This is a genomic window from Massilia sp. HP4, from assembly GCF_005222695.1.
Taxonomy (GTDB): domain Bacteria; phylum Pseudomonadota; class Gammaproteobacteria; order Burkholderiales; family Burkholderiaceae_D; genus Telluria.
On sequence record NZ_STGG01000002.1, the window covers coordinates 1 to 40,980 of the forward strand.

The following is a 40,980-nucleotide window of genomic DNA, read 5'->3' on the forward strand; positions in this document are numbered from 1 at the left end:
AGTCTTGAAAACTGCCGACGGTGTGAGCCGTTCGTGAGTTCGAATCTCACCGCTTCCGCCAGTTTTCACGATCAAGCCGTTGATTTTCGACGGCTTTTTTGTTTCTGCGAACCGGAATTTTCGGTGCTGGTTTTTACAATTTTCAGCCATCATTTTACAAGTTGCGGAGACGATCTCCGCAACTCCCGCCCCTATCTCGTCGGCTTGACGAGCTCCCCGACCCTCCGGTAGACCTTCTGCGTGATCTGCTTATCCGTGTGTCCAAGCAGCTTGCTCGCGTCGTCCAGGCTGGCAATTTCGCTCGCTGCCTTGGGCCTGATATCGCGAAACTGGAATGCCCTGATGCGCCGCGCCAGGTCCTCGCTGCGGGCTTTATCGGCCAGGGCGGCGGCCGCCGTGCGCGCTGCTTCGAATCGATCCCGAAGCATCTTCGCCGTCAACGCCTGGCCTTCCTCGGTGCACACGAGCGCGCCGCTCATCGCCTTCACCGGCCGCGCCATCAGTCGATCCACGCATGCCCCTAACTGAGTAGGCTGGCCATCGACATGCAGGCGGATCCGCAGCGCGTGCCGCGTCTTGTTCTGGAGCACGTGCAGTTCATCGTTCTTGATGTCGACCGCGCGCATCTTCAGGACGTCTGCCGGCCGCTGGCCCGAGAGGTAGGCGAGGTCCATCGCGTCGCGCAGCGCCTGGCTGCCGGCGAGGTGCACCGCGTCCCAGACGTCGGCCTCTGCGTAGTAGTCGCGCGGCGCTTCCTTGTTCTTCCGCACCCCGCGGCACGGGTTGTCCTTCTGGGTGAATCCCCACTCGCGCGCCATGTTGAAGACGTGGGAGAGGAGGGCGATCTCACGGTTCGCCCGGACTGGAGCCGACCGCGCATCGCGGTAGCGTGCGATATGCTGTGGCAGGATCGCATCGATCGGAGCCGGGTCGAACACGGCGCGCAGCTTCGACAGGCAGAGCATGTTCTCGCGCTGCGTCGACGGCTTCTTCTTCGGTAGGATGTCTCGCACGTACTGGTCGAACACATACTTCATCAGCGATGCATCCGACGGCGTCTCGGCGCACTCGAGCTCGGCCCATTTTCGTTTTGCGGCCACCAGGTCGGTCCCCAGCGGGATCTCGATCCGCCGGCCGTCCGGACCTCGCCCGTTATAGTAATAGCCGATCCAGACCTTGCCGGACTTCAGTGTCTTTTTTCGCGCAAGCATGCGCGGTGGCAATTTCTTGCCACTCGTTTTCGGTCTCATTGCCTACCTGTTATTGAACCTTCGAGAAGTCAGGCTGCCAGCCGCCCGCGTCCGCTGGCGCCGCCAATAGCGCCGGGTTGATGCCAGCCAGCTTCAGTCGAGCATACAGCCGCCCGATGATCGGGACGCCGGCGCGGTTCTGGATGAAAAGCCATCCGTTGCGCGTCAGCCACTCGATCTGATCGCCCGCGCGCTTACATCCGGAGATATCACTCACCTCGTCGGCCGTCAGCGTCTCGGACGGGATGGCCAGTTCAAATATTGCGCTCATGCGCTGCCTCCATTCTTAATATTGCGCGCTAATCCTTGGTAGCACTTGCTGTGAAACGCGCGCTTCTCCAGGCGCCCGCCGCCCGGCACCGGCGCGCGAACATACTGCTGGCCAGCCTGAACGGTCAGGCCGCAGAAGGCGCAGCGGTGGTCGCGCCGCGCGGTGTGCGTGATGCTGTCGAGGGTCACTGGACACCTCCGGCCACCGCGCGCCGCGCCCGATCCGTCGCCACCGCATCGCGCTGGCCCTGGCGGAACTGCTCGGCGGTGTAGGCTGGAACCTCCTGGCCGTCGATCATGCCGAGGCCCAGCGAGTCCGGCAGCGGTGGCAGAGCTTCGTCGTCCACCTCAGCTCTCTTCGAGCTCTCTGCATTCTCTCTTTCGTGCACATGCTTAAGAGAGGGCTCAGCAGGGCGAGAAGCAAGGGCGGCGCGCGCCACGGCAACGCCGGCGGCGAAGGCTTCGGCCTGGTCGCACACGGCGCCAGTGCTATACAGGCCATCGCCGATATACACCGCCGACTCGCCGCGCTGCGACATCCAGCGCTCAAACTCGTGACGCACGTCCACCTCGGGCGCGGTGCTGGGCGATGGCGGGGTGGCGCGCACTTCTTTGCCGCATACGCCGCCGCCACAGGCGCACGAACCGCCGCGCCGGTAGCAGTTGCGGTCATGCGTGTAACCGCCGCCCATTCCTTTTGAAGTATCAGCCATTTGATTCGCTCCCTTCCTGGCCGCCGTCGAGCTGGGCGGCGCGCTTGGCATCGGGGTAGCAGCCATGGGTCTTGTAGAACTTGGCCTCGTATTCCGACCTGAACCACTTGCTCGATGCAATGCCCCAGGCTTCATCGGTCTTGATTTGGCCGCAATCCTGGCAGACCACATGCGTATAGAGAGCCGTCGTGTTTCGGTGCGAGCACGACGCTTCCGGCGCACCGGCGGCGCTCATCGAGCTATCCGGAATTTTCGGAGAGCTGCCGGGGTCGGTAGGGGCGGCGGCGATCATGGCGCAATAGATCAATCCAATGCTGTTCACAGGGTCGTAGCGCATCTTCTGGCCGATGTAGGTCATCTGGTCAGTCGGTTCATCCGGCACCAGCTTCCAGTCGGCCAGCGCGCCAGGTGCTGCGGCTTGCTGGGCGCGCTTAAGGTCGCCCATCAAATCCCACGCCTCATGCTTCGACAGGAAGTCGTGCAGAGGCTTGTAGAAGGGCGCTTGCTGGGCGAACAGCAGCTCGCGCGCGGCCTCGTCCTTTCGCCCCAGCGCCTCCCAGTACGCGGCCTCGGCGCGGTCATAGGCATCGTGCTTGCGGTCGCCGATGTGCAGCAGGGCGCGCAACTCGTCATCCTTCCAATACGTGCCGCCCTCATCCTCGGGCGCGCCGGATTTGCTCCAGCCGATGCAGTCCGAGAACGGGTCTTCGGAGCTTTGGCCGAGGATCACGGCGAGCGCTTCTTCGCGGCCCTGTGCGCGGTAGTCGAGCGGGGTAAGCGCCGGTGCGCCTTGGGACTGAGCGGCGAGGGCCTTCTTTGCAATTGCAGCAGCGCAACCGCTGTCCATGTCAGCTATTTCGGCCAGTGCCGCCCGATATCCCTGTGCGCCGCTCTCTGCATGCTGGGCGGCTGGTGGGTGCTTGTAGAGCTTGGTTCCGACAGGCAGCAGCACGTCGATTTCGTCGTTGTAGCCATCTCGCGAGTATTTATCGGTGACGCACGCCACCGGCTCGGCTTGCGGCGCCTCGCCCTCTGGCTGGGCGTGGCGAGCAAGGGTGATCAGGGCCAGCACGGCGGCAGGGTTGGCGGCTGCGATGAATGCTGCGTCGGGGGTCCTGTTATCGCCGTAGACATCGGCCAATGGGATAACGAACCCGTATGACTGGTCATCTTCGTCACTTACAGGCCCGATCGTGTAACTGCTGTCTTTTTTCCATGGACCCGGCGTTGCTGCGCGCGCCAGCGCTTCCAGGCGGTTCAGGTCAGGCAGTTCAGTTGGATTGCTCATTTCGATTCCCCTTTCGGTGCCCACAGCACAGCGCGCTCCTTGTCGATGACCTGATCAATCAGGTCCTTCGGCATCGGCTCGCCTTCGTAATGAGCTGCGTCCATGGCTTCAAGCACAGCCTCCGGCATGCGCTCGTGACCGTGCTGGCACAGCCAGCGATACCGCGCCGCGTCCAGTGCATCAGCGGCTGGCGCCTGCTGTACTACTGCTGGCGCAGCGGGGGCCGCAACGAAAGGCGGCTTCGCGTTGCGCATCGCGGCGTTCCACAGGCGCTTCGCGTGCCATGCCGGGTCATGGAAGTTGACGTCGCCGTTGTAGTTCGCTTGGACGTATTCGAGGAATCCGGGCGGCGGCGCGATGTCGTAGGTCCACGCCGAAGCGCCTTTGAGCGCGCTTTCGATCACCATAAGTGCACCCGGCACGTCCTGCGGCTGCGACCCATCAAGCAGTCGGCGCACGACGCGCAGCGAATCTTCCGGCACCGCTACCTGACCGGCTTGTGCCGCGACAGGGGCGGCGGCAAGCGTCTCTTTCACCTGACGGACCTTGCGCATTGCAGTGACGGCTCCGCGCGTAGGGATGGGAAGATCGTGGGCCCATGAGTAGACCTCGTCCAGGCTATCAATCAGCGCGACAACGTCGAGGCATACTAGGCCGACCAGGTCAGCGTGAGGCGCTGGCGCCGCGCCGGCTTCGACGATCTCCATCACCTGCACGCGCTCGTGCTTCTCGCCGGCGTGAGGGAAGGTGCTGCCGACCGGCCCCACAGTGCCGTGGTTCGCGCTGGTGAGCAGGATCGCCCAGGTGCGCGGCACGGCGGCGCGCGCCGGCAGGGCGTACAGCTTATCGCCGACCTGCGGCATGTTCTTGCGATCGAGCCAGCGCACGGACGGCTTGACGCCATCGACTCCATCAACGTAGCCCTGGAACTCGCCGACTGCGCGCGGCGCGGCGCCGGCGGCGCGGGTGATTGCTTGATCCATCATTTCTCTCCTCGATGTATGCGGCGCGCGGGCGGCGGCGCCAGTTTCTTTTTCAGTTTGTCGCGCTGGGCCTCGATCAGGCTGATCATCGCGTGTGCTTGGGCGATCTCGGCGCGCGCTGCGCCCAGCTCGTCGTACAGGTGGCGCGCCAGCCGCTCGGGGCACTGGTAGGTGACGCGCAGGGCTTCGAAGCTCACTTTCCGCGCGCTCCGAAAAGCTCGACCGCTTCGCGCTGCGCCAGGGCCTCATCGGCGCGCTGGACCTCGGCCACGATGATCAGGAACGCCAGCACGAAGGCCAGGGCCTGGCCGATCCGGCGCATCACAGCGGCCACCCGTTCACGATCGCCGCGGTGCAGGTGCCGACCAGGGCCAGGACCTTGGCGCATTGCCACTTGATGGCGCGGAGTTGGTGTTCGCTCATGGCCGGGCCGCCGTTTCTCGCGCCACTTCGCGCATGCCGCTGATCGCCTTTTCGGTGGCCGCCTTGATGCGGTCCAGGTGCAGCCGAGCTTCGAGGATCTTGGCCAGAGAGGTGCGCGCCAGGTCGTCCACTGGCACGGTGAACAGCGTGAGCAGCTCGAACTGTTCCGGCGCCTCGCGCACTATCTGCAGGCGCTCTTGCGTCTTGATCATGTCCCACAGGGGGAAATCCCGGTCGCGCGACCGGAATAGGTAGACGACGCTCGAGGCCGGCAGCGGCGTGCCGTCTTCGTCCCAATCCAGGCGGCGCGCGGCGGGCGGCATGTCGTCGACGCGGCGCTGCAGCGCGTCGGTATCCGGTGCTGGAAGGCTGGTGCTGGTCATTTTGTGGAGCTCCTCGGGCTGGCGTTGGCGAAAGACTTCTCGACGGCGGTCTCGCGCTGGTAGCGGCTCGACTGCGCATTGACGCGCGACTGGCGAACCGCCTCACGGTCGGCCGGCGTCATGGCGAGCCAGTCGGCGCTGGGCGCGCGGCGGCGTTTATTCGTGGCCATGTTCAATTCCTCCTGGTGCTGGGCGCGGGCCCGGTTAGAGTTCGACCATCACGGTGACGCCCAGGGCGCCATCGTCATAGGCAGCGTTTTGCAGATCCTCGGCATCGCCGATGGCGGTGTAGGAATAGGGCGGCGCGTCAGGCGCGGTGCGGACGGTGATGCGGAAGCACATGGCGGTTCCTCACTTCGTGGTTTTCGCCCGGGCGCCGGGCCGGCGGCGCGAAGTCGCGCGGGTTGGGTAGAGCGCGGCTGCTTCGTCGCGCTGCTCGGTCAGCATCTGGATCGCGGCCCGCGTGATCGCGGCCATGATCGCGGCATCGCGGTCTGGGTGTGCGCCGTAGTGCTCGGTGACGCCGCGGCGGCCGGTGCCGTAGCCGACTGTGACCGTGCATTCCTCGTAGTCGTGGCGAACGCTCAGCGCGTGCTTGATGGCCAGGGCGCCGGCATCTCGCTGGTTGCGGCGGAATGCTGGCAGCGGCGCTGGCGCGAAGCCGCACCAGCGCCCCTCCCGGTACGGCTCGCGCTGCTCGTACAGTGGGGAATCGCGCCACACAACGCTCGGTTTGCGGACGACGATCTTCCTGTCTAGGAGTAGCAGCTCGATCTCTTCGTCGATCGCCTGGGACAGGTATTCGGTGTCGTACTGCTGGGTCATGCCGGCACCTCGCCGCTGTCGGCTGGGGATGCCTGCTTCGCAGCTGCGGCCATTTGCTCGATTCGCTCGAGCACGTCGTGAGGCTGCATGCCCACAACGAACGACAGCTTGATGATCAGCGCGATGAAGCGCTCGTCGCCTGCTTCGCGCGATGCCATGACCGTGGCGGCCATCTGCCCGAGCTGCTCCGTGGTGTATTTGCCCATACTTTTCTCCAGTTCATCCGGCGCCCTGCTGGGCTCGGTTGCGATGGAGCTATCTTAAGTCAACTTAAGATACAAGGCAAGTGAGCTTAAGAAAATATTTTAAGTTTACTTAACACGACGGCCGACAAAAAGCCCCGTCGTGCGGGGCAGTATTAAAGGACTGATGTGTTGAGCTTGAGGTGGAAGTGCTTGACTGAAAAAGCAAGGGCCCCAACGAATGGGGCCCAGTAGACGCTACACTGGATTGCAATCTCCTATGTGCAACGGCCTCTTTCGAGGACTTTAGCCCGATGCTTGAAGCAGAGCGGGAACATTATTAGTGTAACTTGTTAACCGTTTTTGGTCAAATGGCCCAACCCGATGCCGTGTGCCATCGCGCGCAAAATACATTCCAAATCAGCCGCAGAGACAACTCTATCATCATAGATGCGCACGCCTTTAGCATCCTTGCCGCGATGCATCAATGTCAGGCGCCTGAAGGATAGTGTGTAGACCATGTCCGCCTTAACCCAATGGTATGGGGAGTCGTACGGTGCTGGTAGCACGGGATCGGTCTCAAGGCGGTAATGAAACGGACATTCTGGACGGGGAGGCGTGGTGCTCAAGGGTACGACTGTGCATAGATTGCCACGCGTGCGAAATCGAGGAGATACAACGATGGCGGGGCGGCGCTTGGTCATCTCAGGCTCCTCCAGGAAGCTGAAATCGCAAATAACAATTGCGCCTTGTTGCGGGTGATGCTTGATAGCCATTTAGCTAGAACTGTCCCATTTTCGGTTGAGTAGCGGGCCGTCAGGCAGGGCTTGAAATTGCTTCAGCCTGGCGAGGGCGCTGTCACAATACGGTCTTGCCATTCACGGTTAGCTGCTGGATCTCGCCGGTCGACACTGACCCGATGCAGCTGGCCGACATCGGCACCGGCGCGCCGAACCCATTCTTGAAGTGGAACGAGCCGCGCTGCCAAGCGAAATAGAACTCGTCGCCCTTGCCGAAATTCTTGACGTAGGGAGGCGTCTCCGCTTCGCCGTATTCGGCCAGGCCGGCGATGCGCTGCTGGCAGGCGAGCAGGGCGGCCGACACCTTCCGCGCATGCAGCTGGGCTTCGCTCGGCACCACGACCGAATACACCAGGTAGCCGGCCAGCCCGATCACGACCCCAAAGACCGCCAGAATGAGCCACTGCTTCGCGCCCTGGATGCGCTGCGCATTCGCCGCAGCGCGGTTCGCGCGCGCCTCCTTTTCCCGCAGTTCACGCAGGAACGGCGGATTCAGGTGCGTCTGGCACAGTGGGCAGTTGATCAGGTCAGGGACCGTGATGTTGGCCTTGCAGCCTGGGCACTCAACAGCGGCCATGTGTCGGTTCTCGCGGCAGTAGGTTAGAAGGGCAGTTCCGAATCATCGTAGGCGGGCCGGTCGAGGTCGATCACCTCCAGGTCGAGCGCATCCACACTGAGCGACGCCAGTAGCGGGCCCGCGTCGAAGGTCGAGTATGAAGGAACGGTGCCCGGCTGTGTGCTGACAAGGACAATCGGAAGCCCGGGGTAGTGCGGCTGCAGGCGCAGCATCAGCTGATCTCCAACGCCCGGCCGGACGTAGCTCGAGTGCGGCAGCGCGACGACAATCCGCGCGCCCCTGAACTCGACGATCGAGCACTCGATCTTCACAGCCGCCCACGCAGGCGGCGGCCTGGCTGGTAGACCACCTGGCCGATGATGCTGATCTGCCCGCTTCTGGCATTCACGTCTCCAAACTCGTCGTTCAGCGAGTGCAAATACCAGTCGCCATTGCGCTTGATCAGCTGCTTGACGCAGCAGTCGCCATCGAAGTTGAGTGCGTAGAGCTCGCGATGCACTGGCGATTTCTGGCGGGTGTCGACCACGATCACGTCGTCTTCGAACATGAGCGGCTCCATGCTTCGGCCGCGCACGCGAATGGCCAGCAGCTCGTGTGGGACGAGCTTGTCCTCCTCGATGACCTCGGCTGGAACGTGCAACACCCCGCCATCCTCCAGGTCAGGCTCAGTTTCAAAGCGCGTGACGCCGGCCTGCAGCCGCAATTTCACGAGGCGCACTGGCACGGTCTCAGGCTCGTCGCCGATTCGAATGTGGGCGGCCGGCGTAATGAACGGATCTTCGTATTGATGCGCGGGTGCTGCGGCCTTCTGCGTCGGCGCTGGCGCTGGCTCTGCCTGCCCGTCACCGGTCTCCAGCCACAGGGCGTCGACGTGCAGATACTCGCCCAGAAGGCGCGCTTTCGATGCGCCAATCCCATTCGTGTCAGTAAGCCAATAGTTCACCGACGTCGCCGAGCTGTTCGCAGCGCGCGCGAGATCGGCTGGGCGAATCTCGCGCCCTTGGCGCTTCGACTCTTCCGACATAGCCCATTTGAGGCGTTCTGACAATAGTTTCATAAAGCTAGCTTAACAAATATTTTCTTAAGTTGGCTTGCGTCCTGTCTTAAGTTGACTTAAGATACGCCTCAAGCCACCTTAAGAAAGCAAGAAGATGAACGACTCACAACGGATTGATGCCATGGGCGGAACCGCCAAGGTTGCAGCGCTGTGCAAAGTCTCTATGGCAGCGGTATCGCAGTGGCGGGATTACGGCATTCCTGACGCGCGGCGCATGTACTTAGAGCTGAAATTCCCTCACGTGTTCCCGCCAGCGGAAAAGCCGAAGCGCCGCAAGGCTGACCGGGTCGATTGATTGAAGTTTCCATAACCGCATTGTCGCGCCATAAATATTTCCACGCATCATTTGTTCTCAGGAATCGCACATGAACTACAAGGACGCCTTCCACCGTACCGTGCACGAAGCCCCAGGCGGCTGCGAGGCTCTGGCCGTGCGGCTGGGCTACACCGCCGGCCTTCTGCGCAATAAGGCAAACCCGAACAGCACCACGAACGTCCTGACGATGGACGATGCGTCGCGCGTGATGGAGCTCACCCAAAACTTCGATGTGCTGCACGCTCTGGCGCGCCAGCACGGCTTCGTGTGCACGAAACTCGACGAGGCGCCGGCCTGCGATATGGCAGTGCTCGAGTCGGTGACCGGGCTGTGGGCGGCGCTGGGCGGGTTCGGCAGCGAGATCCATCAGGCGCTGGCCGATGGCCAGGTCGACGCGAAAGAGGTGGCCGCCGTCGATAAGAAGATGTTCGCCGTGCTGCAGGAGGCGATGCAGCTGCGCTCACGCTTCAAAGGGATGGCTCAGTGATGACGCGCCGCTACCAACCCCATATGCGCCTCGCCATCTTGGGCGCGCTCGAAGCCGGGCACCAGCGCACCGAGGAAATCAGCGCCCACACTGGCCTGTCGACGCGCGACGTCTGCACGCGGCTGTGCTACCTGCGCGGCCAGGGCCTGGTCAACAGCGTCCGCGCGCCTGCTGCACACGGCGGCACCGTCAACATCTGGCGCATGGGCCCGGCCGACCTCGACGAGACGTACTCGCAGTCCGACGAGCGCCAGGTCGTGATCAGCACCAAATACCCAACCCTGGGCCTGCGCGACCCGCTGGTGGCTGCCCTGTTCGGCGCGCCGGCCGCAACCTCGATGGTGATCGCATGAGGCACTGCGTCGCCATCCAAGACTGGCTCGGCCACCACGGCGAGCCGCTGCATCCCGAGAGCATGCAGTTCACCACCAGGCCGGCCAAGAGCTGCCGCGGTTGCCTGTTCGCCGGCCAGCACGCATCGATCTGCGATCGCGCCTGCCAGGTCGCCGAGCGCGCGGAGCTGGAGCACTGCGAGCGCGGCGTGATCTACATCGCGAAGCCGGTCGACACCCGCCAGCTTCCGCTGGTAGAGAAAGGCCACTGATATGGCAGGCGAATGGATCAAGGTGCGCACGAACCTGTGGGACGACCCGCGCATCGGCCAGCTGTGCGAGCTGACGGGGCAGGGCGAAGCCGCTGTCATCGGCGGCCTGTACTGGCTGTGGGCCACCGCAGACGAACACTCGGCCGACGGCCAGCTGCACGGCATGACCGTCCGGACCATCGATCGCAAGACCGGAATCGCGGGCCTCGGCCAGGCGCTGGTAACGATCGGATGGCTGAACGATAACGCTGATGGCGTTACCGTCGCGCGATTCGACGAGCACAACGGCGCATCGGCAAAGACCCGCGCACAGACGGCGAAGCGTGTCGCGAACCATAAGAGTAACGCGAAGGTAACGCAAGCATCGTTACCGAAATCGGATGAGTCCGTTAGTGGTGCGTTACCTAGAGAAGATAAGAGAAGAGAAGAAGGAGAGAAGGACAAAACCACCACCGACGCGAGCGCGCCGGCGGCGGGCGGCGGCGGTCCTGCCGACCCGGACGACTTCCTGCCGCCTGGCGCGGCGCCGCTGCCTCCGCGCCAGGACCTGCCGGAGCCCACCAGCCCGGCTGTCGCGATCGCCGTCGCGCTGCGCCCGCTCGGCGTCACCGCCACCTCGATGAACCCAATCGTCATCGGCTGGGCTGATCGCGAGGTGCCGCTCGAGCTGCTGGTCGAAGCGGTGCGCGTGGCCCGGGAGCACAAGGGCGACGAGAGCATCCCGCCGCAGTACCTGGCGCCGATCGTGGAGCGCCTGCTGAACCCGGCCGAGCGCCGCACCGCGCCGCGCCAGCCGGTCGTCAACGAGAAATTCAACTTCTCGCACCTGGACCGCTCCGGCGACCAGCGCGCGATGGAGGAGAGCATGCAACGCCACGGCATCACGACGCCGGGCCCTGACGAGGAGATCGAATTTTGCAAACCGAACTAACCCACATCGCGGGCGCCCTGGGCAGCTTCGGCGCCCACGTGGAGACCGCCGCCGGATCGTGCGACACGCACGGCGCGGCCGAGGTGCTGGTGCGTAAGGGCTCGCCCTGGCACTGCCCGAAGTGCCTCGAAGCGAAGATGGCCGCCGAGCAGCACCTGCAGTGGATGGCGGCCCGCAGCGCCGACCTGATGCACGCGGCGACCATTCCGGCGAAGTACATCGGCCAGCGCTTCATCGCGACCACCGAGGAGCAGCGCGCGGTACGCAAGACGGTGAAGCTGTTCAGCGACTTCATCCTCAAGAGCGCGACCTGGGCCGCGCTGATCCTGGTCGGCAAGACCGGCACCGGCAAGACGCTGTTGGCGTGCGAGCTGGCCCAGGCCTTGATGGCGTCGGCGGCCCGCTCGATCCGCTACATCACGGCGGCCGGAATGGTCAGTGAGATCCAGGCGACGTACGGCCGCGAGGGTAAGAGCGAGGAGACGGAGATCGCTCGCTTCGTGCAGTTCGACGTCCTGATCCTCGACGAGATCGACGCGATCCGCAACACGGACAACGCCTCGCTGCTGCTGACCGAGATCGTGAACCGCCGCTACAACGCCAACAAGCCGGTGATCGTGATCAGCAACCAGCCCTTCGACCACCTGGGCCGCTACGTCGGCGAGCGAGTGCACAGCCGCCTGCACGAGAACTCGTTCAGCTGCGCGCTGAACTGGGGCGATGCGCGGCGCGTGCGCCAGCCGGCCGGCGAGGGGGCTGCAGCATGACCCGCGAACACGACCCCTGCGCCATGTGCGAGCGCTTCACGATCGCCGGCCGCACCGACCTGCCGCCTGGCCACGGCTGGTGCACGGCATGGAACGAGCCAAAGCCCTGGAACGGCCAGATCGGCGTGCTGCTCAAGGAAGCGAAGGACCGGGCGCCGAGGGCGCGGTATGTGGCGCAGCAGCTCGAACAACAACAAGAATTGGAGAAAGCGTGAATAACGAGATCCTCTTTGGCGACTGCCGAGTTAGCCTACGCGCTATGGCTGCAGCCGGCGTGCGGGTGCAGACCTGCGTGACCAGCCCGCCATACTTTTGGCAGCGCGATTACGGAGTGGACGGACAGATGGGGCATGAGGAAACCACCGGCCAGTTTGTTTCGGCGCTGGTAGACACCTTCAGCGCTGTCCGCGATGTACTTGCCGATGATGGAACGTTTTGGCTAAACCTTGGCGACTCGTATTACAGCGGGAATGGTCAGCCAAAGGGTAGCGACCCGCGCAGTAAATCGCGCGACTGGATGCGGCAAAAGGTTCGCCCTCTTGATGTGCCGGGGATGGGAGTTCCTAAGAAATCGTTACTGGGGCTGCCTTGGCAAGTCGCAATGGCCTTGCAGGCAGATGGGTGGGTGGTACGCGCAGACATTATCTGGTGCCGCGAAACGGCATTCCCCGAGCCATCCGTGAAGGATCGGCCGCATAGGCAGCACGAATACGTTTTCTTATTGTCGAAGTCGCGTCGGTATTACTTCGACCGTGCAGCATTGCCGGAAGAAAGTGTTTGGCATATCCCGCACGAACGAGGACTGCGCGGGCATAACGCCGCTTTTCCCCGCGAACTGGTGCGCCGCTGTATCTTGGCTGGAAGCCGTCCGGGTGAAGTCGTTCTTGATCCGTTCATGGGCAGCGGTACCACTGCCGCTGTGGCAATCGAGCACGGCCGCCAGTTCATCGGCTGCGAGCTGAATCCCGACTACAAGCCGTTGCAGGACGAGCGCATCGCTGGCGCCCGGCTCGCGGTGAGTGACGCAAAGGCCGCAATTCAGCACGCCGCTGCACAGATTTCGCTGCTCGGGGAGGCCGCATGATCCGCACCCCCATCGCCCGCACTGGCACCCTCAAGCAGGGCAAGCCGCTCGAGCGCAGGACGCCGATGGCGCGCGGCACCGGCTTCAAGACGCCGGCCGCCGGCGCCGGCCTGCTCCGCGTCGCCGCGGTGAATGCGAAAGCCACGTTCCCGCTCAAGCGGGAGCCGAAGGCGCGCAAGCCGATGAAGAAGTCGCGCGCCAAGTCGACGCCGGCCCGGCGCGCCGCGCGCGGCCGCGACTGCACCCTGGCGCTGCCGGGCGTCTGCAACCGCGACCCGGCCACCACGGTGCTGTGTCACTCCAACCGACTGGATCACGGCAAGGGCATGGGCCTGAAAGCGCCGGACACCGCCGCGTGCTTCGGCTGCAGCGACTGCCACGACGTGCTGGACGGGCGCCGGCCGCTGCCGGCCTGGATGACGCGCCAGCAGCTGGAAGACACGTTCGACCGCGCCCGCGCCATCACCCAGGCACAACTGAAGCTCGAAGGAATAGTCGCTTGATCACCCTGACCCTACCCATCCCGCCGACGATCAACCACTACTACGGCCAGCGCCCGCGTGGTGGGCGATACATCAAGCCGGCCGGGATTGCATTCCGCGCCGCGGTGGCCGAGATCGTCGCCGCCGCCCAGGTCGAACCGCTGCTCGGGCGCGTGTCGCTGTTCGCTGCGATCCACCCGGCCGACCGCCGCCGCCAGGACATCGACAACCGCGCCAAGTCGCTGCAGGACGCGCTGACCGCCGCCGGCGTGTGGCTGGACGACGAGCAGATAGACGAACTGCACCTGGTGCGCCGCGAGGTCGTGCGCGGCGGGCTGGTGCGCATCGTGATCACCGAAATGAAGGAGGCTGCCTGATGGCAAAGCATAAAGTCGCGGAGCGCCAGATCGCTCGCATCCTGGCGCTGGTCGAGCACGAGGCGCTGTCGGCGATCGAGATTTCGGCGCGCCTGTTCCTGAGCGTGACGTCGGTCGGCCGCTTCGTCGCGCGCCTGCTGGCGGAGCCGCTGCGGGCCCGGCGCCTGTACATCGCCGGCTGGCGCGACGGCGTGCCGATCAACCGCCCGACCCGGCTACTGCGCGCCGGGTGCCAGCGCGACGTGGAATACGTGCCGATGGCGAAGCGCAAGGGACGCAACCCGCTGCATGTCGAGGCTGACCGCAAACGCGCCGAGATCCTCGAGTTGCTGGTGATGCCGCAGACCTCGCAGCAACTGGCTGCCCGAGTTGGCTTGACGCCCAACCGGGTCAACGACATCCTGCGCCAGTACCGCGCCGCCGGCCAGGTGCACATCAAGGCCTGGATGCTGCCTGTCTATCGGGGCAGCCAGTCGGCCGTCTATGCCCTGGGCAATCTGCCCGACAAACCTCGGGTGCGTGATGCCCGGCGCAAGTCCCGCACGGCTCGGCCGTCGGCGTTCGCCCCCGCAATCGGCGCGCTCATGGGGATGCAGCCATGATGCCCGGCCACCTGGTGATGCGCCTCCTGCTATTCGGCGCCGTTGGCCTGCTGCTGCACATCGAGGGCGTCACGGCAGGCGATCCGGCCTTGTGGTTCGCCTTCCTGGGCATGGCGGTGGCGCTGATGCTGGGCTACGACAAGGGCTGCAATGACGCGCGCGAGCAACAGCGCGGCGGCTCGGTCGACAATTCCGAAAATCATTAAATTCAGCCCGGAAATTTCTTGACTGCATGTGCTACGCTCGCTCGGTCGTCTTTCAGGAGAACCCCATGACCACCGCAACGCTCGGCTTTTTTGCTGGCTCAAACCTCCGCCGAGCGCCCAAGGCGGCGGTCTCACAATCCACCGTTCGCACTGTCGATCCGTACGCTGAATGCATGGCGTGCTGGGTTGATTACATGCGCATGCCCAACCTCGATCTCACGCCGCGCGGCATGAAGCTGGTCGGCGACGCTCTGCCCGACGTCGACGTGCACGACGCCCAGTACATCGCCGACCTGCGGATGGGCGAGGCCGTCAACGCCATGGTGGATAGCCTGGTCATGATTCATCGCTGGGCCATCTACAAGAGCCAAGGCATCGCCTCGGCATGGCGCTTCTCCAACGCGCGCTACGAGGATGTGCTGATGGAGGCGCGCGACGAACTGGAGAAGAAGTTGCGCACGAATGTTGCAACTCGGCTGTATTGGGCGTAAACTCCTGCGCATGGGTGTCCTCGCACGCCTAAAGAAAAGCCCGGATCGCAAATCGACCGGGCTTTTTCTGTTTACCGCCCACTTGCGCAGATAGCCTTGGGGCTGGTCGCCTCGCTGCCGTAAGCAGCCCCCGAGTCTCCTCGATCAGCTCCGACGCTGGTCTTTTCGCCGCCCCTCGCAGCAATGCGCCGGACGGCTTTTTCTTTTCCAAAGGTGCGCGATGAAGACCTTCTACCTGATGCAGGAGAAGTCCGGCCGTCTGTTCATTGATGAGACCCAGCACGAAGAGTGCGAGGTCATCGAGACGGTCGAGGCGCGCACCTGGCTTGAGGCGCGCGCGAAGTTTGCGGGAGCATGAGCATGAGCATGAGTGTCGAGCAAGAGCTGGCATGGCTGCGCTACACGGTGCAGCGCCACCGCGACCAGGCCGCCCAGGTGCATCCATGAGCATGGCCAAGACTCACTACCGCCATCTGATCGTGCGCGCCGTCACCGGCAACCGTCCGGCGATGGTCTGGCGCGTGATCGACGGCACCGCCCTGGATCGCATCTGTGAGCGCCTGGTTGAAGCTGAGCGCGTCGCCGAGATCCTGCAGGCGAAGGGCTACGGCAAGCCGGGCCTGCTGCTGCACGAGGTTGCGGCCCTGGTGCCAGACGCACCATGAGCCGCCTCACCACCCTCAGGTCTCGCCTGCGAACCAGCACCGCCCGCCTGCCCACCCTGACCGAGCGACCGAACGTGGTCGAGCGGAAGCGCGGCTATGCCGGCGTGCTGGACCGCAAGCGCATCCGTGCGCGCGACTGCGGCCTGTGCCAGGAATGCAAGCGTCAGGGCCGCACCACCATCGGCCATCCGGTCGACCACATTGTCCCGCTCTGGGCCGGAGGAACTGATGACGACAGCAATAAAGAAACTCTTTGCGTACCTTGCCACGATGCTAAGACTGCGCTCGAAGCCAGGCAGCGCGCTCGAGGCGCTTGACATGCAGGTGGCCCGGCTGACCCTTCAGCCTGGCGATGCGGTCGTGATCTCGACCGAGAGACTGCTCACATCTCACCAGGCCAACGTCATCCGCGAGCATATGTCGCGGCGGCTACCTGCCGACGTCCAGGCCATCGTATTGTCAGGCGGACTGGCGATGACGGTGCTGCGCCAGGGCGACTCGACCACGGCCGACCACCTCACACCCGTCTGCCTCGCGGTCGATCACCGCGCCGCCCCGGCAGCCCCGCAGCCCCCGCCCACGCGGTCGGTGCGCTGCCCATAGGGCAGGGGGGGGGCATCAAAGTGCACGCGCCCTGGGTGCAGACACCGACCTGTACCGCACGCGCAAAAAAATCCCCCCTTTCAAATCGGAATTCAAATGGCTGGAGTTAAAGGACGCAGCGGCGGCGCCCGCGCTGGCGCTGGCCGGAAGCCGAAACCCGAGAACGCCGGGGCTGAATATGCCCCCTCGACGGCGGGCATGACACCACTCGACGCGCTCGAGACCTTCATGAACGACCCGGCGCTGCCGGCCGCGCTGCGGCTCAAGGCCGCCGGCCTGGCGGCGCCGTTCCGCCACAAGAAAATGGGCGAGGGCAAGCCGGACCCGAAGACGGACCCGGCCGGCCAGCCGAGCGGCAGGTTCGCAGCACGGACCGGCCCGCCTGGGGCTGTGAAGCATTAGGAGTTGACGAATGGATTACACGACGGCGTGTCCAGACTGGGAGCGCCGGATCGTGGCGCGGGAGTCGCTGATTGCGACCCCGCCATTGTTTCCCGATGTGGCGGCCGACGCCTGGGCCATTTGCAGCAGTTTCATCCTGGTAGATGTCGCAGGCCAGCCTACCGTGGGCGAAGCCTCGCTACCTTGGCTGCGCGAGTTCGTCGAGGCGGTGTTCGGTGCCGAAGACCCGGAGACAGGCCGGCGCCACATCAACGAGATACTGCTCATGGTGAGCAAGAAGAACGCCAAGAGCACGATCGCGGCGGCCATCATGCTGTGCGCGTTGATCATGAACTGGCGCCCATCGGCCGAGTTGCTGATTCTCAGCCCGACCAAAAAAATCGCTGACAACAGCTACAAGCCGATCCGCGACATGATCAAGGCCGATCCGGAGCTGGAAGCACTCCTGTCGGTTCAGGACTACAACCGTAAAATCACGCACAAGCAAACCAGTGCGACGCTTCAGGTGGTTGCTGCTGAAAGTGACACGGTCTCCGGTGTAAAAGCGTCCTTCGTTTTCGTAGACGAGTTGCACGAATTTGGGAGGAAGGCGCATGCTTCGAACATGCTGCTCGAGGCAACCGGCGGCCTGACTTCGCGGCCTGAGGGCTTTGTAATTTACGCAACTACGCAGTCGGCCGAGCCGCCGGCAGGCGTATTCAAGACCAAGCTGGACTACGCGCGCAAGGTGCGCGACGGCAAGGTGGACGACCGCAAATTCCTGCCCGTGATCTATGAGTTCCCCGACGAGATGATCGCGGCCAAGGCCTACGAGAACCTGGAAAACGCCTTCGTCACCAACCCGAACTGGGGCGCCTCGGTGGATATCGAGCGCATCACGCAGTTGCGGAGCCAGGCGAAGGAGTCGGGCGAGCAGGAATTCAAAGAGTTCTTGGCCAAGCATTTGAACGTCGAGATCGGCCTGAACCTGCGGTCGGACCGCTGGGCCGGCGCCGACTTCTGGGAAGCTGCCGCTGACCGTTCCATCACACTGGATACGCTGCTCGAGCGGTCCGAGGTGGCGGTCGTCGGTATCGACGGCGGCGGCCTGGACGACTTGCTGGGCCTATCGGTCCTGGGGCGCGAGCGCGACACCGGCAAATGGCTCCTCTGGTGTCACGCCTGGGCGCACAAGATCGCGCTCGAGCGGCGTAAGGAAATCGCGCCGCGGCTGCTGGACTTCCAGCGCGAGGGCGACCTGACCATTGTGGCCCAGCCGGGCGACGACGTCATCGCGGTGGCGGACTTGATCTGCCACGTGCGCGACTCCGGGCTGCTGCCCGACGAGAAAGGAATCGGCGTTGACGCGGCCGGCATCGGCGCCGTCATCGACGAGCTCATGACTGCGGCGCGCGGCATCGACTACAAGCAGATCATCGCGATCTCCCAGGGCTACCGCCTGAACGGCGCGATCAAGGACACGGAGCGCAAGGTCGCCGGGCGCGAGCTGCTCCACGGCGGCCGCCCAATGATGGCCTGGTGCGTCGGCAACGCCCGCGTCGAGGATAAGGGCAATGCAATCCTGATCACGAAACAGGCCAGCGGCAAGGCCAAGATCGACCCTCTGATGTCCGCGTTCAGCGCGGTGTCGCTGATGGCGCTGAACCCCGTCGGGGCGGCGGCGCCGGAAATTCACGTATTGGACTTTTGATGACCGGACAACTGTTGAACCTGGAGAAAGCCAAGCACCGCTCAGGCGTGCTGGACTCCTGGATGGCCGGTCGCGAGGGGGCGATCGAGCGCGCCGGCCTGGTGGCGCTTGGGGAGAATTCGAGCGGCAGCTTGTCGATGGGCGAGTTGGCCAACCTGCTGGGCGCGGCGCACCGCTCGTCGTCCGGCTCCCAGGTGACGGCAGAGACCGGCATGCGCGTGTCGGCTGCATACGGTTGTATGTCGCTGGTCGCCGGCGCCATAGCCACGCTCCCGCTCGGAATCTACGAGCGAAAGGGCAACGACCGCGATTCCGCAGATCACGAATATTGGTGGATGCTGAATGAAAAGGCGAGCGATGGCTGGACGTCGGCCGCCGCCTGGGAGTCGATCATCCTGTCGAAGCTTTCGCATGGCGACGGCTTTGGCGAGTGGATTCGGCCCAGCCCGTTCAGCAATCGCGTCAGCGGGTGGAAGCCACTCAAGCGACACACGGTCCAGCCGTTTAAGGATGGCAAGGACGTCTACTACCGCATCACCCCGGACGATGGGCCGACCTATGTGCTTGACCGGGCTGACATCATTCACCTGCCGAGCCTGGGCTTCGACGGACTGACCAGTCCGAGCCCACTGACCTACGCGGCGCTGGAAGCGATCGGTACCGCGCTGGCGGCGCAGGAATACACCGGCCGGTTCCTCGCCGGCGGCGGCAACTTCGACTACGCGCTGAAAACCGCGTCGAAGTTGGACAAGACCCAGCTCGAGCAACTCAAGGCGTCGTTGATCGCGCGCGCGCAGAACGGCGGGCGCGGCCCTCTGATCCTGTCGGGCGGCCTGGAGCCGGCGCAGTTGAGCGTGAACTCGAAGGACGCGGAGATCCTGGCCACCCGGTTGTTCACGGTGGAGGAAATCTGCCGCATCTTCGGCGTGCCGCCATTCATGGTCGGGCACACCACCAAGACCACGTCATGGGGCTCGGGTATTTCCGAGATGGGCATGGGCTTCGTTCGCTATACCCTGCAGCGGCACCTGACGCCGATCGCGCAGGAAGTGAACAGCAAGCTGTGGCCTGTGCGCCAGCGCTACTTCGTCGAGCACATCACGGCCGCACTGGAGAAGGGCGACATCAAAGCCCGTTACGACGCCTACCGGACCGCGCTGGGCCGGGCTGGCGAGCAACCGTTCATGACCACCGATGAGATCCGCCGGCAGGAAAACCTGCCGCCAAATGCAACCCTGAACGTAAATGGAGGCCAGAGTGCCGAACAGCCTGACGAAACTCCTGGCGAGCAACAAGAAACGTCCTGAGCGCGTGCCGCAGTCGAAGATCGTCGCCAAGGATGGCGGCGACACCGAAATCTATATCTATGATGCGATCGTGGCCGACGAGGACACCGCGTACTGGTGGGGCGGCGTGTCGGCCGAGGCGCTGGTGCCCGAGATCCGCGCCATCAAGGGCGGCACGATCCGCCTGCGCATCAACAGCCCGGGCGGCGACGTGTTCGCAGCCCAGGCGATCTGCCAAGCCATTCGCGACACCGGCGCCAAGGTCGTCGCGCACATCGACGGCTATGCGGCCAGCGCCGCGACCGTGATTGCCACCGCCGCCGACGAGGTCGAGATCTCTGACGGCGGATTCTTTATGATCCACAACGCCTGGACCTGGACGATGGGCAACGCCAGCGACCTGACCGCGACGGCGACCCTCCTGTCGAAGGTTGACGCCTCGCTGGCCAGCCAGTACGCGAAGAAAAGCGGCATGAGCGTCGACGCCGTCAAGGCCGCCATGGATGCGGAGACCTGGTACACCGCCGACGAAGCCGTCGCCGCCGGCCTGGTCGACCGCATCGCAACCGGCGCCAAGGTCGAAGCATCGTGGGACCTGAGCGCCTACGCGAAGGCGCCGAAGCCGGCGCCGACCAACCAGATTGACCCGGTCGCCACCGACGAGCACCGCGCGCGCCAGCAGCAGCGGATCGCCACGATGGCCCGCCTCCAAGTTAGCTGACGCTCTCGCGCCACTAGACCAGCCACCTCCGGGTGGCTTTTTTTATGCCCAACGGCCGCGAGAGCGGACCAACCCCATCGAAAGGTTCTACATGACCAAGCTCGCACAACTGCGCGCCCAACGCGACACCGTGGCCAAGAAAGTCCACGACCTGAACAACAAGTACCCGGCTGACCAGCGCATGCCGGCGCCCGAGGCGGCCGAGTTGGACAAGTTCCTGGCCGAAGTCGAGGCGATCGATGGCGACATCGCGCGCGAGCAGCGCATCGCTCAGCTGGCCGGCGAGAACCCGGACAACCAGCACGACGAAGCACTGAAGGCGGCGTACCGCGCCGGCACCGGCGCCCCGGACGAGTCGGCCGCCCTGCGCGCGATGCTGTCGGGCGGCCTGTCGGCACTGTCGGCAGAGCAGCGCTCGGCCATGCAGGCCCGCGTGAACTCGGATATTCGCGCTGCGATGTCGACCACCACCGGCTCGGAAGGCGGCTATACCGTGGCGACCGAGTTCAGCAAGACGCTGATCCAGGCGATGAAGGCGGCCTACGCCGTCCGCAGCGTGGCTACCGGCTTCCAGACCTCGACCGGCGCCTCGATGCTGTTCCCGACTGCCGACTCGACCCAGGAAGAAGGCGAGATCGTTGGCCAGAATGCCAGTGCAACCGTCGGTGAAACCGCCTTTGGCCAAGCATCGATGGACGTGCACAAGTACTCGTCCAAGTCGATCGCGCTGCCGTTCGAGCTGCTGCAGGACTCGATGTTCAACGTCGAGGCCTACATTTCGTCGCTGCTGAACCTGCGTATCGGCCGCATCCACAACCGCCACCACACCGTGGGCACTGGCACCGCGCAACCGCGTGGCGTCGTCACCGCCTCCACCGCCGGCAAGGTCGGCGCCACCGGCCAGACCGTCACCGTGACCTACGACGACCTGGTGGACCTGGAGCACTCGGTCGATCCGTTCTACCGCCCGTCGGGCAAGTGGATGATGCACGACGACACCCTGAAGGCACTGCGCAAGCTGAAGGACACCCAAGGTCGTCCGATCTTCGTCCCTGGCTATGAGCAGGGCAACCCAGGCGGCGCGCCGGATCGCCTGCTTGGCCGCGAGATCGTCATCAACCAGCACATGCCAGTGATGGCCGCTAACGCGAAGTCGATCCTGTTCGGTGACTTCTCGAAGTACCTGATCCGCGACGTGATGGACACCACGCTGTTCCGCATGACCGACAGCGCGTACACCCTCAAGGGCCAGGTCGGCTTCGTCGCCTTCTGCCGCTCGGGCGCGAACATGGTCGACGTCGGCGGTGCGATCAAGTACTACCAGAACAGCGCGACCTAACCCACACGGCGGCCGGCCAGCCCGGCCGCCAACAGGAGAATCCAGATGGCAAAAGCAAAACAGCCTGGTTCGACTGGTGCCGAACAGGGTGCGCAGGACGAACAAAACAACCCGACGCCGGGCGATGGCGCCGCAGAGTCGCCAGCAGTTGCGCCGGCACCGCAGGCAGCGCCCGCTGATGTCGAGCCGAAAGCGCCGACCGCAGATGATCCGGTGCCGGCGGCGCTGGTCAAGGCCCGCGTGCTGGTCGCTGGCGCGTACGGCCAGTGCAACGACGTCGTCGAGGTCGACGCGGACACCGCGAAAGCGCTGCCCGATGTGCTCGATATCACGCCGGAAGCGGTCGCATACGCCGAATCGCTGGCGGCCGAGCAGTAATAACCGGGCAGACCGTCATGACCCACCTGCACATGGCCACCAGCGTCTCGACCATCCGCGTGTACGACGCGCCGGGCGGCTACGAGGCTCGCCGGCCGTATGCTGGAATCATCACGGTCACCCACCTCACAGACCGCGTCGTGTATGTGCACGGCGCCGTCGGCCAGGTCTCGCGCGCGACCTATGCGCAGGCCCTGGCCATGCTCGCCAAGCTCGGCGTCACCACGGTGATGTACGAGCGGCGCGGGCGAATGAAAACCATTGAGCTGCAACAGTGCGGCCCCAACAACATCGAGGCCCCATGCGATTCGCCGATCGAGTAAAGCAAACCACCATATCGACCAGCGCGGCAAGCATCCCGCTCAGCGGCACGGTGGCGACCTTCGGCACCTTCCCGGCGGCCTTCGAAGTCGGCGCAACCGGGATCGTGGCTTGCATGGATGATGGCAAGGGTGCTTGGGAGATCAGCGTCTATACGCTGACCAATTCCAGCACGCTGACCCGCACGGCGATCCTGTCGAGCTCGAACGGGGGAGCGGCGGTGACATTCCCGGCCGGTGCGAAGGAGGTTTTCTGCACCGTGGCGGCGAAGGTGCTGGCTGATTTTGTCAGCCTCAATGATGGAATAACCGTCGCAGGCCTTCCGCGAGGCGTCCCGCAGGCTGCGGACCTGATCTCGTTCGCCCGCGCGGCTGGCGGCGATCTGGCAATCACGTACGGTGACTTTCTGGCGCTCGTCAACGGCAACCCGCCTGCGAGCGACACCACCGCGCCGGCGTTCCCCGACGCGCTGTCGTCGGCCTCGGTCATGCAGACCAGCTTTACCCTGGCATGGCAGGCCGCGACCGACGCGAGCGGCATCGCTCGCTACGAGTACAGCTACGACGGCTCGACCTGGACGAGCGCCGGCACTGCGCTGTCGGTCAACCTGTCCGGACGCACCGCCGGCACCACTTACACGATGCGCGTGCGCGCCATCGATCCGTCGGGGAATATCTCGGCCGTGCGTACGCTGGCGGTCACGACTGCCGCTGCATCGGGCGATACGCAGGCACCGAGTATGTCGGGCTCGATCAGCACGAGCGCGGTCACCTCGAGCGGCTACACGTTCGGCTGGACGGCCGGCACCGACAATGTAGGCGTCGACCACTACGAGACCAGCATCGACGGCGGCGCCAGCTGGGAGAGCTTCGCGGCAGGTACCCTGAGCCGCACTGTGGCCGGTAGGCCGGCCAGTACGACCGACAATCTGCGCGTTCGCGCGCACGATGCGGCCGGCAATATCTCAAATGTCCTGAGCGGAACCGTCACGACCCTAGCCGGCATGTCTTATTCGATCACCCCATATAGCGGTGGCACAGTCAAAACGACGGTTGACGGTACGGCCCCGAGCACCACGCAAGGCACGCTCAAGGGTTTTAGCTACGGCGCAACGATGTCCAATCAGTACGTGAACATTGTGCCGTCGCCGACCGCCGCGTGGTCCGGCTGGGGGGATTCTCCAACTGTGCCACCAGCACGAATTACGGCGACCGAAAATACAGGCTCGTCCGCCAAAAATGGGATGACCCCGATGGCCAAGGGGACTGGTAACGCATGGTCCAATACGAGCCAACGCCTATGGGTGCAAACGGGTAGCGGCGACAGTCCGCCCAAATATTATTGGGTTGATCCAGGCGACGGCACTCCGGTCTGTATGAATCTGAGCACTGGAACCGTGGTCGTGGGGGCTTAATGCCGATCTTGCTATTCAATGGGCGCCCCGTACTCACTGGTAGCCGCGTGCGGTCCGTAACGCCTGGGCCGAACGTCGAGCCAGAACCTGAGCCATCTTCGATTACGCTGGACTCCTGGGTGGACTACCGCGTGCTCCAACGCGTCGGCAACAGCAAGGTCGTCGAGTTCAGTGGTGGCTACGGCAACGTGACCCCGGCACAGATCGAGGCTCGCGTCGTCGACTACACGACCGGCGCGCAGGTGACACCCTGGACCGCCTTGAGCAATCCGTCGATTGGAAACGGGCTCTGGTCAGGTCAGCTGAATACCCCGCAGGGTGGCTGGTACAGGATCCAGGTGCGCGACTCGGCCCGGCCCGCAGGCGTCGTGTCGGGCGCGACTCGCTGGGGCGTGGGCATCATCGTCTTGATGTGCGGCCAGTCGAATATGTTCAACCTGAGCGTTAGCGGCACTTACGGGTATCCGACCGGCCATCCGCTGGTGGTCGAACCTGCGAGCGGTGCCGGCGTTGGCCCTGGTAGCCCGCCATACACGTATCGCCGCGTCGGCCTGACCAATGACAACTGGCCGCCGAACACGATGAACAAATCGCAGCAGGCCGGCCTTTCGAACGGCAAAACGATGCCGGGTCACGTGCACCTCGGTAATTTGCTGGCGATGAGCTTCAACGTGCCGGTCCTGCTGCTGAATAAAGCGAAATCCGGCTCGAAGATTGACGCTGTTTGGATGACCGGCCAAAGCGGCTGGAATGACGTAGAGCTGGCCGTGGCCGCTGTCGGCAGCGATTTTGAGCTGGTGTACTGGCTGCAAGGAGAATCGAATAGCGGCATGGCCCGCGCCGTCATGGTCGGCCACCTCAACACGCTGTATTCACAGCTCAAGACTTTGAGCGGACGGAATAGCGACACGCTCAAGATGGGCATCATTTCGCTTGGTCCGGTCAGCCTGAGCAGCAGCTATTCGGGGGCGAGCGACACCAAGTTCGGCGAGATTCGCGCGGCCCACGTGGAATTCGCCAGCAACACCCCGGGCGCGTTCTTCGCCGCCGCTACGCACGACAGCATGGCCAGCGACGGCGTACACATGGGCGCGATGTACCAAGCACGCACCGGCGCCAAAGCGGCCATGTCTTATATCGCATTGAAAGGCCGGGGCCCATCTGGTGCCGGCCCGCGGGTTACTGGCGGCGCGCGCACTGGTGTCGATATCGACCTGGACGTCCAGCAGGCCGGCGGTACGGCGCTCGCCGACGGCGCTGGCGGCAACGGCACGGCGCTGCGTGGATTCCGCGTGTTTGATGCGACCGACACCACGCTGGCGTCGCCGCTGCAGATTGCATCGACCATGATCCTGGGCCCCGACAAAATCCGCCTGCGCCTGGCAGTAGCGCCCGCCGGCAGCGTGCTGGTCGACTACGGCATGACGAATACCCCGCACAGCCCCGACCCGATCTCGGCCGCCATAACGTCGTTATCGGAATCGGCTGTGTACGACAACGTGGCGGTTGTGAACAGCCCTGTTGGCTGCCTACTTCAACCTTTCGCAGCAATCCACATCACAGGGAGCTGACATGCTCGGTTACTCCGTCCTCGGCGTGTCCGTGTTGGGCACGTCCGGGCAGGCGGGCGCCGAGCCGCCAGAGGTAACGCCGCCAGGCCCGATTGATGTAACAAAGATTTCCCCGTCCCGAATTGTCGTCTTCGAAAGCAGCGGGAGCCGCATCACGCCGTTCGGCGGCAGCGGCTCTCGCGCCACGCCTTTTGAGGGCAGCGGCAGTCGGATTACGCCCTTCGAGGGTGATGGCAGTCGCCTGGTGAGGTTTGAATGAATGAGAAGGCCCCTTGGAAAGAGGGCGACGACTGGTTCGTCTTCCGCGATCCTGATGAGAAAAGCTACTACGGCGCAGACCTGACCGAGGAATTGATCGATCGCGCCACGACCCCCAAGGCGAGCGGCGCGCTTGAGCTGGTGCTGGTCGGCGTCGTCCAGTTGGAGGCGCCGCAGCTCCAAGTCGTGACAGTCGCCGGTGTGCAGCGCACCTACGCGATCGCCTTCTTGGGCGGCATTGAGGGCGAGCCTCCGGCCGACTGGAAGTGGACCGCTCGCGTCTCTTGCGCGAACGGTGAACGCTTCGACAAAACGACAAAATTTCGCCGGAGGGACACCTGATGTACGACGTCAGCAAACTCCCGGCCGTCCGAGCGCTGATTGAGCAGGCTGAGCAGCCGGAGCAGCAACCAGACCCGGCGCCGGCCATTGAATATGCGCGCGCGCCACAAGCATCTGGCGCACCAGTCGGATCCGGCCGGCCGCCAGCAATACAGGAAACGACCCGATGAGCTTGAAACTGATCACCCCGCCGGCGGCGCTGGCGGTGTCGCTCGATGCCGCGCGCACCTCGGCCCGGGTGGATGGCGAGGAGCACGACGCCGAGCTGCGCCAGGTGGTCGAGGCGTACACCCGCGAGGCCGAGCACGAAACCGGACGCGCGTTCGTGGAGCAGACCTACCGGCTGACGCTCGATGCCTTCCCGGCAGCGATCCGGCTGGACAAGCCGCCGATTCAGTCGGTGGCGCACGTCAAGTTCTACGATCCAAACGGCGCCAAGCTCACGCTCGATCCGCAGGACTACCTGCTGGACGCCGAGAGCGAGCCAGGATTCCTCGTGCCGGCGCCGGGCCGCGGCTGGCCGGCGACGCAAGCGCGCGTGAACGCGGTTGAGGTGGTCTACACCTGCGGATACGGCGCTGACGATGCGTCGGTACCGGCGAACGCCAAGCGCTACATCCTGGGCAAGGTGTCCGAGGAATTCGCGCCTGCTGGCACGTCCAAGAACGAGTTCCTGGGCAAGCTGCTCGACGAATTGAGGGTCTATTCCGCATGATGAACGACCGAATCACCCTGCAGCGGCCTGGCCCGGGCGCCGGAAAGCTGCGCGCGCCCGGGGCCTGGGAGTCGGTCGGCAGCGTCTGGGCCCACGTGCTGTTCCCGAGCGGCGCCGAAGTGGTGCGCGCCGGCGGCGAGGTCTCGATCGTCAAGTGCTCGATCAGGATCCGCGCGCGCGCCGACATCGACACCTCCTGGCGCGTCCTGTTCAAGGGCAAGGCCTACGACATCGAGTCGGCGCTGCCAGATGGCCGTGATCCGCGGTTCATGTTCCTGGTCTGTAAGGGGGTGTCGTGATCGAGTTCGACACCTCAGCCTTCGAGCGCGCGATGACCGAAGCAAAGCAGACGATTACGGAAGCGCTGGGCGAATCGACGCTGCGCACAGTTGGGTTCGCCGGCGCGGAGATATTTTGCGATCAGGCCAAGCAAAACTCCCTCAAGCATTACAAGACGGGCGTCCTGTACAACAACATCATCGTCAAACGTCTTGAAGAGGAGGCGGATGGTGGCCTCCGGCAGGTCTACATCGTCACCGTTCGAAACGGGCGCGCGGGCGACTGGGCTGCTTACTACTGGAAGTTCGTCGAGTTCGGTCACAAGTTCGTCCCTCGGAACAAGAAACGCGGCAGAACAGGCAGTACGGTCGGGTGGAAGGCTCATCGACAGGCGGCTGCGCTCGAGTACGGCACCGCCAGCGCCCCGGCGTACCCGTTCATGCGGCCAGCCTATGAAAGCAAGAAGCAGGAGGCCGTCGACGTCATGACCCGCACCCTGGCTGAGCAGATCGCAAGGAATGCCCGATGACCCCTGAAGACCATATCGACGCCGTGCTGCAGCACCTGGCCGGCGGTCGCGTGTTTCCTGACGTGGCGCCGCTGAACACCGAACGGCCGTTCGTTACCTACCAGCTGGTGGGTGGCGCGCCGGACAACTACCTGAGCGGCGATTTGCCCGAGAAGCAGCAGGTGCGCATGCAGGTCAACGTCTGGGTCGATCGGCGCGCCGAGGCATCCGAGATCGGGATGCTGGTCGAGGACGCGATGCGGTCGGCTGCCCACCTGCAGGTCGAGGTCATCACCGGCCGCGTGGCCACCTATGACGAAGAAACCGACCTGCGCGGAACCATGCAGGACTTCAGCATGTACTGCTGACCCAGAACAACCCCTTTCCAGGCCGCCCCGAGAAATCCGGGCGGTTTTTTCATGCCCGCGAGGGCGCGCAATGGCCCGGATTCCGGGCTTTTTTACTTTTGAGAGGCCCTCACCATGGCTGTATCCGTCCCCAACAACAGCACCTTCTCGGTCGCTACCACCTATGCTGCCGCGATCAGCGTTTCGGCCGCAACCAATGCTCTGGAGGCGGTCCTGACCACCGCTGCCAACACCTTCGCAGTCGGCGACATCGTCGAATTCTCCACCGGCTGGGTGAAAGCGAATCTGCGGATCTTCCGCGTGAAGGCCGCAACTTCGACCAGCGTCACGCTCGAGGGCTTCAATACCAGCAATCTCCAGCTCTACCCGGCTGGCAACGGTGCTGGCTCGCTGCGAAAAATCATGACCTGGACCGTCGTTCCATACATGAAGGAGTTCACGCCTTCGGGCGGCGACCCAAAGTACAACACCGAGGAATACCTGGATATCGAAGACGAAATCCAGATGTTCAACGGCTTCTCCGCCGTGTCGATCGCCATGAGCATCGCCGACGATCCGACCCAGCCGCACAACGCAGTTCTGCAAGCTGCGACTGATACGCAGGCAGTGACCGCGTTCCGCGTGGTGCTCCAATCCGGTGCCCCGCTGTTCTATAACGGCGTGCTGGGCTACAACCCGAACCCGAGTTTCGTGAAGGGCCAGGGCATGGTCGTCAAGTGCGGTTACGCACTGCGCAGCCGCGTCAACCGCTACGCCTCGTAACCCGGTTGCCAGCCGGCGCCGAATGGTCGGCGCTGGCCTTCCCAGCCCGCGGGGTAGTGCCTCGCGGGTCTTTTTACCTCTCCTGAAAGAAAATCACCATGGCAAAAGCAAAACTTTCCCTCGCCGGCGAAGCAACCTTCAAGGCAACCGTCACGATCCCGGTCCCAGGCGGCACGACCGCCGACGTGGAATGGACCTTCGCATGGATGGAGCGCGACACCTTCAAGGAGTTCCTGAAAAACCTGGCCGGTGCCGAGGACATCGACGCGCTGATGGATGTCTCGCGCGGCTGGGATCTCGATGATGCGTTCGGCAAGGCCGCTGTCGAGAAGCTGATCCAGAAATACGTGGGTGCGACCCGCGCCGTCCTGGACAAGTTCATTTCCGAGCTGAGCGGGCAACGCGAAAAAAACTAAGGGCCGTCGCCTCGGCCCTCTACGAGCCTGAGCCGTCTGAGACCGAACTGGCGGTTCTGGGCCTAACACTAGAGGACTTGGCGACGGATCCTGTCGAGATATGGCCTGAGAACGTCCGGGCCTTCGACCTGTTTTACAGCCTGCGCAAACAGTGGAACCTCGCCCCGATGGGCGGCCCGATCGGGCTGAACTTCCTGGTTGCCTACAACCGCATGGACCGCATGGGCCTGACGCCGGAGGAATACAACCAACTAGACGAAGACCTGCAGGTGATGGAAGACGCAGCGCTCGAGGCTATGCGGAGCAAGGAATAGACGTTGTGCCGCCGCCGGGCGGCTTTTTTATGGGCGGCGAATGAGCACTATCACCAACGAAGCAGTCATCAAGATCACTGCCGATGCGAGCGGCGTCGAATCCGGCTTGCGCCAGGTCGAAGCGGCGACTGCGCGCACCGGCAAGAACCTCGAAAACCTCGGCGCCACTGCACAGAAGACCGGGAAATCGCTCGAATCGCTCGGCGCTGGCCCTGGCCTGCGCAATGTCGGCGACGGCGCCGGCGCTGCGGCTGGCCAGGTCGACCGTGCGACGAAAAGCATGGCTGACTCGATCCAGCGCGCCACCGCCACGATGAATGCTGGCGCGAAGGGCAGCGCAGCCTATTACGAGGCGCTGGCCAACACGCGAGGGCTGAACATCACCGCGCTGCGCCCGTACTTGGACCAGCTGGACGCTGTCACCCGCAAGACCCAGCAGGCCGCAGCCGCGCAGCGACAGCTCGACGCCGGCAACAATTTCTTGGCCGGGCTGCGTGCTCAGGCGGAAGGCATCGGTAAGACAGCCTCCCAACTCGCTGCCCTGCGCGCCGAGCAGTTGGGTGTCGCGGATGACGCGCGTCCGCTGATCGAGCAGCTGCAGGCGGCTGAAGAGGCCGCTGGGAATGCTGGAAATTCGATCAGCGGCTTTGCCGCAGCGCTTGCAAGCGTCGCAAGCGGCGCTGGATTGGCAGCTGTCGTGCAGCTGTCCGATGAATATGGCAAGTACGTCGCCCAGCTGAAGCTGGCCACTACCGGGCAGAGCGAATTCGCGAACGCCCAGGGAGCTGTGCGCCGGATTGCCGCTGGTGCTCAGTCGGACCTCTCGGCCACCGGATCGCTTTACGCGAGCATCACCAAGAGCACGCGCGACCTCGGCATCGCTCAGGCCCAGGTGGCGGATATCACGGAAACCGTCAGCCTCGCCTTGAAGGTTTCAGGGGCATCCTCGGCCGAAGCAGGCTCCGCGATCCTCCAGCTGTCGCAGGCCTTTGCGTCAGGCGTGCTGCGCGGTGACGAGTTCAATTCGGTCAACGAAGCATCGCCGCGCCTGATGCAGGCGCTGGCCGATGGAATCGGCGTGCCTGTTGGTGCGCTGCGTGCTATGGCCGAGCAGGGCGCGCTGACTACCGACGTGCTGGCAAACGCTCTCCCGCGCGCGCTGGCGGCGTTGCGCACCGAGGCGAAGTCGGTAGAGTCGATCGGCGGCGCGGTGACAGTATTGAAGAACAACTTGCTGGAGCTGGTCGGCTCGACTGCTCAGTCGAATGGCGTGGTGAGCGTTCTGTCGGGCAGTATCGGACTGCTGGCCGAAAACCTGATGCTGGTTGGCGGCGTCGTTGCGACCGGCGCACTGGCAAAGTTGGGCTCGATGTTTGGTGTCGCGGCCACGAAGGCATACGAAAATGTTGCAGCGAGCCGCGCTCTGGCCGCGGCCAATTTGGCTACCGCAAACACGAACGTCGCTGCGGCGGCAGCTGCCTCTGCGACTGCTACCGCGCGCGTCAACGAGCTGCGGGCAGCGGTACTGGCCGCAGAAGGCAATGCCGCGCTGGCGATCGCAACGAATGGACTGATTCCGGCCCAGGCGCGTGCGGCGGCAGCGGCAGCAACCCACACCGCGGCGCTGACTGCGCAGGCGACTGCCGCTCGCGCCGCATCGGTCTCGATCACGGCCGCGCGCGGCGCTCTGGCGCTCGTTGGCGGCCCGGTGGGCGCGGTTATCACCGTGCTCGGCCTGGCCGCAACTGCCTGGGCCGTGTGGGGCAATGCAGCCGAAAAGGCCAACGACCAGGCGACCGAGTCGACCGAGGAATCGACGGCGGAAATGATCGTGCGTCTCGACGAGCAGATTACCAAGCTCCGCGAGCGCAACGCGCTGGCAGCCACCGAGCCGCGCATCAAGGCGCTCGACGGCATCAGCGAGGTCGATAAGGACGGACTGGCGCGCGCGAAAGCAGCGCTCGACGCGAACAAGGCCGCGCAGGCTGCGGCTGGAAATGATGCGCGCGCACGTATGATGCTCCAGCTCGAAGAGGTCGAACTGTCGGGTAAATACGAGGCAGCGCTCGGGCGTGTGAAGGCGCTCCAGGGCGAGGTTGCAGTTGCGGCTGCGCGCACCCGCGGCGAACGCTTGGACGACTGGTACGCCAAGAACGGCACGTCCGCGCAGCGACTGGCCGCCGAACTCGAAAACCTCAAGAAGGAATTCGGCACCATCCCTCCAGAAATGGAGAAGTTGGTGCGCGCCAAGTTCGCCGACCCGGCCGCCACCAAGGCGATCACCGACCAGGCAAAGGCGGCGAAGGAATATGCCGACCTGCTCGCGCGCATCAGCGGCAAGAGCCTGGGCGTAGATTCGGACTACCAGGAGAACCTGGCGAAGCTGGCTGCCGGCTATAAGGCGGGCAAGCAGACGCTGGCCGAATACACTGAGACGCTGGAGAAGTACAACGCCCAGCAGCCGCGCGCAGTGCAAGCCGCAAAGGAACTGAGCGACTTCCAGGCTGAATACTCGAAAGGTCTGGAGACGACGAGCACCGTGTACGCGAAGCGCGTGCAGGACGCTCAGGACGAAGCGACCCGAAACGAGGATCTGGCGCGCACCTACGGGATGACCAAGTCGGCGATCGAGGCGCTCGAGCTGGCGCGTTTGGAGGAGCAGCTCGCCCAGCGCGCGACGCTGGGCTTGCAGCTCGACCAAATCGAGATGCTCGAGAAGCTGATCGACGCGAAGAAGCGCAGCGCAGGCGCCGCGGTGCGGATGGAGGGCATCGATGCGGCGAAGAAGGCGGGCGAAGATCTCGACCGGTTCCTGGATCCGACCAAGGCGCAGACCTTTGGCGAAGCCCTGAAGGGCGCGTTCGGCGCCGCCGGCGACTCGATGACCCAACTGATCAGCGGCCTGGACGCCTATGGCATCCGCCAGGCCGAGATCGACAAGGCCCGCAAGGATGCATCCGTCAAGTATGCAACCGACTCCAAGGGTTACGCCGACGCGATGGCTGCGATCACTGCCAAGGAGGTGAAGAGCCGCCTGAGCGGCTACGGCGATATGTCGGCCGCCGCGAAAGGGTTCTTCAAGGAGAATTCGACTGGCTACCGCGTCATGGAGGGTGCGGAAAAAGCGTTTCGTGCGATCGAGCTGGCAAATCAGATGCAGTCGCTCTACACGCACCTGTTCGTAACCACGGCGAAAGCCACTGGCACGGCGGCTGGGCAAGGGGCTGAGACAGCTGCGGTTGTGGCTGGCGAGGCCGCGCGCAATACCGCCAAGGTGCCAGGCGTGTTCATGTCGTTCATGAGCGCATTGGGACCGTGGGGAATGGCTGCCGCTGCTGCTGCGATCGCTGCGGTGCTGGGCGGCGCGTTCAGTGGTGGCAGTGTCGATATGACGGCGCAGCGCCAGGAGAAGCAGGGAACTGGCTCGGTGCTGGGCTCGGACGCCAAGTCGGAATCGATCGCGCGTTCGCTCGAGGCCATCGAGGGCGCCACGCTCCAAGGCCTTGGCATCAGCAATGGCATGCTGACGTCGCTCCGCAACATCGAGGCCGGCATCGGGCAATTCGCTTCGCTGCTGGTGCGAAGCACGGGCGTTACCGGTGACTTCGGTGCGGAGTTCGAGTCCGTGGGCAGTGCTGCGAAGCTCGGCCTCGAGCTCGACAAGATCGGCGGCGACTGGCTGGGCAAGATGACCAGCCGCATCCTGGGCGCCGTGTTCGGTGGTAAGACGACCGTCGAAGATACCGGCTTCATGGTCGACCGCGCGAGCTTCGCCACCATCGCTGCTGGCGGCCTGAGCGCGATGCAGTACGCCGACATCAAGAAAGATGGTGGCCTGTTCGGCAGCGACAAGAACAGTACCAAGCTGGAAGGTCTCGGGCTGGAGGGCAACCGCCAGATTGCCAGCGTCCTGCTGTCGCTGTACGACACGGTGCTGGAAGCTGGCTCAATGCTCGACATCGGTGCCGACGGTTTCGCTGAGCAGCTAAACCGCTTCGTTGTCGATATCGGCAAGGTCAGCCTGAAAGGGCTGTCGGACGACGAGATCGAGAAGGAGCTGTCGGCCGTGTTCTCGAAGGTCGGCGACGACCTGGCTAAGTTCGGCGTTGGCGGCCTGGAGCAGTTCCAGAAGGTGGGCGAAGGCTACCTTGAGACCCTGACCAGGGTGGCCACCAACTACCAGGCGGTAGCGGTGGTGACCGATTCGCTGGGGATGACGTTCGGCTCGCTGGGCCTAGCCTCGGTCGGTGCGCGCGAGCGGCTGATCGACCTGGTCGGCGGCCTGGACGAATTCACCTCGAGCGCTGACCAGTTCCTGTCCGATTTCTACTCGGACAAGGAGCGCGCCGACGCGCTGCGCGGCCGGATCACTCCTACGCTGGACCAGTTCGGGATCAAGACCGGCGCCGAAGACTCGCTGCAGCAGTTCCGCAGCGTTGTCACGGGCCTGGACGTGACCACCGAGGCAGGCGCGCGCGCCTACGCCACGCTGATGCAGATCGCACCGGCGTTCAAGCAGATCGCGGACGTGGACGCGAAAGTGTTCGAAGAGCGGGCCGACCTGCAGAAGCAGCTGGACGAGCTCACGCTGTCCGAGACCCAGCTGCTGGCCAAGCAGCGCGCCGCGCTCGACGAGAGCAACCGCGCGCTGTTCGACCAGATCCAGGCGGTGAAGGCCAAGACAGCGGCCGAGGAAGCGGCAACCGCGGCAATTAACAAGGCGAAGTCGGATGCTGCTGCCCTGATGGGCGGTGTGGATTCGGCGTTCTCGGTGCTGCAGAAGGTGGTCAGCCGCCAGAAGCAGGCGCTGCAGGACGAGATCAGCGTTCGCACGGCTTCGATCCAGAAGATCGAGGCGCTGTCGCAATCGCTGCGCTCGACCTTGGATGGCATGACGGTGCAAGGCCGCGAGGCTGAGGACCGCCAGGCCGCCCAGGCGCAGATCCAGGCGGCCCTCGCGATCGCCAAGGCATCGGGCAAGCTGCCGAGCGCCGACGACCTGCGCAATGCCTTGTCGGTGGCAGGTCGCAGTTCGGCTGACCAGTTCGCCACCCAACAGGATTACTTGAGGGACTTCTACGCCACCCGGGCCGGTATCGAAGACCTGGCGGGGCTGACCGACAAATCGCTGTCGGCCGAGGAGCGCAGCCTGAAATCGCTGGAGGACCAGGTCAAGCAGTACGACCTGATGCTCGAGCGCGAGCAGGAGCAGATCGACGTCCTGAAAGGGATTTCGGTCACCGGCCTGTCGATCGAGCAAGCCCTCGCAGCGCTGCACAGCGCAGTGGTGGCCGCCGCGGCGAACCCGGTCAATTCGGCTGGTTCAGCGATCAACGACGCCTACAAGGATTCGCTGGGCCGGGCGCCGGACCAGGCCGGGCTGGACTTCTGGAAGGACCAAGCGGCTGGCGGCCTGGGCACCGGCGCCATCGTCGACGCCATCAAGAATTCGCCCGAGGCCAAGATCCGCGAGCTGTACCGCGACGTCTTCGGCCGCGCGCCGGACGCCAGCGGCCTGCAGTTCTGGGTCAGCCAGATGAACGGCGGCATGTCGCTCAGCACCATCCGCGACGCAATGATGGGCAGCGACGAGAAAAAAGGGCTGCGCGGTTTCGCGGTGGGCGCGAACTACATCCCGGTCGATATGCCAGCGATGGTCCACCAGGGCGAACGCATCATCCCAGCGGCAGACAACCGCGAGCTGATGCGCCGCCTGGCCAGCCCTGAAGGCAACAACCAGGCCCTGGCCGCGGCCGTCGAGCGGCTCACGCGCGAGGTTGAGGGGCTGCGCGCCGAAACGCGCGCGGTGGCGACGCACACGGAGAAATCGGGCCGCCTGTTGGGCCGGGTCATCCGTAACGACGTTTTGGTCACTGGACAGGAGGGTTAATGAGCGGTATGAAAATCATCAAGCCGACCGTCATCACTGACGCGATGCTGGTGAGCAGCTCGGTGCCGGAACCGGACGCGGGGGAGGAGGTCTGGGTTGCTTCGAAAGCCTACGCAGCAGGCAACGTCGTGATCCGGACCACCACGCACCGCAAGTACGAGCGCAAGGTGGCGGGCACGAGCAGCACAGCGCCCGAGAGTGACCCGACCAACTGGTTCGACATCGGCCCGACGAATCGCTGGGCCATGTTTGACCGGAAGGTCGGCACGACGACCACTGCCGCCACCTCGGTGGTCGTGGCCCTGCGCGTCGGCGGCGTCTCGGGGATCGGCGCGCTCGAGCTGACCGGCCGTGAGTTGAAGGCGACGCTCCGGGATGCTCCGGGTGGCGCGATCGTCTACACCAAGACGATCGTGCTGGATGGAACCATCATCGAAAGTGTCTACGAGTGGTTCTTCGCCGACTTCGAGCAGCAGACCGATGCTGTCATGATCGACCTGCCGCAGCACTTCACGAATGGCGAGCTCACAATCGAATTGACCGGCACTTCTGGCGTCGAGATCGGCGTGCTCCAGGCTGGCCAGGTGATCGAAGTGGGCATGACGAAGAAGGGCGCCTCGGTCGGCATCACCGACTTCAGCAAGAAGGAGCGCGACGTTTTCGGAAATTTCGACATCCTGGAACGCACCTGGAGCAAGAACAGCAGCATGCAGGTGCTCACCGACGCCCGAGACTTCAACAAGATCTACCGGCGCTTGGCGTCTATTCGCGCGGTCCCGTGTATCTACATCGGCACCGACCGGGTCGGCTTCGAGCCGATGATCACCTACGGGTTCTACAAGGACTTCGGGATCACCGTCGACTACGAGCATTCCCATTTGCTTAACATTGAAATTGAAGGGCTGTGATGGCTATCGATCTACTCAACCCCCTCGACAGGACGTCGCCCACTTTCCGGGGCGACGTCGACGCCCTGTTCTCGGGCGGGCTCAACAACGTCATCGCACAGATGAATGCTGAGCTTCAAGGCGTTCATGCGATGCAGGCTGGGGGCGCGTATGCATTTATGTACACGTTCGACAGTAGCACGGCTGTCGCCGACCCTGGCCTCGGCCGGCTGCGCATGAACAGCGCAACGCAAAGCGCTGCGACAATTCTTCGGGCAGACCAGCAAGAGGCGGGCGGGGTAAATATTGCGGCATTGTTCGATGCAATCGGCGCCGGTGGTAGTGTTCTCAAAGGCGCCTTGCGAATAGTAAAGGCGTCTGATCCGACTCAGTGGATGCTATTCGACGTTCTGGCCGTTGGTTCCGCATCCGGCTATAGGAATCTGACCGTTGTGCATCGAGGCGGCACTTCTGCAAGCCCCTTTGCCAACGGCGAATCGGTCATGATCTTCGTTGACCGCGCTGGCGATGTCGGTAACGGTGCAGAGGTGCTGCTCGGAACTGCTGATATCACTGAGCCGACCGCGCTCATAAACTTTCTGAACATTTTCTCGCCGTTATACGATAACTACCGAATTGAGTTGCTGGGCATGACTTTTACTGCTACAGCAGCGGCGTTCCGCCTTCTATTTGCAGTTGGCGGCGTCGTAACTACGCAAAGCGTTTATTACAACGCATCAACGTCGGGAGCGACAGCGACCCAGACAAGTTGGATTTTTCCGCAGTCAACTGTCACTCAGCGCCCGACAACCCTCACGCTTGAAATTTCCAACATCAACAGTGCGGCGACCCCATCAACTCTCCGCACCACTGGTGTCCACCAGTATTCAAACAGCGGCAATGTTACGGTATTGCCAGTGTTTGATGCTGGACTTTGCGTGGGTGAGTTCGTCGCGAGCGGCTTTCAGCTGCAGCGTACCACTGGCAATTTCACGGGCGGCAAAATCCGCGTTTATGGACGGAGGAATTAATGAAGGTGCTCGAAGATGGCGTCTACCGCAATGCTACCCCTGAAGAAATCGCCGAGGCCGAGGCGCGCGCCAACGAGCCGCAGCCGGCGCCACCGCGCCACATGACAGTGCTCGCGTTCCGCAACCGGTTCACGAAGACCGAGAAGGTGCGGGTCGAGCTGGCGGCGATCGACGATCCGGCTGCCGGCCTAGAGCATCGCGAGCGCGCCGCGGTCGTGCGCGTCGGCCAGGCCGACTTGGCGGCGGCCACCTATGTGGACGTCGACCGCGCCGACACGCGCGCGGACGTACAGGCATTCGAGGCAATGGGTCTGCTCGACGCTCACGGCCGCGCGCTGGCGATCCTCGACGACGAGATCCAGCCGCACGAGCGCTACTACAGCTGATCCTTCTCCCACCACAAAGGAAATAGCATGAAAAACCTGAAACACGGCCTGTTCCAGTTGTTCATCGCGTTCGACCAGCTATTCAACGTGCTGCTCAGCCCCTTCAGCCTGGAGACCTGGGCCGACGAGACGATCAGCTCGCGTTCCGGCCGCCTGATCCACCGCTACCCGTACAAGTTCTACGCCGCGGTGATCGATCTGATTTTTCACCCTTTCCAGGGCCCGAACCATTGCGTCAACGCCTACAAGAAAGAGTTGACGCGCTACCAGTTCCCGCCCGAGATGCGAGACCCGGCGCCCGCCGCCGACGACGACCAAGCCCGCCAAGAGCGGGTTTTTTAACGCCCATCGAAAGGCAACAATGAAGATTACTCCACCAGAAATGGGCAGCTACGCCGGCGGCGCCGTCGCAATCGGCACGTCCCTGACGCTCACCCAGGTCGGTATCGTCGTCGGTATCGTGACCGCGCTACTGACGTTCGGCTTGAACGCCTGGTATGCGGCGAAGAAGGACGCGCGCGAGCAGGAGCTCGCCGACCTCGACCGTCGTGAGCGGGAAGTGCGCCTCGCGCAGCTCCTGGCCCAAGAGGTGAAGTCGTGATGCGCCGGGCCGGCCTGGCCGGCATCGTCGGCGCCGTTGCCGCTGCCGCGCTTCTCGTCATCACCCCGAAGTTCGAAGGAACCGAGTTGACGACCTACCGCGACATGGGCGGCGTGCTGACCTACTGCACCGGCGCCACTGAGCATGCGCAGTGGGGCAAGACGTACACGCCTGAGCAATGCCGCACCCAACTCGACCACGACTTGGCGCGGCACGCACTCGGCATCGCGCGGTGCGTGCCGCTTGCCAGCATGACCGACGGCCAGCGGGTGGCCTTCGTCGACGCCGCGTACAACATCGGCGTCGGTAACTTCTGCGGCTCCAGCATGGCGCGCCGGGCGAATGCCGGGGACATGACTGGCGCTTGCAACGCGCTGCTCGCATGGAACAAGGTCAAGGTCTGGCGCCAAGTCATCGGCGCGGATGGAAAGCCGGTCAAGGACACGAACGGCCAGGTCGTGATGCGCCAGGTGCTCGAGGAGGTGCGTGGGCTCACGCGCCGGCGCCAGGCCGAGCGCGAACTGTGCCTGAGGGGGCTGCCGTGATCCCGGTGCAGTACCGCGCGCTGGCGGCCGGCGTGGCCGTGCTTCTGCTGATGGCCCTTGCTGGCGCCGCCGGCTGGTTCACGAACGGCTGGCGTCACGGCGCTGAGATCGCCGACCTGAAGCGCGCGCACGCCGAGTTCCGCGCCACGTTGTCCGAGCAGGCGCTTGCCGACGTCCAGGCCGACGCCGCCACGATCCGCGCCGCCGCGACCGAGTTTGCCACCATCCAATCCACCCTGGCGCCGCGCATGACGGCGCTCACCAAGGAGCTGCGCAATGCGCCGAAACTTCCTGCTGATTGCCGCCCTGATCCTGTCCGGGTGCGCAACCTCGACGCCGCAATCGACGCCGTCAACCAAAGCATCCCTCGATAGCGCGCTGGCGGCGCCATGCCCAGCAGTTGCGCGGCCGGCCGCCGACGACTTCGACGCCTGGCAGGCCTGGGCTATCGACCTGCTGCGCCAGTATGCTGAATGTGCCGCTCGTCACGCGAAGACGGTTCAGGCGTGGCCGAAGTAGATCCTCTCCGCGGCCCGCCCTGGATCAGCACGCGCTGGATGGCCGCCAGCGGCGCGCCGCATTCGTGGAGCGAGACGACGCCGGCCGCCATGCCGAACGCGGCAGAGATGTTGACGGCTAGGTCGACCTGCACGGCCATGAGACGGTCAGTTCGTTGATCCATGCGGCAAGTATCGCAGAGTAGGGCGTTGTAGTGACAGCTCAGCATCATCCTATGCGGGGCGGATGCTCGCGCGGCGCTGGCGCAACAGTGATCATCCTGATACTGGTGCTATACTGTATAAAAACACAGTATTTCAGCGAGTCAACTATGCTAACCGCCGCCAAGATCAACCCCGAAGACCTGCACCCGTCGCTCTGGCGCGCGTCGCAGCTGGCGCGCAACCATTCGCGCTGCATCAGCACCGGCCACCCCTCGCTCGATAACCAGCTGCCGGGCGCGGGCTGGCCGACGGGATCGATGACGGACCTGCACGTGCAGCAGGCGGGGATCGGTGAGCTGCGCCTGCTGGCGCCGGCGCTGACCACGGTGGCGAAGCGAAAGATTGCGTTCCTTCAGCCGCCACATCCGCCGCAAGCGCTGGCCCTTGCCGCCATGGGCCTAGCGCCTGAGTCGGCGCTGTGGCTGCGCGCCACCAAAACTGCCGATTGCCTGTGGGCGGCAGAGCAAGTGCTGCGCAGCGGGAGTTGCGGCGCGCTGCTGTTCTGGCAGAACCAGATCCGGCCGGAGAGTCAGCGGCGCCTTACGCTGGCGGCCCAGGAGGGCGAGACGCTGTTCTTCATGATGCGGCCGCTCGCTGCGGCCCAAGATCCGTCGCCGGCGCCGCTGCGCCTGGCGCTGCGCCCGCGCGCTGGCGGCCTCGAGGTCGAGTTCGTGAAAAGGCGAGGTCCGCAGCGCGACGAGCCGCTATTCCTGCCGATCCAGGTCAACCCGGCGCATCGCCTCCAGCCGCAGCGCCAGGCCGTGCCGGCGTACCCGGTCGCGGAGCCCGCGCTGCACCAATAATCGAGGTACGAGCTGTACTATTCGAAGGGGCCGACCTGAATCAAAACAAGGGGTTACGACGGCACCTGAGGCGGTTCTGTAGTACAGCCCGCCCATGCTAAGCGATTGTCTCAAAAGACGAAATCGGCAAAGCATGGATAGATTCATAGCCTATGCGACTCACCGCTCCGCCGGCTTAGCAATCCTTATCGATGTGTTGTGGATTTTCCATTCAAGCCGGCTCACGTCAATGAGGTGTCGACCATCTGACAGTAAGTACTCCTTGCTCCCCGGCAGGCGGCGCGCTGGCCCGTCGACAGGCCTGGTTTCAGGACCCGGGTGCTGCCACAAGTCGATCCGGTAGGTATATCCATCGCTGCCGACTGCCTCAAAACTCTCGATTATGTGTGACATGCCGCGCCTCCGGTAAGGTCATTTTTCAGCAGTCAATTGTGCAACCAATTTGACATTTTTGCAACACGCGCGTCCCGCCATTTGCTCACCAAAATCGTTTCCGCAACCATTCCCCAAAGCTATATAAAACAATGGGTTATATAGGCCCAAATGTCACACCCTGCGGAGACGATTGTTCGATAAGTAGCTGAGCCGTAAACCTTTTGGCCGTAGTCTTGAAAACTGCCGACGGTGTGAGCCGTTCGTGAGTTCGAATCTCACCGCTTCCGCCA

Annotated in this window: 60 protein-coding genes; 43 read left to right on the forward strand and 17 right to left on the reverse strand. The window is 64.2% G+C overall.

Annotated elements, in window-relative coordinates:
• Nucleotides 1–191: 191 nt before the first annotated feature.
• The 17 genes from E8M83_RS00280 to E8M83_RS00345 form a co-directional block, all read right to left on the reverse strand.
• Nucleotides 192–1,250, reverse strand: a complete 1,059-nt coding sequence (locus tag E8M83_RS00280; RefSeq protein WP_137171396.1) for a tyrosine-type recombinase/integrase — start codon at nt 1,248–1,250, stop codon at nt 192–194.
• Between the two features lie 10 nt (nt 1,251–1,260).
• Nucleotides 1,261–1,521: a DUF4224 domain-containing protein gene (locus E8M83_RS00285; protein WP_137171397.1), complete on the reverse strand. Its 261-nt coding sequence runs from the start codon at nt 1,519–1,521 to the stop codon at nt 1,261–1,263.
• Nucleotides 1,518–1,709 (reverse strand): hypothetical protein, encoded by a 192-nt coding sequence (locus E8M83_RS00290; RefSeq protein ID WP_137171398.1) that lies wholly within the window; start codon nt 1,707–1,709, stop codon nt 1,518–1,520. Before E8M83_RS00290 ends, E8M83_RS00285 begins: the two co-directional genes overlap by 4 nt.
• The gene (locus E8M83_RS00295; protein ID WP_137171399.1) at nt 1,706–2,233 is read right to left on the reverse strand and encodes a hypothetical protein; all 528 of its coding nucleotides are present in this window, start codon (nt 2,231–2,233) and stop codon (nt 1,706–1,708) included. The genes E8M83_RS00290 and E8M83_RS00295 overlap by 4 nt, the downstream gene beginning before the upstream one ends.
• Nucleotides 2,226–3,521, reverse strand: a complete 1,296-nt coding sequence (locus tag E8M83_RS00300) for a hypothetical protein (RefSeq protein ID WP_137171400.1) — start codon at nt 3,519–3,521, stop codon at nt 2,226–2,228. The genes E8M83_RS00295 and E8M83_RS00300 overlap by 8 nt, the downstream gene beginning before the upstream one ends.
• Nucleotides 3,518–4,507, reverse strand: a complete 990-nt coding sequence (locus tag E8M83_RS00305; protein ID WP_137171401.1) for a hypothetical protein — start codon at nt 4,505–4,507, stop codon at nt 3,518–3,520. Before E8M83_RS00305 ends, E8M83_RS00300 begins: the two co-directional genes overlap by 4 nt.
• Complete coding sequence (locus E8M83_RS00310) at nt 4,504–4,701, reverse strand: hypothetical protein (RefSeq protein WP_137171402.1); 198 nt, start codon at nt 4,699–4,701, stop codon at nt 4,504–4,506. Before E8M83_RS00310 ends, E8M83_RS00305 begins: the two co-directional genes overlap by 4 nt.
• Nucleotides 4,698–4,826: a hypothetical protein gene (locus E8M83_RS26405; RefSeq protein WP_267874150.1), complete on the reverse strand. Its 129-nt coding sequence runs from the start codon at nt 4,824–4,826 to the stop codon at nt 4,698–4,700. Before E8M83_RS26405 ends, E8M83_RS00310 begins: the two co-directional genes overlap by 4 nt.
• A 97-nt stretch (nt 4,827–4,923) precedes the next feature.
• On the reverse strand, nt 4,924–5,310 hold the full coding sequence (locus tag E8M83_RS00315) for a hypothetical protein (protein ID WP_137171403.1): 387 nt from the start codon (nt 5,308–5,310) through the stop codon (nt 4,924–4,926).
• The gene (locus E8M83_RS25830; RefSeq protein ID WP_170976635.1) at nt 5,307–5,480 is read right to left on the reverse strand and encodes a hypothetical protein; all 174 of its coding nucleotides are present in this window, start codon (nt 5,478–5,480) and stop codon (nt 5,307–5,309) included. Before E8M83_RS25830 ends, E8M83_RS00315 begins: the two co-directional genes overlap by 4 nt.
• Nucleotides 5,481–5,514: 34 nt before the next feature.
• Nucleotides 5,515–5,652 carry a hypothetical protein gene (locus tag E8M83_RS25835; RefSeq protein WP_170976636.1) on the reverse strand — a complete coding sequence of 46 codons (138 nt, stop codon included), beginning with the start codon at nt 5,650–5,652 and terminating at the stop codon, nt 5,515–5,517.
• A gap of 9 nt (nt 5,653–5,661) precedes the next feature.
• The gene (locus E8M83_RS00320) at nt 5,662–6,135 is read right to left on the reverse strand and encodes a hypothetical protein (protein WP_137171404.1); all 474 of its coding nucleotides are present in this window, start codon (nt 6,133–6,135) and stop codon (nt 5,662–5,664) included.
• Nucleotides 6,132–6,341: a hypothetical protein gene (locus tag E8M83_RS00325; RefSeq protein ID WP_137171405.1), complete on the reverse strand. Its 210-nt coding sequence runs from the start codon at nt 6,339–6,341 to the stop codon at nt 6,132–6,134. The genes E8M83_RS00320 and E8M83_RS00325 overlap by 4 nt, the downstream gene beginning before the upstream one ends.
• Nucleotides 6,342–6,670: 329 nt before the next feature.
• Nucleotides 6,671–7,093 (reverse strand): type II toxin-antitoxin system PemK/MazF family toxin, encoded by a 423-nt coding sequence (locus tag E8M83_RS00330; RefSeq protein WP_137171406.1) that lies wholly within the window; start codon nt 7,091–7,093, stop codon nt 6,671–6,673.
• An 82-nt stretch (nt 7,094–7,175) separates the two neighbouring features.
• Nucleotides 7,176–7,694, reverse strand: coding sequence for a hypothetical protein (locus E8M83_RS00335; protein ID WP_137171407.1), 519 nt, complete (start codon nt 7,692–7,694; stop codon nt 7,176–7,178).
• A 23-nt stretch (nt 7,695–7,717) separates the two neighbouring features.
• A complete protein-coding gene (locus E8M83_RS00340; protein WP_137171408.1) occupies nt 7,718–7,906 on the reverse strand; it encodes a hypothetical protein in 189 nt (62 codons plus the stop codon).
• Between the two features lie 95 nt (nt 7,907–8,001).
• Nucleotides 8,002–8,751, reverse strand: a complete 750-nt coding sequence (locus tag E8M83_RS00345) for a S24 family peptidase (RefSeq protein WP_137171409.1) — start codon at nt 8,749–8,751, stop codon at nt 8,002–8,004.
• A 94-nt stretch (nt 8,752–8,845) separates the two neighbouring features.
• Between E8M83_RS00345 and E8M83_RS00350 the strand changes: the two genes are divergently transcribed.
• The 43 genes from E8M83_RS00350 (at nt 8,846) to imuA (ending at nt 40,315) form a co-directional block, all read left to right on the forward strand.
• The gene (locus E8M83_RS00350) at nt 8,846–9,046 is read left to right on the forward strand and encodes a helix-turn-helix domain-containing protein (protein WP_137171410.1); all 201 of its coding nucleotides are present in this window, start codon (nt 8,846–8,848) and stop codon (nt 9,044–9,046) included.
• Nucleotides 9,047–9,116: 70 nt separating this feature from the next.
• Nucleotides 9,117–9,554 carry a phage regulatory CII family protein gene (locus E8M83_RS00355; RefSeq protein WP_137171411.1) on the forward strand — a complete coding sequence of 146 codons (438 nt, stop codon included), beginning with the start codon at nt 9,117–9,119 and terminating at the stop codon, nt 9,552–9,554.
• A gap of 23 nt (nt 9,555–9,577) precedes the next feature.
• Nucleotides 9,578–9,907 (forward strand): hypothetical protein, encoded by a 330-nt coding sequence (locus E8M83_RS00360; RefSeq protein ID WP_137171412.1) that lies wholly within the window; start codon nt 9,578–9,580, stop codon nt 9,905–9,907.
• The gene (locus E8M83_RS00365) at nt 9,904–10,158 is read left to right on the forward strand and encodes a hypothetical protein (RefSeq protein ID WP_137171413.1); all 255 of its coding nucleotides are present in this window, start codon (nt 9,904–9,906) and stop codon (nt 10,156–10,158) included. The genes E8M83_RS00360 and E8M83_RS00365 overlap by 4 nt, the downstream gene beginning before the upstream one ends.
• Before the next feature lies 1 nt (nt 10,159).
• Nucleotides 10,160–11,089: a hypothetical protein gene (locus E8M83_RS00370; protein WP_137171414.1), complete on the forward strand. Its 930-nt coding sequence runs from the start codon at nt 10,160–10,162 to the stop codon at nt 11,087–11,089.
• On the forward strand, nt 11,074–11,856 hold the full coding sequence (locus tag E8M83_RS00375) for an ATP-binding protein (protein ID WP_137171415.1): 783 nt from the start codon (nt 11,074–11,076) through the stop codon (nt 11,854–11,856). Before E8M83_RS00370 ends, E8M83_RS00375 begins: the two co-directional genes overlap by 16 nt.
• Nucleotides 11,853–12,071, forward strand: a complete 219-nt coding sequence (locus tag E8M83_RS26160) for a hypothetical protein (RefSeq protein WP_137171416.1) — start codon at nt 11,853–11,855, stop codon at nt 12,069–12,071. Before E8M83_RS00375 ends, E8M83_RS26160 begins: the two co-directional genes overlap by 4 nt.
• Entirely contained in the window at nt 12,068–12,940 is an 873-nt protein-coding gene (locus E8M83_RS00385; protein WP_137171417.1) for a site-specific DNA-methyltransferase, read from the forward strand. The genes E8M83_RS26160 and E8M83_RS00385 overlap by 4 nt, the downstream gene beginning before the upstream one ends.
• Nucleotides 12,937–13,443, forward strand: a complete 507-nt coding sequence (locus tag E8M83_RS26035) for a nuclease domain-containing protein (RefSeq protein WP_206077404.1) — start codon at nt 12,937–12,939, stop codon at nt 13,441–13,443. The genes E8M83_RS00385 and E8M83_RS26035 overlap by 4 nt, the downstream gene beginning before the upstream one ends.
• Complete coding sequence (locus E8M83_RS00395; protein WP_170976637.1) at nt 13,440–13,799, forward strand: RusA family crossover junction endodeoxyribonuclease; 360 nt, start codon at nt 13,440–13,442, stop codon at nt 13,797–13,799. The genes E8M83_RS26035 and E8M83_RS00395 overlap by 4 nt, the downstream gene beginning before the upstream one ends.
• Nucleotides 13,799–14,401, forward strand: a complete 603-nt coding sequence (locus tag E8M83_RS00400; protein WP_137171419.1) for a hypothetical protein — start codon at nt 13,799–13,801, stop codon at nt 14,399–14,401. The genes E8M83_RS00395 and E8M83_RS00400 overlap by 1 nt, the downstream gene beginning before the upstream one ends.
• The gene (locus E8M83_RS00405; protein ID WP_137171420.1) at nt 14,398–14,607 is read left to right on the forward strand and encodes a hypothetical protein; all 210 of its coding nucleotides are present in this window, start codon (nt 14,398–14,400) and stop codon (nt 14,605–14,607) included. The genes E8M83_RS00400 and E8M83_RS00405 overlap by 4 nt, the downstream gene beginning before the upstream one ends.
• Nucleotides 14,608–14,672: 65 nt before the next feature.
• Complete coding sequence (locus tag E8M83_RS00410; protein ID WP_137171421.1) at nt 14,673–15,098, forward strand: hypothetical protein; 426 nt, start codon at nt 14,673–14,675, stop codon at nt 15,096–15,098.
• A gap of 220 nt (nt 15,099–15,318) precedes the next feature.
• A complete protein-coding gene (locus tag E8M83_RS25840) occupies nt 15,319–15,456 on the forward strand; it encodes a hypothetical protein (protein ID WP_170976638.1) in 138 nt (45 codons plus the stop codon).
• Nucleotides 15,457–15,547: 91 nt separating this feature from the next.
• Nucleotides 15,548–15,763 carry a hypothetical protein gene (locus tag E8M83_RS00415; protein WP_137171422.1) on the forward strand — a complete coding sequence of 72 codons (216 nt, stop codon included), beginning with the start codon at nt 15,548–15,550 and terminating at the stop codon, nt 15,761–15,763.
• Nucleotides 15,760–16,080, forward strand: a complete 321-nt coding sequence (locus tag E8M83_RS00420; protein WP_137171423.1) for an HNH endonuclease — start codon at nt 15,760–15,762, stop codon at nt 16,078–16,080. The genes E8M83_RS00415 and E8M83_RS00420 overlap by 4 nt, the downstream gene beginning before the upstream one ends.
• A complete protein-coding gene (locus E8M83_RS00425; protein WP_137171424.1) occupies nt 16,034–16,366 on the forward strand; it encodes a hypothetical protein in 333 nt (110 codons plus the stop codon). The genes E8M83_RS00420 and E8M83_RS00425 overlap by 47 nt, the downstream gene beginning before the upstream one ends.
• 198 nt (nt 16,367–16,564) lie before the next feature.
• Nucleotides 16,565–16,768 carry a hypothetical protein gene (locus E8M83_RS00430; protein WP_137171425.1) on the forward strand — a complete coding sequence of 68 codons (204 nt, stop codon included), beginning with the start codon at nt 16,565–16,567 and terminating at the stop codon, nt 16,766–16,768.
• 10 nt (nt 16,769–16,778) lie between these two features.
• Nucleotides 16,779–18,458 (forward strand): terminase large subunit, encoded by a 1,680-nt coding sequence (locus tag E8M83_RS00435; protein WP_137171426.1) that lies wholly within the window; start codon nt 16,779–16,781, stop codon nt 18,456–18,458.
• Complete coding sequence (locus tag E8M83_RS00440) at nt 18,458–19,765, forward strand: phage portal protein (RefSeq protein WP_137171427.1); 1,308 nt, start codon at nt 18,458–18,460, stop codon at nt 19,763–19,765. Before E8M83_RS00435 ends, E8M83_RS00440 begins: the two co-directional genes overlap by 1 nt.
• Nucleotides 19,716–20,465, forward strand: coding sequence for a head maturation protease, ClpP-related (locus tag E8M83_RS00445; RefSeq protein WP_170976639.1), 750 nt, complete (start codon nt 19,716–19,718; stop codon nt 20,463–20,465). The genes E8M83_RS00440 and E8M83_RS00445 overlap by 50 nt, the downstream gene beginning before the upstream one ends.
• A gap of 91 nt (nt 20,466–20,556) precedes the next feature.
• Nucleotides 20,557–21,804: a phage major capsid protein gene (locus E8M83_RS00450; protein ID WP_137171429.1), complete on the forward strand. Its 1,248-nt coding sequence runs from the start codon at nt 20,557–20,559 to the stop codon at nt 21,802–21,804.
• Nucleotides 21,805–21,849: 45 nt separating this feature from the next.
• Nucleotides 21,850–22,182: a hypothetical protein gene (locus tag E8M83_RS00455; protein ID WP_137171430.1), complete on the forward strand. Its 333-nt coding sequence runs from the start codon at nt 21,850–21,852 to the stop codon at nt 22,180–22,182.
• A 17-nt stretch (nt 22,183–22,199) separates the two neighbouring features.
• The gene (locus E8M83_RS00460) at nt 22,200–22,505 is read left to right on the forward strand and encodes a hypothetical protein (protein WP_137171431.1); all 306 of its coding nucleotides are present in this window, start codon (nt 22,200–22,202) and stop codon (nt 22,503–22,505) included.
• On the forward strand, nt 22,484–23,917 hold the full coding sequence (locus tag E8M83_RS00465; RefSeq protein ID WP_137171432.1) for a fibronectin type III domain-containing protein: 1,434 nt from the start codon (nt 22,484–22,486) through the stop codon (nt 23,915–23,917). Before E8M83_RS00460 ends, E8M83_RS00465 begins: the two co-directional genes overlap by 22 nt.
• A gap of 131 nt (nt 23,918–24,048) precedes the next feature.
• Nucleotides 24,049–25,488: a sialate O-acetylesterase gene (locus E8M83_RS00470; RefSeq protein ID WP_170976640.1), complete on the forward strand. Its 1,440-nt coding sequence runs from the start codon at nt 24,049–24,051 to the stop codon at nt 25,486–25,488.
• 255 nt (nt 25,489–25,743) lie between these two features.
• The gene (locus tag E8M83_RS00480) at nt 25,744–26,088 is read left to right on the forward strand and encodes a hypothetical protein (RefSeq protein WP_137171435.1); all 345 of its coding nucleotides are present in this window, start codon (nt 25,744–25,746) and stop codon (nt 26,086–26,088) included.
• 166 nt (nt 26,089–26,254) lie between these two features.
• Nucleotides 26,255–26,803, forward strand: a complete 549-nt coding sequence (locus E8M83_RS00485) for a hypothetical protein (RefSeq protein WP_137171436.1) — start codon at nt 26,255–26,257, stop codon at nt 26,801–26,803.
• On the forward strand, nt 26,800–27,102 hold the full coding sequence (locus tag E8M83_RS00490) for a phage head closure protein (protein WP_137171437.1): 303 nt from the start codon (nt 26,800–26,802) through the stop codon (nt 27,100–27,102). Before E8M83_RS00485 ends, E8M83_RS00490 begins: the two co-directional genes overlap by 4 nt.
• On the forward strand, nt 27,099–27,611 hold the full coding sequence (locus E8M83_RS00495) for an HK97-gp10 family putative phage morphogenesis protein (protein WP_137171438.1): 513 nt from the start codon (nt 27,099–27,101) through the stop codon (nt 27,609–27,611). The genes E8M83_RS00490 and E8M83_RS00495 overlap by 4 nt, the downstream gene beginning before the upstream one ends.
• Nucleotides 27,608–27,958 carry a DUF3168 domain-containing protein gene (locus tag E8M83_RS00500; RefSeq protein ID WP_137171439.1) on the forward strand — a complete coding sequence of 117 codons (351 nt, stop codon included), beginning with the start codon at nt 27,608–27,610 and terminating at the stop codon, nt 27,956–27,958. Before E8M83_RS00495 ends, E8M83_RS00500 begins: the two co-directional genes overlap by 4 nt.
• A gap of 114 nt (nt 27,959–28,072) precedes the next feature.
• Nucleotides 28,073–28,720, forward strand: a complete 648-nt coding sequence (locus E8M83_RS00505; protein ID WP_137171440.1) for a phage tail tube protein — start codon at nt 28,073–28,075, stop codon at nt 28,718–28,720.
• A gap of 98 nt (nt 28,721–28,818) precedes the next feature.
• Nucleotides 28,819–29,136: a phage tail assembly chaperone gene (locus E8M83_RS00510; RefSeq protein ID WP_137171441.1), complete on the forward strand. Its 318-nt coding sequence runs from the start codon at nt 28,819–28,821 to the stop codon at nt 29,134–29,136.
• Nucleotides 29,137–29,192: 56 nt separating this feature from the next.
• Nucleotides 29,193–29,450: a DUF1799 domain-containing protein gene (locus E8M83_RS00515; RefSeq protein ID WP_137171442.1), complete on the forward strand. Its 258-nt coding sequence runs from the start codon at nt 29,193–29,195 to the stop codon at nt 29,448–29,450.
• A gap of 40 nt (nt 29,451–29,490) precedes the next feature.
• Nucleotides 29,491–35,340 carry a tape measure protein gene (locus E8M83_RS00520; protein ID WP_137171443.1) on the forward strand — a complete coding sequence of 1,950 codons (5,850 nt, stop codon included), beginning with the start codon at nt 29,491–29,493 and terminating at the stop codon, nt 35,338–35,340.
• 8 nt (nt 35,341–35,348) lie between these two features.
• Nucleotides 35,349–36,248 carry a hypothetical protein gene (locus E8M83_RS00525; protein ID WP_137171444.1) on the forward strand — a complete coding sequence of 300 codons (900 nt, stop codon included), beginning with the start codon at nt 35,349–35,351 and terminating at the stop codon, nt 36,246–36,248.
• A complete protein-coding gene (locus E8M83_RS00530; protein WP_137171445.1) occupies nt 36,248–37,258 on the forward strand; it encodes a hypothetical protein in 1,011 nt (336 codons plus the stop codon). The genes E8M83_RS00525 and E8M83_RS00530 overlap by 1 nt, the downstream gene beginning before the upstream one ends.
• Nucleotides 37,258–37,644, forward strand: a complete 387-nt coding sequence (locus E8M83_RS00535; RefSeq protein ID WP_137171446.1) for a hypothetical protein — start codon at nt 37,258–37,260, stop codon at nt 37,642–37,644. The genes E8M83_RS00530 and E8M83_RS00535 overlap by 1 nt, the downstream gene beginning before the upstream one ends.
• Nucleotides 37,645–37,671: 27 nt before the next feature.
• Nucleotides 37,672–37,986 (forward strand): hypothetical protein, encoded by a 315-nt coding sequence (locus E8M83_RS00540; RefSeq protein WP_137171447.1) that lies wholly within the window; start codon nt 37,672–37,674, stop codon nt 37,984–37,986.
• 19 nt (nt 37,987–38,005) lie between these two features.
• Nucleotides 38,006–38,245 (forward strand): HP1 family phage holin, encoded by a 240-nt coding sequence (locus tag E8M83_RS00545; protein WP_170976641.1) that lies wholly within the window; start codon nt 38,006–38,008, stop codon nt 38,243–38,245.
• On the forward strand, nt 38,245–38,790 hold the full coding sequence (locus tag E8M83_RS00550) for a lysozyme (protein WP_137171452.1): 546 nt from the start codon (nt 38,245–38,247) through the stop codon (nt 38,788–38,790). The genes E8M83_RS00545 and E8M83_RS00550 overlap by 1 nt, the downstream gene beginning before the upstream one ends.
• On the forward strand, nt 38,769–39,164 hold the full coding sequence (locus E8M83_RS00555) for a hypothetical protein (protein ID WP_137171448.1): 396 nt from the start codon (nt 38,769–38,771) through the stop codon (nt 39,162–39,164). The genes E8M83_RS00550 and E8M83_RS00555 overlap by 22 nt, the downstream gene beginning before the upstream one ends.
• A 395-nt stretch (nt 39,165–39,559) precedes the next feature.
• Nucleotides 39,560–40,315, forward strand: coding sequence for a translesion DNA synthesis-associated protein ImuA (gene imuA / locus E8M83_RS00560; RefSeq protein WP_307721846.1), 756 nt, complete (start codon nt 39,560–39,562; stop codon nt 40,313–40,315).
• Nucleotides 40,316–40,980 lie beyond the last annotated feature (665 nt).

Bases quoted from the DNA above. Each gene is read 5' to 3' on its own strand.
- E8M83_RS00545 (WP_170976641.1), top strand. From the start codon at position 38,006: ATGAAGATTACTCCACCAGAAATGGGCAGCTACGCCGGCGGCGCCGTC.
- E8M83_RS00435 (WP_137171426.1), top strand. From the start codon at position 16,779: ATGGATTACACGACGGCGTGTCCAGACTGGGAGCGCCGGATCGTGGCG.
- E8M83_RS00410 (WP_137171421.1), top strand. From the start codon at position 14,673: ATGACCACCGCAACGCTCGGCTTTTTTGCTGGCTCAAACCTCCGCCGA.
- E8M83_RS00315 (WP_137171403.1), bottom strand. From the start codon at position 5,310: ATGACCAGCACCAGCCTTCCAGCACCGGATACCGACGCGCTGCAGCGC.
- E8M83_RS00330 (WP_137171406.1), bottom strand. From the start codon at position 7,093: ATGGCTATCAAGCATCACCCGCAACAAGGCGCAATTGTTATTTGCGAT.
- E8M83_RS00335 (WP_137171407.1), bottom strand. From the start codon at position 7,694: ATGGCCGCTGTTGAGTGCCCAGGCTGCAAGGCCAACATCACGGTCCCT.
- E8M83_RS00305 (WP_137171401.1), bottom strand. From the start codon at position 4,507: ATGATGGATCAAGCAATCACCCGCGCCGCCGGCGCCGCGCCGCGCGCA.
- E8M83_RS00360 (WP_137171412.1), top strand. From the start codon at position 9,578: ATGCGCCTCGCCATCTTGGGCGCGCTCGAAGCCGGGCACCAGCGCACC.
- E8M83_RS25830 (WP_170976635.1), bottom strand. From the start codon at position 5,480: ATGGCCACGAATAAACGCCGCCGCGCGCCCAGCGCCGACTGGCTCGCC.
- E8M83_RS00400 (WP_137171419.1), top strand. From the start codon at position 13,799: ATGGCAAAGCATAAAGTCGCGGAGCGCCAGATCGCTCGCATCCTGGCG.
- E8M83_RS00505 (WP_137171440.1), top strand. From the start codon at position 28,073: ATGGCTGTATCCGTCCCCAACAACAGCACCTTCTCGGTCGCTACCACC.
- E8M83_RS00535 (WP_137171446.1), top strand. From the start codon at position 37,258: ATGAAGGTGCTCGAAGATGGCGTCTACCGCAATGCTACCCCTGAAGAA.
- E8M83_RS26405 (WP_267874150.1), bottom strand. From the start codon at position 4,826: ATGCGCCGGATCGGCCAGGCCCTGGCCTTCGTGCTGGCGTTCCTGATC.
- E8M83_RS00280 (WP_137171396.1), bottom strand. From the start codon at position 1,250: ATGAGACCGAAAACGAGTGGCAAGAAATTGCCACCGCGCATGCTTGCG.
- E8M83_RS00520 (WP_137171443.1), top strand. From the start codon at position 29,491: ATGAGCACTATCACCAACGAAGCAGTCATCAAGATCACTGCCGATGCG.
- E8M83_RS00355 (WP_137171411.1), top strand. From the start codon at position 9,117: ATGAACTACAAGGACGCCTTCCACCGTACCGTGCACGAAGCCCCAGGC.
- E8M83_RS00530 (WP_137171445.1), top strand. From the start codon at position 36,248: ATGGCTATCGATCTACTCAACCCCCTCGACAGGACGTCGCCCACTTTC.
- E8M83_RS00425 (WP_137171424.1), top strand. From the start codon at position 16,034: ATGCTAAGACTGCGCTCGAAGCCAGGCAGCGCGCTCGAGGCGCTTGAC.
- E8M83_RS00405 (WP_137171420.1), top strand. From the start codon at position 14,398: ATGATGCCCGGCCACCTGGTGATGCGCCTCCTGCTATTCGGCGCCGTT.
- E8M83_RS00510 (WP_137171441.1), top strand. From the start codon at position 28,819: ATGGCAAAAGCAAAACTTTCCCTCGCCGGCGAAGCAACCTTCAAGGCA.
- E8M83_RS00465 (WP_137171432.1), top strand. From the start codon at position 22,484: ATGCGATTCGCCGATCGAGTAAAGCAAACCACCATATCGACCAGCGCG.
- E8M83_RS00490 (WP_137171437.1), top strand. From the start codon at position 26,800: ATGATGAACGACCGAATCACCCTGCAGCGGCCTGGCCCGGGCGCCGGA.
- E8M83_RS00430 (WP_137171425.1), top strand. From the start codon at position 16,565: ATGACACCACTCGACGCGCTCGAGACCTTCATGAACGACCCGGCGCTG.
- E8M83_RS00345 (WP_137171409.1), bottom strand. From the start codon at position 8,751: ATGAAACTATTGTCAGAACGCCTCAAATGGGCTATGTCGGAAGAGTCG.
- E8M83_RS00550 (WP_137171452.1), top strand. From the start codon at position 38,245: ATGCGCCGGGCCGGCCTGGCCGGCATCGTCGGCGCCGTTGCCGCTGCC.
- E8M83_RS25835 (WP_170976636.1), bottom strand. From the start codon at position 5,652: ATGTGCTTCCGCATCACCGTCCGCACCGCGCCTGACGCGCCGCCCTAT.
- E8M83_RS00370 (WP_137171414.1), top strand. From the start codon at position 10,160: ATGGCAGGCGAATGGATCAAGGTGCGCACGAACCTGTGGGACGACCCG.
- E8M83_RS00350 (WP_137171410.1), top strand. From the start codon at position 8,846: ATGAACGACTCACAACGGATTGATGCCATGGGCGGAACCGCCAAGGTT.
- E8M83_RS00415 (WP_137171422.1), top strand. From the start codon at position 15,548: ATGGCCAAGACTCACTACCGCCATCTGATCGTGCGCGCCGTCACCGGC.
- E8M83_RS00480 (WP_137171435.1), top strand. From the start codon at position 25,744: ATGAATGAGAAGGCCCCTTGGAAAGAGGGCGACGACTGGTTCGTCTTC.
- E8M83_RS00285 (WP_137171397.1), bottom strand. From the start codon at position 1,521: ATGAGCGCAATATTTGAACTGGCCATCCCGTCCGAGACGCTGACGGCC.
- E8M83_RS00300 (WP_137171400.1), bottom strand. From the start codon at position 3,521: ATGAGCAATCCAACTGAACTGCCTGACCTGAACCGCCTGGAAGCGCTG.
- E8M83_RS00455 (WP_137171430.1), top strand. From the start codon at position 21,850: ATGGCAAAAGCAAAACAGCCTGGTTCGACTGGTGCCGAACAGGGTGCG.
- E8M83_RS00295 (WP_137171399.1), bottom strand. From the start codon at position 2,233: ATGGCTGATACTTCAAAAGGAATGGGCGGCGGTTACACGCATGACCGC.
- E8M83_RS25840 (WP_170976638.1), top strand. From the start codon at position 15,319: ATGAAGACCTTCTACCTGATGCAGGAGAAGTCCGGCCGTCTGTTCATT.
- E8M83_RS00450 (WP_137171429.1), top strand. From the start codon at position 20,557: ATGACCAAGCTCGCACAACTGCGCGCCCAACGCGACACCGTGGCCAAG.
- E8M83_RS00325 (WP_137171405.1), bottom strand. From the start codon at position 6,341: ATGGGCAAATACACCACGGAGCAGCTCGGGCAGATGGCCGCCACGGTC.
- E8M83_RS00485 (WP_137171436.1), top strand. From the start codon at position 26,255: ATGAGCTTGAAACTGATCACCCCGCCGGCGGCGCTGGCGGTGTCGCTC.
- E8M83_RS00340 (WP_137171408.1), bottom strand. From the start codon at position 7,906: ATGCTGCGCCTGCAGCCGCACTACCCCGGGCTTCCGATTGTCCTTGTC.
- E8M83_RS00320 (WP_137171404.1), bottom strand. From the start codon at position 6,135: ATGACCCAGCAGTACGACACCGAATACCTGTCCCAGGCGATCGACGAA.
- E8M83_RS26035 (WP_206077404.1), top strand. From the start codon at position 12,937: ATGATCCGCACCCCCATCGCCCGCACTGGCACCCTCAAGCAGGGCAAG.
- E8M83_RS00460 (WP_137171431.1), top strand. From the start codon at position 22,200: ATGACCCACCTGCACATGGCCACCAGCGTCTCGACCATCCGCGTGTAC.
- E8M83_RS26160 (WP_137171416.1), top strand. From the start codon at position 11,853: ATGACCCGCGAACACGACCCCTGCGCCATGTGCGAGCGCTTCACGATC.
- E8M83_RS00500 (WP_137171439.1), top strand. From the start codon at position 27,608: ATGACCCCTGAAGACCATATCGACGCCGTGCTGCAGCACCTGGCCGGC.
- E8M83_RS00525 (WP_137171444.1), top strand. From the start codon at position 35,349: ATGAAAATCATCAAGCCGACCGTCATCACTGACGCGATGCTGGTGAGC.
- E8M83_RS00440 (WP_137171427.1), top strand. From the start codon at position 18,458: ATGACCGGACAACTGTTGAACCTGGAGAAAGCCAAGCACCGCTCAGGC.
- E8M83_RS00540 (WP_137171447.1), top strand. From the start codon at position 37,672: ATGAAAAACCTGAAACACGGCCTGTTCCAGTTGTTCATCGCGTTCGAC.
- E8M83_RS00420 (WP_137171423.1), top strand. From the start codon at position 15,760: ATGAGCCGCCTCACCACCCTCAGGTCTCGCCTGCGAACCAGCACCGCC.
- E8M83_RS00365 (WP_137171413.1), top strand. From the start codon at position 9,904: ATGAGGCACTGCGTCGCCATCCAAGACTGGCTCGGCCACCACGGCGAG.